The sequence below is a fragment of the Streptomyces sp. NPDC093252 genome, from assembly GCF_040683675.1.
In the GTDB taxonomy this organism is placed as follows: domain Bacteria; phylum Actinomycetota; class Actinomycetes; order Streptomycetales; family Streptomycetaceae; genus Streptomyces.
On sequence record NZ_JBFBEM010000010.1, the window covers coordinates 1 to 56,144 of the forward strand.

At 72.6% G+C, this 56,144-nt stretch carries 52 protein-coding genes (1 of these 52 running past the window's edge); 25 read left to right on the forward strand and 27 right to left on the reverse strand.

Annotated features, from left to right (window positions below; genetic code table 11):
• Positions 1-178: 178 nt before the first annotated feature.
• The 5 genes from AB0O01_RS21430 to AB0O01_RS21450 form a co-directional block, all read right to left on the reverse strand.
• Positions 179-1,951 carry a biotin carboxylase N-terminal domain-containing protein gene (locus AB0O01_RS21430; RefSeq protein WP_365315492.1) on the reverse strand — a complete coding sequence of 591 codons (1,773 nt, stop codon included), beginning with the start codon at positions 1,949-1,951 and terminating at the stop codon, positions 179-181.
• Between the two features lie 481 nt (positions 1,952-2,432).
• The gene (locus AB0O01_RS21435; RefSeq protein WP_365315494.1) at positions 2,433-3,062 is read right to left on the reverse strand and encodes a nucleoside triphosphate pyrophosphatase; all 630 of its coding nucleotides are present in this window, start codon (positions 3,060-3,062) and stop codon (positions 2,433-2,435) included.
• A gap of 102 nt (positions 3,063-3,164) precedes the next feature.
• Positions 3,165-3,293, reverse strand: coding sequence for a hypothetical protein (locus AB0O01_RS21440; RefSeq protein ID WP_365315496.1), 129 nt, complete (start codon positions 3,291-3,293; stop codon positions 3,165-3,167).
• Between the two features lie 101 nt (positions 3,294-3,394).
• On the reverse strand, positions 3,395-3,601 hold the full coding sequence (locus tag AB0O01_RS21445; RefSeq protein ID WP_365315953.1) for an acyl-CoA carboxylase subunit epsilon: 207 nt from the start codon (positions 3,599-3,601) through the stop codon (positions 3,395-3,397).
• A 21-nt stretch (positions 3,602-3,622) separates the two neighbouring features.
• On the reverse strand, positions 3,623-5,206 hold the full coding sequence (locus tag AB0O01_RS21450; RefSeq protein ID WP_365315497.1) for an acyl-CoA carboxylase subunit beta: 1,584 nt from the start codon (positions 5,204-5,206) through the stop codon (positions 3,623-3,625).
• Between the two features lie 171 nt (positions 5,207-5,377).
• Here AB0O01_RS21450 and AB0O01_RS21455 point away from each other — a divergent pair, with 171 nt between their 5' ends.
• Both AB0O01_RS21455 and AB0O01_RS21460 read left to right on the forward strand, forming a co-directional pair.
• Positions 5,378-6,250 carry a biotin--[acetyl-CoA-carboxylase] ligase gene (locus AB0O01_RS21455; protein WP_365315498.1) on the forward strand — a complete coding sequence of 291 codons (873 nt, stop codon included), beginning with the start codon at positions 5,378-5,380 and terminating at the stop codon, positions 6,248-6,250.
• Between the two features lie 363 nt (positions 6,251-6,613).
• Entirely contained in the window at positions 6,614-7,732 is a 1,119-nt protein-coding gene (locus tag AB0O01_RS21460) for an adenylate/guanylate cyclase domain-containing protein (RefSeq protein WP_365315500.1), read from the forward strand.
• Positions 7,733-7,738: 6 nt separating this feature from the next.
• On the opposite strand, the gene AB0O01_RS21465 is transcribed toward AB0O01_RS21460, so the two are convergent.
• The gene (locus AB0O01_RS21465; RefSeq protein WP_365315501.1) at positions 7,739-8,353 is read right to left on the reverse strand and encodes a hypothetical protein; all 615 of its coding nucleotides are present in this window, start codon (positions 8,351-8,353) and stop codon (positions 7,739-7,741) included.
• Positions 8,354-8,540: 187 nt separating this feature from the next.
• Here AB0O01_RS21465 and AB0O01_RS21470 point away from each other — a divergent pair, with 187 nt between their 5' ends.
• The 3 genes from AB0O01_RS21470 (at position 8,541) to hutH (ending at position 12,422) form a co-directional block, all read left to right on the forward strand.
• Positions 8,541-9,344, forward strand: a complete 804-nt coding sequence (locus AB0O01_RS21470; RefSeq protein ID WP_365315502.1) for an enoyl-CoA hydratase-related protein — start codon at positions 8,541-8,543, stop codon at positions 9,342-9,344.
• 302 nt (positions 9,345-9,646) lie between these two features.
• The gene (locus tag AB0O01_RS21475) at positions 9,647-10,819 is read left to right on the forward strand and encodes a diguanylate cyclase (protein ID WP_365315504.1); all 1,173 of its coding nucleotides are present in this window, start codon (positions 9,647-9,649) and stop codon (positions 10,817-10,819) included.
• Between the two features lie 64 nt (positions 10,820-10,883).
• The gene (gene hutH, locus AB0O01_RS21480; RefSeq protein WP_365315954.1) at positions 10,884-12,422 is read left to right on the forward strand and encodes a histidine ammonia-lyase; all 1,539 of its coding nucleotides are present in this window, start codon (positions 10,884-10,886) and stop codon (positions 12,420-12,422) included.
• Positions 12,423-12,485: 63 nt separating this feature from the next.
• Here the strand turns inward: hutH and AB0O01_RS21485 are convergent, their stop codons facing one another.
• Both AB0O01_RS21485 and AB0O01_RS21490 read right to left on the reverse strand, forming a co-directional pair.
• Entirely contained in the window at positions 12,486-13,283 is a 798-nt protein-coding gene (locus AB0O01_RS21485) for a hypothetical protein (RefSeq protein WP_365315505.1), read from the reverse strand.
• Positions 13,284-13,315: 32 nt separating this feature from the next.
• Complete coding sequence (locus AB0O01_RS21490) at positions 13,316-13,642, reverse strand: hypothetical protein (protein WP_365315506.1); 327 nt, start codon at positions 13,640-13,642, stop codon at positions 13,316-13,318.
• A gap of 109 nt (positions 13,643-13,751) precedes the next feature.
• On the opposite strand from AB0O01_RS21490, the gene AB0O01_RS21495 reads away from it, so the two are divergent.
• The 5 genes from AB0O01_RS21495 (at position 13,752) to AB0O01_RS21515 (ending at position 21,876) form a co-directional block, all read left to right on the forward strand.
• Positions 13,752-14,219: a hypothetical protein gene (locus AB0O01_RS21495; protein WP_365315508.1), complete on the forward strand. Its 468-nt coding sequence runs from the start codon at positions 13,752-13,754 to the stop codon at positions 14,217-14,219.
• A 243-nt stretch (positions 14,220-14,462) separates the two neighbouring features.
• Positions 14,463-15,737, forward strand: coding sequence for an Ig-like domain-containing protein (locus tag AB0O01_RS21500; protein ID WP_365315510.1), 1,275 nt, complete (start codon positions 14,463-14,465; stop codon positions 15,735-15,737).
• Between the two features lie 207 nt (positions 15,738-15,944).
• The gene (locus tag AB0O01_RS21505) at positions 15,945-17,399 is read left to right on the forward strand and encodes an ABC transporter permease (RefSeq protein WP_365315512.1); all 1,455 of its coding nucleotides are present in this window, start codon (positions 15,945-15,947) and stop codon (positions 17,397-17,399) included.
• 260 nt (positions 17,400-17,659) lie between these two features.
• The gene (locus tag AB0O01_RS21510; protein ID WP_365315514.1) at positions 17,660-18,343 is read left to right on the forward strand and encodes an ABC transporter ATP-binding protein; all 684 of its coding nucleotides are present in this window, start codon (positions 17,660-17,662) and stop codon (positions 18,341-18,343) included.
• Between the two features lie 218 nt (positions 18,344-18,561).
• Positions 18,562-21,876 (forward strand): S8 family serine peptidase, encoded by a 3,315-nt coding sequence (locus tag AB0O01_RS21515; RefSeq protein WP_365315515.1) that lies wholly within the window; start codon positions 18,562-18,564, stop codon positions 21,874-21,876.
• A gap of 69 nt (positions 21,877-21,945) precedes the next feature.
• On the opposite strand, the gene AB0O01_RS21520 is transcribed toward AB0O01_RS21515, so the two are convergent.
• Complete coding sequence (locus AB0O01_RS21520; protein WP_365315517.1) at positions 21,946-22,869, reverse strand: helix-turn-helix transcriptional regulator; 924 nt, start codon at positions 22,867-22,869, stop codon at positions 21,946-21,948.
• Between the two features lie 173 nt (positions 22,870-23,042).
• On the opposite strand from AB0O01_RS21520, the gene AB0O01_RS21525 reads away from it, so the two are divergent.
• Positions 23,043-24,083: an NAD(P)-dependent alcohol dehydrogenase gene (locus AB0O01_RS21525; RefSeq protein ID WP_365315519.1), complete on the forward strand. Its 1,041-nt coding sequence runs from the start codon at positions 23,043-23,045 to the stop codon at positions 24,081-24,083.
• A gap of 64 nt (positions 24,084-24,147) precedes the next feature.
• Here AB0O01_RS21525 and AB0O01_RS21530 read toward each other — a convergent pair whose 3' ends face one another.
• The 3 genes from AB0O01_RS21530 to AB0O01_RS21540 all read right to left on the reverse strand — a co-directional run bounded on the left by AB0O01_RS21530 (position 24,148) and on the right by AB0O01_RS21540 (position 27,511).
• Positions 24,148-25,227, reverse strand: a complete 1,080-nt coding sequence (locus AB0O01_RS21530) for an iron ABC transporter permease (protein WP_365315520.1) — start codon at positions 25,225-25,227, stop codon at positions 24,148-24,150.
• Between the two features lie 161 nt (positions 25,228-25,388).
• Positions 25,389-26,438 (reverse strand): iron ABC transporter permease, encoded by a 1,050-nt coding sequence (locus tag AB0O01_RS21535; protein ID WP_365315522.1) that lies wholly within the window; start codon positions 26,436-26,438, stop codon positions 25,389-25,391.
• A complete protein-coding gene (locus AB0O01_RS21540) occupies positions 26,435-27,511 on the reverse strand; it encodes an iron-siderophore ABC transporter substrate-binding protein (RefSeq protein ID WP_365315524.1) in 1,077 nt (358 codons plus the stop codon). Before AB0O01_RS21540 ends, AB0O01_RS21535 begins: the two co-directional genes overlap by 4 nt.
• 131 nt (positions 27,512-27,642) lie before the next feature.
• Between AB0O01_RS21540 and AB0O01_RS21545 the strand changes: the two genes are divergently transcribed.
• Positions 27,643-28,026, forward strand: a complete 384-nt coding sequence (locus AB0O01_RS21545; RefSeq protein WP_365315526.1) for a VOC family protein — start codon at positions 27,643-27,645, stop codon at positions 28,024-28,026.
• An 86-nt stretch (positions 28,027-28,112) separates the two neighbouring features.
• On the opposite strand, the gene AB0O01_RS21550 is transcribed toward AB0O01_RS21545, so the two are convergent.
• From AB0O01_RS21550 to msrA, 5 genes are all read right to left on the reverse strand, one after another.
• Complete coding sequence (locus AB0O01_RS21550; RefSeq protein WP_365315528.1) at positions 28,113-29,807, reverse strand: sigma-70 family RNA polymerase sigma factor; 1,695 nt, start codon at positions 29,805-29,807, stop codon at positions 28,113-28,115.
• 212 nt (positions 29,808-30,019) lie between these two features.
• Complete coding sequence (locus AB0O01_RS21555) at positions 30,020-32,170, reverse strand: restriction endonuclease (protein WP_365315530.1); 2,151 nt, start codon at positions 32,168-32,170, stop codon at positions 30,020-30,022.
• A gap of 33 nt (positions 32,171-32,203) precedes the next feature.
• On the reverse strand, positions 32,204-33,346 hold the full coding sequence (locus tag AB0O01_RS21560) for a caspase family protein (RefSeq protein WP_365315531.1): 1,143 nt from the start codon (positions 33,344-33,346) through the stop codon (positions 32,204-32,206).
• Entirely contained in the window at positions 33,333-33,743 is a 411-nt protein-coding gene (locus AB0O01_RS21565) for a hypothetical protein (RefSeq protein WP_365315533.1), read from the reverse strand. Before AB0O01_RS21565 ends, AB0O01_RS21560 begins: the two co-directional genes overlap by 14 nt.
• 239 nt (positions 33,744-33,982) lie before the next feature.
• A complete protein-coding gene (gene msrA, locus AB0O01_RS21570) occupies positions 33,983-34,651 on the reverse strand; it encodes a peptide-methionine (S)-S-oxide reductase MsrA (RefSeq protein ID WP_365315534.1) in 669 nt (222 codons plus the stop codon).
• A 224-nt stretch (positions 34,652-34,875) separates the two neighbouring features.
• On the opposite strand from msrA, the gene AB0O01_RS21575 reads away from it, so the two are divergent.
• On the forward strand, positions 34,876-35,547 hold the full coding sequence (locus AB0O01_RS21575) for a DUF998 domain-containing protein (RefSeq protein ID WP_365315535.1): 672 nt from the start codon (positions 34,876-34,878) through the stop codon (positions 35,545-35,547).
• Entirely contained in the window at positions 35,544-36,212 is a 669-nt protein-coding gene (locus AB0O01_RS21580; RefSeq protein ID WP_365315537.1) for a TetR/AcrR family transcriptional regulator, read from the forward strand. Before AB0O01_RS21575 ends, AB0O01_RS21580 begins: the two co-directional genes overlap by 4 nt.
• 509 nt (positions 36,213-36,721) lie before the next feature.
• Here AB0O01_RS21580 and AB0O01_RS21585 read toward each other — a convergent pair.
• A complete protein-coding gene (locus AB0O01_RS21585; protein WP_365315538.1) occupies positions 36,722-37,840 on the reverse strand; it encodes a hypothetical protein in 1,119 nt (372 codons plus the stop codon).
• A gap of 129 nt (positions 37,841-37,969) precedes the next feature.
• On the opposite strand from AB0O01_RS21585, the gene AB0O01_RS21590 reads away from it, so the two are divergent.
• Complete coding sequence (locus tag AB0O01_RS21590) at positions 37,970-39,124, forward strand: cystathionine gamma-synthase (protein ID WP_365315540.1); 1,155 nt, start codon at positions 37,970-37,972, stop codon at positions 39,122-39,124.
• A 13-nt stretch (positions 39,125-39,137) separates the two neighbouring features.
• On the opposite strand, the gene AB0O01_RS21595 is transcribed toward AB0O01_RS21590, so the two are convergent.
• From AB0O01_RS21595 to AB0O01_RS21605, 3 genes are all read right to left on the reverse strand, one after another.
• Entirely contained in the window at positions 39,138-39,386 is a 249-nt protein-coding gene (locus tag AB0O01_RS21595) for a hypothetical protein (RefSeq protein ID WP_365315542.1), read from the reverse strand.
• A gap of 30 nt (positions 39,387-39,416) precedes the next feature.
• Entirely contained in the window at positions 39,417-39,926 is a 510-nt protein-coding gene (locus AB0O01_RS21600; RefSeq protein ID WP_365315543.1) for a sigma factor-like helix-turn-helix DNA-binding protein, read from the reverse strand.
• A gap of 118 nt (positions 39,927-40,044) precedes the next feature.
• Complete coding sequence (locus AB0O01_RS21605) at positions 40,045-40,593, reverse strand: MarR family transcriptional regulator (protein ID WP_365315545.1); 549 nt, start codon at positions 40,591-40,593, stop codon at positions 40,045-40,047.
• 145 nt (positions 40,594-40,738) lie between these two features.
• On the opposite strand from AB0O01_RS21605, the gene ilvA reads away from it, so the two are divergent.
• From ilvA to AB0O01_RS21620, 3 genes are all read left to right on the forward strand, one after another.
• Positions 40,739-41,980, forward strand: coding sequence for a threonine ammonia-lyase (ilvA, locus tag AB0O01_RS21610; protein WP_365315547.1), 1,242 nt, complete (start codon positions 40,739-40,741; stop codon positions 41,978-41,980).
• Between the two features lie 157 nt (positions 41,981-42,137).
• Positions 42,138-43,145: an ATP-binding cassette domain-containing protein gene (locus AB0O01_RS21615; protein WP_365315549.1), complete on the forward strand. Its 1,008-nt coding sequence runs from the start codon at positions 42,138-42,140 to the stop codon at positions 43,143-43,145.
• On the forward strand, positions 43,142-43,987 hold the full coding sequence (locus tag AB0O01_RS21620) for an ABC transporter permease (protein ID WP_365315551.1): 846 nt from the start codon (positions 43,142-43,144) through the stop codon (positions 43,985-43,987). The genes AB0O01_RS21615 and AB0O01_RS21620 overlap by 4 nt, the downstream gene beginning before the upstream one ends.
• 124 nt (positions 43,988-44,111) lie before the next feature.
• Here the strand turns inward: AB0O01_RS21620 and AB0O01_RS21625 are convergent, their stop codons facing one another.
• Positions 44,112-44,486 (reverse strand): hypothetical protein, encoded by a 375-nt coding sequence (locus AB0O01_RS21625; RefSeq protein WP_365315553.1) that lies wholly within the window; start codon positions 44,484-44,486, stop codon positions 44,112-44,114.
• Positions 44,487-44,564: 78 nt separating this feature from the next.
• Between AB0O01_RS21625 and AB0O01_RS21630 the strand changes: the two genes are divergently transcribed.
• The 5 genes from AB0O01_RS21630 (at position 44,565) to AB0O01_RS21650 (ending at position 48,861) form a co-directional block, all read left to right on the forward strand.
• On the forward strand, positions 44,565-45,743 hold the full coding sequence (locus tag AB0O01_RS21630) for a helix-turn-helix transcriptional regulator (protein ID WP_365315555.1): 1,179 nt from the start codon (positions 44,565-44,567) through the stop codon (positions 45,741-45,743).
• A gap of 156 nt (positions 45,744-45,899) precedes the next feature.
• Positions 45,900-47,141 carry a helix-turn-helix domain-containing protein gene (locus AB0O01_RS21635; protein WP_365315557.1) on the forward strand — a complete coding sequence of 414 codons (1,242 nt, stop codon included), beginning with the start codon at positions 45,900-45,902 and terminating at the stop codon, positions 47,139-47,141.
• 93 nt (positions 47,142-47,234) lie between these two features.
• On the forward strand, positions 47,235-47,483 hold the full coding sequence (locus AB0O01_RS21640) for a hypothetical protein (RefSeq protein ID WP_365315559.1): 249 nt from the start codon (positions 47,235-47,237) through the stop codon (positions 47,481-47,483).
• Positions 47,484-47,750: 267 nt separating this feature from the next.
• Positions 47,751-48,401, forward strand: a complete 651-nt coding sequence (locus AB0O01_RS21645; RefSeq protein WP_365315561.1) for a dihydrofolate reductase family protein — start codon at positions 47,751-47,753, stop codon at positions 48,399-48,401.
• Between the two features lie 31 nt (positions 48,402-48,432).
• Positions 48,433-48,861: a DUF6281 family protein gene (locus AB0O01_RS21650; protein WP_365315563.1), complete on the forward strand. Its 429-nt coding sequence runs from the start codon at positions 48,433-48,435 to the stop codon at positions 48,859-48,861.
• 85 nt (positions 48,862-48,946) lie between these two features.
• Here the strand turns inward: AB0O01_RS21650 and greA are convergent, their stop codons facing one another.
• Positions 48,947-49,447, reverse strand: coding sequence for a transcription elongation factor GreA (gene greA, locus AB0O01_RS21655; RefSeq protein WP_365315565.1), 501 nt, complete (start codon positions 49,445-49,447; stop codon positions 48,947-48,949).
• A 282-nt stretch (positions 49,448-49,729) separates the two neighbouring features.
• Complete coding sequence (locus tag AB0O01_RS21660; protein ID WP_365315566.1) at positions 49,730-50,128, reverse strand: DUF4307 domain-containing protein; 399 nt, start codon at positions 50,126-50,128, stop codon at positions 49,730-49,732.
• Positions 50,129-50,353: 225 nt separating this feature from the next.
• On the opposite strand from AB0O01_RS21660, the gene mca reads away from it, so the two are divergent.
• Complete coding sequence (mca, locus tag AB0O01_RS21665) at positions 50,354-51,235, forward strand: mycothiol conjugate amidase Mca (protein ID WP_365315568.1); 882 nt, start codon at positions 50,354-50,356, stop codon at positions 51,233-51,235.
• Positions 51,228-51,548: a hypothetical protein gene (locus AB0O01_RS21670; protein ID WP_365315570.1), complete on the forward strand. Its 321-nt coding sequence runs from the start codon at positions 51,228-51,230 to the stop codon at positions 51,546-51,548. The genes mca and AB0O01_RS21670 overlap by 8 nt, the downstream gene beginning before the upstream one ends.
• Positions 51,549-51,943: 395 nt before the next feature.
• On the opposite strand, the gene AB0O01_RS21675 is transcribed toward AB0O01_RS21670, so the two are convergent.
• The 3 genes from AB0O01_RS21675 to cas5e all read right to left on the reverse strand — a co-directional run.
• Positions 51,944-55,147, reverse strand: a complete 3,204-nt coding sequence (locus tag AB0O01_RS21675) for a tetratricopeptide repeat protein (protein ID WP_365315572.1) — start codon at positions 55,145-55,147, stop codon at positions 51,944-51,946.
• A 168-nt stretch (positions 55,148-55,315) separates the two neighbouring features.
• Complete coding sequence (locus tag AB0O01_RS21680; RefSeq protein WP_365315574.1) at positions 55,316-56,068, reverse strand: type I-E CRISPR-associated protein Cas6/Cse3/CasE; 753 nt, start codon at positions 56,066-56,068, stop codon at positions 55,316-55,318.
• Positions 56,065-56,144, reverse strand: the 3' end of a protein-coding gene (gene cas5e / locus AB0O01_RS21685) for a type I-E CRISPR-associated protein Cas5/CasD (protein ID WP_365315576.1). 820 nt of this gene lie beyond the right edge of the window; 80 of the gene's 900 nt are visible here — the last part of the coding sequence; the start codon falls outside the window, past its right edge; it ends in the stop codon at positions 56,065-56,067. The genes AB0O01_RS21680 and cas5e overlap by 4 nt, the downstream gene beginning before the upstream one ends.

Sequence of the window (56,144 nt, forward strand, 5' to 3'; positions counted from 1 at the left end):
TTCAACCACCCGCCCCCCCCCCACATCAACCCCCCCCCCCACCCCCTCTTCCCCTCCCCGCCGCTCTTCCTTTCTGGCGCCCCTGGTCGCGGGGGTTTGCGGATGGGGTCGGCCATTCGGCCGACCCCTTCCGCTCGCTATCGCGTCGCTCTCGCTGGTCCCGCTGGTCCCGGGCGGATCAGTCCTTGATCTCGCAGATCGTCGCGCCCGACGTCAGCGAGTTGCCGACCTCCGCCGACAGGCCCTTGATGGTGCCCGACTTGTGGGCGTTCAGCGGCTGCTCCATCTTCATCGCCTCCAGGACGACGACCAGGTCGCCCTCCTTGACCTCCTGGCCCTCCTCGACGGCCACCTTGACGATGGTGCCCTGCATCGGGGAGGCGAGGGTGTCGCCGGAGACGGCGGGGCCGGACTTGCGCGCCGCCCGCCGCTTCGGCTTGGCGCCCGCCGCCAGCCCCGTCCGGGCCAGGGACATGCCCAGGGACGCCGGCAGGGAGACCTCCAGGCGCTTGCCGCCGACCTCGACGACCACCGTCTCGCGGCTGGTGTCCTCGTCGGTGTCGGTGTCGGCCGCGGCGGTGAAAGGCGGGATGTCGTTGACGAAACCGGTCTCGATCCAGCGGGTGTGGACCGTGAACGGCTCGGCCGAGCCGGTCAGCTCAGGCGCGAACGCCGGGTCGGTGACCACCTTGCGGTGGAACGGGATGGCCGTGGCCATGCCCTCGACCTGGAACTCGGCCAGCGCGCGGGCGGCCCGCTGGAGGGCCTGCTCCCGGGTGGCGCCGGTGACGATCAGCTTGGCCAGCAGGGAGTCCCAGGCCGGGCCGATCACCGACCCCGACTCGACGCCCGCGTCCAGGCGGACGCCGGGGCCGGTGGGCGCGTCGAACCGGGTGACCGTGCCGGGCGCGGGCAGGAAGCCCCGGCCGGGGTCCTCGCCGTTGATCCGGAACTCGAAGGAGTGGCCGCGCAGCTCCGGGTCGCCGTAGCCGAGGGCCTCGCCGTCGGCGATCCGGAACATCTCGCGCACCAGGTCGATGCCCGCGACCTCCTCGGTGACCGGGTGCTCGACCTGGAGGCGGGTGTTGACCTCCAGGAAGGAGATCGTGCCGTCGTTGCCGACCAGGAACTCCACCGTCCCGGCGCCGACGTACCCGGCCTCCTTCAGGATCGCCTTCGACGCCGCGTACAACTGCTCGACCTGGGCGTCCGACAGGAACGGGGCCGGGGCCTCCTCCACCAGCTTCTGGTGGCGCCGCTGGAGCGAGCAGTCCCGGGTGGAGACGACCACGACATTGCCGTGGGTGTCCGCCAGGCACTGGGTCTCGACATGCCGGGGCCGGTCGAGATAGCGCTCGACGAAGCACTCGCCCCGCCCGAACGCCGCGACCGCCTCGCGCACCGCCGAGTCGTACAGCTCCGGGACCTCCTCCAGCGTCCGGGCGACCTTCAGTCCGCGTCCGCCGCCGCCGAAGGCGGCCTTGATGGCGATCGGCAGCCCGTGCTCCTCGGCGAAGGCGACGACCTCGTCCGCGCCGGACACCGGGTCCGGCGTACCGGCGACCAGGGGGGCGCCGGCCCGCTGGGCGATGTGGCGGGCGGCGACCTTGTCGCCGAGGTCGCGGATCGCGTGCGGGGGCGGGCCGATCCAGGTCAGTCCGGCGTCCAGCACGGCCTGGGCGAACTCGGCGTTCTCCGAGAGGAAGCCGTAGCCCGGGTGGATGGCGTCGGCGCCGGATTCGCGGGCGGCGCCCAGCACCTTCTCGATGTCGAGATAGCTGGTGGCGGGGGTGTCACCACCCAGGGCGAATGCCTCATCGGCGGCGCGGACATGGAGCGCGTCCCGGTCCGGATCCGCGTAGACGGCCACGCTCGCGATCCCCGCGTCCCGGCAGGCTCGGGCCACACGGACAGCGATTTCGCCACGGTTGGCGATGAGCACCTTGCGCACGATTGAGGCTCCCTCCTTGAAACAAGCCGAGTTTAGGGACAGCCGACACGGCACTTCGACCCGTCCCCAATGGTGAGCTTGCCCACACGGAGCGTGATACGAGGCTCGCTCCACCCGCGAAAGCCCTTGTCGCACCGTGGTACGCAGGGACCCTCCGTAAAACCCTAGCCCTCCTCTGTGGTCAAGGTCTCTGTCATCACGTGCTGCGGGCCACTGGGTTTCTTTGTGGAGTCCCTACTAATGGCCCAATGATTCTTTGCGGTCCGCAGAACGTCCGCCGAACGCGCGCCGAACGCCCACGGCACCCTCGCCCGAGGTCTACCGGTCAGTAGCCCTGGTGCCGTCCCGTGGATGCCCGTGGATGCCCGTGGTGGCCGACCGTCAGGACCTGTCGCCGACCGGGCCGGACCCGCAGCGTAGGGCGTGGTCCTCGAAGACCGGCGGAGCCGCCTCCGGGGGCCCCGGGCGCCGCGCGGCCGGGTCAGCTCTCCGGCGGCGCCCACAACTCCGTGATCCCGACGCCCAGTTGCGCCAGCAGGCGGCGGACCAGGGGCAGGCTGAGGCCGATCACATTGCCGTGGTCGCCGTCGATGCCCTCGATGAACGGCGCCGACCGGCCGTCCAGGGTGAACGCCCCGGCCACGTGCAGCGGCTCCCCGGAGGCCACGTACGCGGCGATCTCGGCGTCCGTGGGCGCACCGAAGCGGACCACCGTGGAGGCGGTGCCGGAGGCGTGGCGGCCGGTGGCGGTGTCGTAGACGCAGTGGCCGGTCTGGAGGGTCCCGGCGCGGCCCCGCATGGCCTGCCAGCGGGCCGTGGCCTCCTCGGCGTCGGCGGGCTTGCCGAGCGCCTGCCCGTCCAGGTCGAGCACCGAGTCGCAGCCGATCACCAGCGCGTCCTTCGCCTCCGGGCGGGCGGCCACCACGGACGCCTTGGCCTCGGCGAGGGCGAGGGCCAGTTCGGCGGGGGTGGGGGCGGTGACGGCGTCCTCGTCGACCCCGCTGACGATCACCTGCGGCGCGAAGCCGGCCTGCCGGAGCAGTTGGAGCCGGGCGGGGGACTGGGAGGCGAGGATCAGCCTGCGGGGGGCGGCGGCCGTGTGATCGGTCATGCGGTCACAGTACGTGCCGGGGCGTTCCGCGCGGTCCCGGGCGGTCATGGGCGGTCCCGGGCGCCTCGGGAGGGTCCCGGGTGGTCCTGGGCGGTCCCGGCTTCAGGCGAGGCCGATCACCAGCATGGCCAGGACCATGGCCAGCGCCATGAGGACGCTGAGGCGCCGGAGCATCTCCTGGGTCTCGCGGAGCTCCTTGGGGGGTTTGTTCTCGGGGTCGGACCAGAGCATGCCACCAGCGTGGGGGTTGGGTGGGGTGGGGGGCCTGAGTACGCGTACTCAAGTTGGTGCCCCCCGTTCGCTGCGCGGGAACGCCCCTCCCGGGGTGGCAGTCAGCTCGGCCAGTAGGTGCGGGGCCATGCCGTCGGGCCGGGGTGGGGGACCCGGCCCCTGGCGATGCGGGACGGGTCGGACCAGGAGTCGCGGGGGGCCGGGGTGTCCGGGGGCGGGTCGGTGGCCGCCGCTCGGGCGCGGACCACCGCCAGGGCCGCCGCGAGTTCCTCGGGGGTCGGGTTGCCCCTTATGACCTTGATCGACATCATGCGAGGCTCCTGGGGCTCCTAGAGGGGGATGTTGCCGTGCTTCTTCGGAGGCAGGGATTCCCGTTTCGTACGGAGCTGACGCAGACCGCGCACGACATGGCCGCGGGTGTCGGACGGCATGATCACCGCGTCGATGTAACCGCGCTCGGCGGCGATGTACGGGTTGAGGAGGGTGTCCTCGTACTCCCGCATCAGCCGGGCGCGGGCCTCCTCCGGGTCCCCGGACTCGGCGATGGTGCGGCGGTGCAGGATGTTGACCGCGCCCTGGGCGCCCATCACCGCGATCTGGGCGGTGGGCCAGGCGAGGTTCAGATCGGCGCCGAGGTGCTTGGAGCCCATGACGTCGTAGGCGCCGCCGAACGCCTTGCGGGTGATGACGGTGATCAGCGGGACGGTCGCCTCGGCGTAGGCGTAGATCAGCTTGGCGCCGCGGCGGATGATGCCGTCGTGCTCCTGGTCGACGCCGGGCAGGAAGCCGGGGACGTCGACGAAGGTCAGGACGGGGACGTTGAAGGCGTCGCAGGTGCGGACGAAGCGGGCCGCCTTCTCGCTGGCCGCGATGTCCAGACAGCCCGCGAACTGCATCGGCTGGTTGGCGACGATCCCCACCGGACGCCCCTCGACCCGGCCGAAGCCGGTGAGGATGTTCGGCGCGAACAGCGACTGCGTCTCGAAGAACTCGGCGTCGTCCAGGACGTGCTCGATCACCGTGTGCATGTCGTACGGCTGATTGGCGCTGTCCGGGACGACGGTGTCCAGCTCGGCGTCCTCGTCCGTGCGGGCGAGATCCGCCTCCTCCGGGAACGCGGGCGGCTCGGAGAGGTTGTTGGACGGCAGATACGACAGCAACTGCTTGACGTACTCGATGGCGTCCTTCTCGTCGCCCGCCATGTGGTGGGCGACCCCGGAGACCGAGTTGTGGGTGCGGGCGCCGCCCAGCTCCTCGAAGCCGACGTCCTCGCCGGTCACCGTCTTGATGACGTCCGGGCCGGTGATGAACATGTGCGAGGTCTGATCGACCATCACCGTGAAGTCGGTGATCGCCGGGGAGTACACCGCGCCGCCCGCGCAGGGGCCGACGACCAGGCTGATCTGCGGGATCACCCCGGAGGCATGGGTGTTGCGGCGGAAGATCTCGCCGTACGCGCCGAGCGAGGCCACGCCCTCCTGGATACGGGCGCCCCCGGAGTCGTTGATGCCGATCACCGGGCAGCCGGTCTTCAGCGCGAAGTCCATCACCTTGACGATCTTCTGGCCGTAGACCTCGCCGAGCGCCCCGCCGAAGACCGTGAAGTCCTGGGAGAACACGGCCACCGGACGCCCGTCGACCGTGCCGTAGCCGGTCACCACACCGTCCCCGTAGGGGCGGTTGTGCTCCAGGCCGAAATTGGTCGAGCGGTGCCGGGCGAACTCGTCCAGTTCGACGAAGGACCCCTCGTCCAGCAGCAGCCCGATCCGCTCACGGGCCGTCAGTTTTCCCTTGGCGTGCTGCTTCTCGACCGCGCGTTCCGAACCGGCGTGCGTCGCCTCCTGGACGCGGCGCTGGAGATCCGCGAGCTTCCCCGTGGTGGTGTGCGTGTCGATCACTTCCGGCTCGGACATCGGGATGCGGCTCCCTGCCTGCTCAAAAGGGGGGACTGTTACTCATCCGTAGAGTAGTGCTGGCCCCTGCGTTCGGCAGTGCGGCGTTTCCCACACCCGGCGTGCCTTGCGGATCACAGCGGGTACCGGCCGCCCGCCGCTATGCGCCGCGCCCGTCCTAGGGTGGCCGGTATGACGCCGCGAGACAACGCCGGGCCGGACGGCCCCGCCGGGCGCTGGTCCGATCTGGACCGGCCGCCCCTGAACGCCACCGCCCTGCGCCGGGCCCTGCTGCGCGAGGACGGGCTCTGGCGCGCGGTGGACGTGGTGCAGCGCACCGGGTCCACCAACTCCGACCTGGTCGACCGAGCCCGGCGCGGGGAGGCCGCGGACGGCACCGTACTGATCGCCGAGGAGCAGACCGCGGCCCGCGGGCGGCTGGACCGGCGGTGGACCGCGCCGCCCCGCTCGGGCCTGTTCCTGTCGGTGCTGCTGGAGCCCGCCGGTGTCCCGGTCGCCCGCTGGGGCTGGCTGCCGCTGCTGACCGGGGTGGCCGTGGCGACCGCCCTGTCCCGCACGGCCGGCGTCGACACGGCACTCAAGTGGCCCAACGACCTCCTGGTCACCGTCGGCGGCGTGGAGCGCAAGGCGGGCGGCATCCTCCTGGAGCGCGCCGGGGACGGCGCGGTCGTCATCGGCGCCGGGATCAACGTCACCCTGCGCGAGGACGAGCTGCCGGTGCCCACCGCCGCCTCCCTGGCGCTGGCCGGAGCCGTCACCACCGACCGGGACCCGCTGGTCAGAGCGGTCCTGCGGTCGCTGGAGGACTGGTACCGGCGCTGGCTGGCGGCCGACGGCGACCCGCTGGCCAGCGGCCTCCAGGAGACCTACGCGGCCGGGTGCGCCACCCTCGGCCGGACCGTCCGCGCCGAACTCCCCGGCGACCGGTCGATCACCGGGGAGGCGGTCGCGATCGACGGCGACGGACGGCTGGTGATCGCCACCGGGGAGGGCGTGCAGGAGCCGGTGGGGGCGGGGGATGTCGTCCATCTGCGGCCCTTGTGAGATGAATGGCCTGTGAACCTGTGAACCCGGTGAACCTGTGAATCTGTGAGAGGAATGGATGGTGAGAGGCCGCCGTGGGTCGGTCGCTCCGGGTTCGCCGCAGTGGATTCGGCGCAGGCGCACTGGATTCGTCGAGTGGATGCGCCGCTGTGGATTCACTCCGGGGGCGCCGAGTGGCCGAAACATGGTGTGAACGGGCACTTTTCCGTGCCGGTCCGGACAGAAGGGGTGACACCGGTGCCCGCCGCGGCGCCGGAGGCGGCACGATGGCGTCACCTCTCCCAACGGAGTGACCTGGCCCACAGCTACCGTAAAGTTGTGGCCGGTCGATCCTGACCGCGGCAGATCGGAAGGGCAGCAGGCGTGACCGTCGACGACACGGGCTCCGGCATGGGTCGTAACCCAGCGCCCGACGGCACCGACCCCGGGGGCGATCCGCTGGCGCTCCGGCTGGAGCAGCTCATCCTGGGCGCCGAGCGGCGCTACACCCCCTTCCAGGCGGCCCGCAGCGCCGGGGTCTCCATGGAACTGGCCTCGCGCTTCTGGCGGGCCATGGGCTTCGCCGACATCGGGCAGGCCAGGGCGCTCACCGAGGCCGATGTCCTCGCCCTGCGGCGGCTCGCCGGTCTGGTGGAGGCGGGGCTGCTCAGCGAGGCGATGGCGGTGCAGGTGGCGCGCTCCACCGGCCAGACCAGCGCCCGGCTGGCCGAATGGCAGATCGATTCCTTCCTGGAGGGCCTGACCGAGCCCCCCGAGCCCGGCATGACCCGCACCGAGGTCACCTACCCCCTGATGGAACTGCTCCTGCCCGAGCTGGAGGAGTTCCTCGTCTACGTCTGGCGGCGCCAGCTCGCCGCGGCCACCGGACGGGTGGTGCAGGCCGCCGACGACCAGGAGATGGTCGACCGGCGGCTCGCGGTCGGCTTCGCCGACCTGGTCGGCTTCACCCGCCTCACCCGCCGCCTGGAGGAGGAGGAACTCGGCGAGCTGGTGGAGGCGTTCGAGACCACCGCCGCCGACCTGGTGGCCGCGCACGGCGGCCGGCTCATCAAGACCCTCGGCGACGAGGTCCTCTACGCGGCCGACGACTCCGGGGTGGCCGCCGAGATCGCCCTGCGCCTGATCGAGACCATGTCCGGCGACGAGACCATGCCGGAACTGCGCGTCGGCATCGCCTTCGGCACGGTGACCACCCGGATGGGCGATGTCTTCGGCACCACCGTCAACCTGGCCTCCCGGCTGACCTCGATAGCGCCCCGGGACGCCGTCCTGGTCGACTCCGCGTTCGCCGAGGAACTCATCCGCGCGGGCGAGGCCCCCGCCTCCGAGTCCGAGGCCGCCGAACGGGCCGCCGCCGCGGAGAAGGAGGGCGAGGAGCCGCCCTCGTACCGCTTCGCCCTCCAGCCGATGTGGCAGCGCCCGGTGCGCGGCCTCGGCGTGGTGGAACCGTGGCTGCTGACGCGCCGGGACAGCGGGGTCTAAGGGTCCTCAGCCGCCGAGCAGGCCGCCCAGGCAGAGGTTCAGCAGCGGGACGCAGAGGCCGGGGTCGGTGTTCTGGTCGTCGTCCGGTTTCTCTTCTGTCGGGGGCTGCTGCGGCGCGGGCGGGGCGCTGGTGGGGGGTGGGGCCGGACGGGACGGCTGGTGGGGGGTGGGTGGTGTGGGCGCCTCGGGTGTGGCAGGGGTGCCGGTCTTCCGGGGCGTGGCGGACGGTTCTCGCGCGGGGCCCGTGGTGACCGTGCCGGAGGTGGGCGTGGGCTGCGGGGACGGTGCCGAGGAACCGGAGACCGACGGGCCGGTACCGGCCTCCCGGGGTTCTTGCCGGGTCTCCGGGCGGGTCTCTGGCCGGGCCGCCCTCGCGCTCCCGGGCGGCCCCGCCTGAGCCACCCGCAGCCCCCCACCCCCGCTCCCGTCGTCCCCGTCCCCGGTGGGTACGAGGCTCAGCGCGCCGATCGCGAGGGCCAGCCCGGCGACGGCGACGAGGAGGCCGCGCGGGCGGGGGCGCCGGTGCCGTCCGCCCGGCGACAGGGACCGGAAGCGCGGGGCGGCGCGCGTCCCCGTGGGTGTGTCCGCCCGCTCGTCGGGCATGGCTGTCGTATCCGTCATGGGTCCCCTCCCCGGTGTGGCGGTGCGCACGCTATGGGCTCGTCCGGGTGACGGGGCGCGGGTCCGGCGGGATGTCACCCGAACGGGGTGCCGGGCGTTGCCGGGCGGGGCGGACGGGTCTTTCCCCGGCCGGGTCCGGCTGCGATGATCGGGGCGTTGGAGTTAACCGGCGTTAACGGAGGGTGTCATGGGCGGCGAGGAGCGGTTCGGGGAGTTCGTGGCGGTGCGGCGGCACGACGACGGGCATGTGGCGGAACTGGTGCTCGACCGGCCCCGGGCGATGAACGCGATGTCCCACGACCTGGCGCTGTCCCTCGCGGCGGCCTGCGCGGCGCTGGGGGCGGACCGGGACGTACGGGCGGTGGTGCTGACCTCGACGCACGAACGGGCGTTCTGCGTCGGGGCGGACCTCAAGGAGCGCAACGGGCTCAGCGACGCCGAGCTGGTGCGGCGGCGGCCGGTGTCGCGCGGGGCGTACAACGCGGTACTGGAGCTGCCGATGCCGGCGGTGGCGGCGGTGCACGGGTTCGCGCTGGGCGGCGGTTTCGAACTGGCGTTGTCCTGCGATGTGATCGTGGCCGACGGGACGGCGGTGGTGGGGCTGCCGGAGGTGTCGGTGGGGGTGATTCCGGGGGGCGGCGGTACGCAGTTGCTGCCCCGGCGGGTGGGGGCGGCGCGGGCGGCGGAGCTGATCTTCACGGCGCGGCGGGTGGAGGCGGTGGAGGCGCGGGCGCTGGGGCTGGTGGATGTGCTGGTGGAGGAGGGGCGGGACCGGGAGGAGGCGCTGGCGCTGGCGTCCCGGATCGCCGCGAACTCGCCCGTGGGGCTGCGGGCGGCGAAGCGGGCGCTGCGGGTGGGGCACGGGCTGGACCTCCGGTCCGGGCTGGAGGTGGAGGACGCGGCGTGGCACACGGTGGCGGTGTCGGGGGACCGGGCGGAGGGGGTGGCCGCGTTCGCGGAGAAACGCCGACCGGTGTGGCCGGGGGAGTAGGGGCTGCGGAGGGGGGTGTCACTCACCGCGTTGGCGGGTGCCGCCGCGCCCACCCTCCCCCACGCTCGGCTCCGCTCGCGCGGGGGACCCCCATCGCCCCAGCGGCACGACTGCCCGCGGCTGGGCGGAAAAGCAGGCGCCAGGACAGCGCCCTGCTTCTAGGGGCGCGGGGAACTGCGCGACCAGCCCCCACCCACCCGCACCCGGCGACGCACACCACTCACCCCCACTCACCCGCACCCGGCCCCGCACAGTAAGGACCCCCACCTCGCGCTCCCATAAATCATCCCTAACCTGAATAAATGGCAGAGGACATCCGGCTGGCCGGCGTCGTCGCCCTGGCGCAGGCCATGGCCGCCGCCGGCACCCCGAACGACGCGTACCGCGCCGCCGCCACCCGCGCCCGCCACACCCTGCGCGGCAGCTTCGCCGCCCTGTCCATGTGGGAGCGCGAACTCGGCCGGCTCCGTGTCCTGGTCAACGTCGGGGACGACCTCGCGCCGGACGAGGAGGAGTTCCCGGAGCACGAGGCGTACCCCGTGCACCAGTTCCCGGAGATCACCGAGTTCCTGCACGAACGCTGGGCCGGCGGAGGCGCCCCGCACGCCTGGGTGGAGACCGCCGACGGCCCCGCCACCGGCCGCCCCGGCTACCTCCACCAGCGCGTCGCCGCCCTGCGCCGCCGGGGCCGCGGCTCCTGTGTCGTGGCCCCTCTCGTCCTGCACGGCCGGGCCTGGGGCGAGCTGTATGTGGCCCGCCCGGTCGGCGCGCCGGTGTTCGACCGGGCGGACGCCGAGTTCGCCACCGTGCTCGCCTCCGTCGTGGCCGCCGGGATCGCGCAGACCGAGCGGCTGGAGGAGGCCCGCAGGCTGGCGTTCACCGACGCGCTCACCGGTCTCGCCAACCGCCGCTGTGTCGACCTGGCGCTCGACGAGGCCGTCGAGCGCCACCGCCGGGACGCCACCGTCGTCAGCCTCGTCGTCTGCGACCTCAATGGGCTCAAGCGGGTCAATGACACCCAGGGGCACGCGGTGGGCGACCGGCTGCTGGAGCGGTTCGGGTCGGTGCTGTCGCTGTGCGGCGCGATGCTCCCCGGGGCCCTCGCCGCCCGGCTCGGCGGGGACGAGTTCTGTCTGCTGGCGGTCGGCCCCCCGGCCGACGACGTGGTGGGGGTCGCGCGGGAGCTGTGCCGCCGGGCCGCCGGACTCGACCTGGGCGAGGGGGTCGCCTGCGGGGTGGCGTCGACGCAGGACGCGATCGGCCCGGTCCGCTCCGCCCGCCGGCTGTTCCGGCTCGCGGACGCCGCCCAGTACCGGGCCAAGGCGGAACGCGCCGCGCAGCCGGTCGTCGCCGGGCGCGAGGGCCCCGACGACCCCGTCGTCCGCCTCGCCGACGAGCCCGCCCCGGCCGCCCGGCCCGGCGCCGAACGCCGTCGCTTCCGGGGCCGTGAACGGGACGGCGGTGATGACCGGTAAGGGGTGAACCCGGTCCCCACTGATGACATCGCCGCATTCACTGCGTACGCTCCTGAATATGGATATGCACACTGTGGTGGTGGGGACGTCGGGTACGACCGCGTCCGACGTACTCGCCGTGGCGCGCGGCGGCGCCCGGGTGGCGCTCTCCGACGAGGCGGTCGCCGCCCTCGCCGCGGCCCGCTCCATCGTGGACGCGCTCGCCGCCAAGCCCGACCCGGTCTACGGCGTCTCCACCGGCTTCGGCGCGCTCGCCACCCGGCACATCGGCCCCGACCTGCGCGCCCGCCTCCAGCGCAACATCGTCCGCTCGCACGCCGCCGGGATGGGCCCGCGGGTGGAGCGGGAGGTCGTCCGGGCGCTGATGTTCCTGCGGCTCAAGACCGTCTGCTCGGGGCGTACCGGCGTCCGTCCCGAGGTCGCGCGGACCATGGCCGATCTCCTCAACGCCCGGATCACCCCGGTCGTCCACGAGTACGGCTCCCTCGGCTGCTCCGGCGATCTTGCCCCGCTGTCCCACTGCGCCCTGACCCTGATGGGGGAGGGCGAGGCGGAGGGACCGGACGGTGCCGTCCGCCCGGCCGCCGAGCTGCTCGCCGCGCACGGCATCGCCCCCGTCGAACTGCGCGAGAAGGAGGGCCTCGCCCTGCTCAACGGCACCGACGGCATGCTCGGCATGCTGCTGATGGCCCTCGCCGACCTCGACACCCTCTACACCTCCGCCGACATCACCGCCGCCCTCTCCCTGGAGGCGCTGCTCGGCACGGACAAGGTCCTCGCGCCCGAACTGCACACCATCCGCCCCCACCCCGGCCAGGGCGCCAGCGCCGCCAACATGCTGGCCGTCCTGAAGGGTTCGGGGCTGACGGGCCATCACCAGGAGGACGCCCCCCGGGTCCAGGACGCCTACTCGGTGCGCTGCGCCCCCCAGGTCGCCGGAGCGGGCCGCGACACCCTCGCCCACGCCCGGCTGGTCGCCGACCGCGAACTCGCCGCCGCCGTCGACAATCCGGTCGTACTCGCCGACGGGCGGGTGGAGTCCAACGGGAACTTCCACGGGGCCCCGGTCGGCTATGTCCTGGACTTCCTCGCCATCGCCGTCGCCGATCTCGCCTCCATCGCCGAGCGCCGCACCGACCGGCTGCTCGACAAGAACCGCAGCCACGGGCTGCCGCCGTTCCTCGCCGACGACCCCGGGGTGGACTCCGGGCTGATGATCGCCCAGTACACCCAGGCCGCCCTGGTCAGCGAGCTGAAGCGGCTGGCGGTGCCCGCCTCCGCCGACTCCATCCCGTCCTCCGCGATGCAGGAGGACCATGTCTCCATGGGCTGGTCGGCCGCCCGCAAACTGCGCACCGCCGTCGGCAACCTCACCCGGGTGCTCGCGGTCGAGCTGTACGCCGCCACCCGCGCCGTCGAACTGCGCACGGGCCTCACCCCGGCCCCGGCCACCCGCGCGATCATCGACGCCGTGCGCGCGGCGGGGGTCCGGGGCGCCGGTCCGGACCGCTTCCTGGCCCCCGATCTCGCCGCCGCCGACGCCTTCGTCCGGGACGGCGGCCTGGTCGCCGCGGCCCAGAAGGTCACCGGCCCGCTGCACTGACCGAACGGAAAGGGCCCTCCCGTCACAGAGGGCCCTGCGCCGCGCACGGACGGTACAGAATCGTTACTTCAGCTTGGCGAGCTGGGCCTCGGCGACCGCCGCCGGGACCTCGGTCGCGCCGCCCTGACCGCTGAGGGCCGCGATGTTCACGGTGAAGAACGTGGCGACGGTGCCGCCCTTGCGCACGACCTCCGCCTGGACCGTGACGGACTCGCCCTCCACGTCGATGTCCTCGTTGAAGACCACCGACTCGTCACCCCGGCCGGAGCCCTCGGCGGCGGTGACCTTGGTGACCTTCGTTTCCTCACCGGCGGCCGTGGTGACGAAGCCGTCCCCGCACTCCGCGACCGCGTCGGAGACGGCCTTCATGGCCTGCTCGGCGCCGTCACCGTCGTAGGACGACAGGCCCACGATGGTCATGTCGACGTCGAAGGCGGCCGTCAGCGCGTCCTCGGCCTCGCCGAGGGACTCCTCGGTCAGCTCGGTGGAGGTGGGCTCCGGCTGCTCGGCCTCCTCGATCACGACATTGGCCGCGCCCGCGTCCGTGTCGCCGGGCGGGACGGCGGAGGTGACCCACGCCAGCGGCTCGCACGCCGCCTTGTCGACCTCGACCTCCGACTTGGGGACGAGTTCGTTCTCCGCGGCGGACTCGACCGTGTGGCCCTCCAGGTCCGCCGTGGTCAGCAGCAGCTTCTCCAGCTCCGCCGTGCTCAGCGCCTTCGCCGCCGCGCCCGAGTCCTGCGACCCCTCCGCGTCCGTCGACGCGCCGTCCCCCGATTCCCCGCACCCCGTGATGAGGGCCAACGACAACGCGCTCACGGCGACCGTGGCGCTCCATCGCGCCCTCGATGATCTCTTCATGAGCGGACTATGAAGAACGGGTCAAACAATCGTCAAATCTGAGGGGAGTACAGACGATCCCGCCGTACCGAATACACCACGAACCCGGCGCCCACCGTCAGGAAGAGGGTGCCGCCGACGACATACGGGGTGCTGTCGAAACTGCCGGTACTGGCCAGTTCCGCGCCCCCGCCGAGGCCGGCGGGGTCCGCGGCGGAGGGGTCGTCGGTGGTGATCGTGGCGATCCTGGCCTGGGTGGTGGGGGTGGTCGCGGGCGCGGGGGCGTCGTCCGTCGCATTGGCGGAGGGGACGAACCACAGGGCCCCCAGCAGGGCCCCCGCGGCGGCGGCGGTCAGCAACGGACGGCGGGCGGATGACACGGAATATCGATCCCCTTGTGACGCTGGCGAATTGGCCGTGTGGGGCGATGTTAGTGAAAGGCGCGGGTCACGGGAAAGTCACGGGAGCGGCTGGCCGTACGCTCCGACCATGAGCACACCAGAGACATCACGTTTTGTACGGCTTCGGGTGGACCTCGTGCTGGAGGTCGAGGACCAGGCCGCGGTGACCGGTGCCGCCCTGGCCAGGGTCGCGGGCGACGCGGAGCTGCCGGCGGCGGAGCGGTCGCACGCCGAGGCCGCTGTGAGCGAGGACACAGCGGAGGCGCTGGCGTATCTCGTCGACCCGTTCGACCTGGTCGGCGAGGTCCCCGGGGTCGAGCTGCACCAGGCGTCCTGGAGCAGCGAGCGGATCGCCTACGACCCGGACGCCCCGGACTGGGAGGCCGAGGAGGACGCGGACGGCGACGACGGCTACGACGGCTACGACGGCGACGCGGAGTACACGGCGGACGACGAGGAATACGAGTCGTACGACGCCGACGCCGACGCCGACACCGACGGCGCGCACGGGAACGGCGGCAGCGGGGTGACCCCCCTCCGGGCGGCGACCCGCTAGGAGTGCGCCGCACCGGGGCAAAGTCCCGGTAAAACTCTGTGGGTTTCAGGGCCCCGGACGGGAACCGCCGTCCGGGGTTTTCCCGTCTCACCGGGCGCACGGACCGATGTGCGCCACCCGGTTCGCCCGGACGTGGTGCGCCCCACACAGCCCAGGCATGGGGAACGGGATGAACCGGTCGTAGCGTTGAAGGTCTGGACGGGGACTCTCGGGGTACTGCGTGGTACCGGGGAATCGGCAGTGATGGAGAAGCGTGTGATGACGAACAGCAAGCGGCGCAGGGGCCTGACGGTCGCGTCCGCTCTGCTCGGCGGTGTGCTGGTGCTCTCTGCGTGTTCCGGTGACGGGGGCGACAGCGCCTCCTCCGGTGAGGGAGGCGGCGACAGCAGCTCACAGGCCAAGGTCGACGAGGCGGCGGCGCAGAAGACCTCCGAGGCCCAGATCAAGATCACACCCGAGGACGGCTCGGCCAACGCCTCCATCAACAATTCCGCCGCGGTCACGGTCAGTAAGGGCACCCTGACCGAGGTGACCATGACGACCACCGAGGGGACGGCGGTCGCGGGCGAGATATCCGCCGACAAGAAGAGCTGGAAGCCCACCGGCCAACTGGAGCGCTCCACCTCCTACAAGGTCCAGGTCACCGCCCAGGACGGCGAGGGCCGCGCGGCCCACGAGAACGCCTCGTTCACCACGGTCTCCCCGGACAACAGCTTCATCGGCACCTTCACCCCGGAGGACGGGTCCACGGTCGGGGTGGGCATGCCGGTCTCGATCACCTTCGACAAGGCGATCACCAACAAGGCCGAGGTCCAGCAGGGGGTCACGGTCACCAGCAGCAGCGGCCAGGAGGTCGTCTGCCACTGGTTCAACGCCAACCGCATGGACTGCCGCCCCGACGACTACTGGCAGGAGGACTCCACCGTCACGCTGAAGCTGGCGCTCGACGGGGTCGAGGGTGCCGACGGGGTCTTCGGCGTCCAGCAGAAGACGGTCTCCTTCACCATCGGCCGCAACCAGGTCTCGGTCGTCGACGCCAAGACCAAGCAGATGAAGATCACGCAGGACGGCAAGACCGTCAAGACCATCCCGATCTCCGCGGGCGCCCCCGAGACCAAGACCTACGAGGGTCAGATGGTGATCTCCGAGAAGTTCAAGGAGACCCGGATGAACGGCGCGACGGTCGGCTTCACCGACGACGACGGCAAGGGCGAGTACGACATCAAGGACGTCCCGCACGCCATGCGGCTGTCGACCTCCGGCACCTTCATCCACGGCAACTACTGGGGCGCGAAGTCCATCTTCGGCAGCGTCAACACCAGTCACGGCTGTGTCGGTCTGTCGGACACCAAGGGCGCGAACGACTCCGGTACGCCCGGCGCCTGGTTCTTCGACAACTCGATCATCGGCGATGTGGTGGTCGTCCAGAACACCGGCGACAAGACCATCGCCCCGGACAACGGCCTGAACGGCTGGAACATGGACTGGACGCAGTGGAAGGCGGGATCGGCGGTCTGACGCCGCCGCCGCGTTCCGGGTCTTCCGGGTCTTCCGGTTCTTCCGCTTGCTGAGAGTGCCGCTCCCTGTGCAGGGAGCGGCACTCTGTGCGTGGGGCCTGTGCGTGGATCCCGTGGGTGGGGCCTTTGCGCGGGCTGTACGGGCTTCTCATGTTCCTCTTATCCGGGCCTTATTCCGCCATCACGGTGCCTCCCTACTTTTCGGCGCATGTTCTTCACCTATCTGAGGCGCGAGCTGCGCCGCCGCAGGAAGGCGGCCCTTGTCGTCGCCTCCGGACTGGCGCTGGGAATAGCGCTGGTCATCGTGGTCAACTCCGTGTCGTCCGGCATGGGCAAGGCCCAGGACAAGGTGCTCGAATCCCTCTACGGGCTCGGCACCGACATGACGGTCACCAAGGCCGCCGAACAGCCCACCGGCGAGGAGGGCGAACGCCCCCGCTTCCAGTTCGACGCCGGTGAGGAGGGATCCGGGGAGCAGAGCAGCGACCGGGTCCTCGTCCAGGGCTTCCAGACCCTGGCCGCCTCCACCGTCGGCGAGGTCGGCGAGCAGAACGGCGTCTCCGACGCGGTCGGCGGGCTGAGCCTCCAGGTCATGAAGGTGAACGGGGAGTTCACCCAGGGTCAGTTCCAGCCGGGCGAGGGCGGGATGCCCACCGCTCCCGGCGGGGGCGGCGGCACGGGCGGCGAGGGCCGGGTCGAGGGCGGCGGCGCCAGCTTCGACGTCAACAGCTACTCCGTCTACGGCACGGATGTCGCCCAGCAGGAGCTGGGCCCGCTGACCACCTCGAAGATCACCAGCGGCCGTACCTTCGAGTCCGGCGAGACCGACGCCAAGGTGGCCGTCGCGGACTCCGCCTACGCCCAGGAGAACGACCTCAAGGTCGGCTCGGACGTCACCATCAAGGACGTGAAGTACGAGGTCGTCGGCATCGCCACCGCCGACAGCGGCGACTCCGCCGCCGATGTCTACGTCCCGCTGAAGCAGGCGCAGACGCTCAGCGACTCCGCGGACAAGATCACCACGATCTATGTCCAGGCGAGCGACTCGCAGCAGATCGAGACCGTCAAGTCGGAGATCCAGAAGAACATCTCGGGGACGACGGTGACGACCTCCGCCGATCTCGCGGACACGGTCTCCGGGTCGCTGTCCACGGCGGCGGACCTGGCGACCAGCGTCGGCACGTGGCTGTCGGTGGCGGTGCTGCTCGCCGCGTTCCTGGTGGCCGGGCTGCTGACCTCGTCGGCGGTGTCGCGGCGGGTGCGGGAGTTCGGCACGCTGAAGGCGCTCGGCTGGAAGTCGGGGCGGGTGACCCGGCAGGTGGTCGGTGAGGCCATGGTCAACGGGCTCGTCGGCGGGGCGCTGGGGATCGCGGTCGGGCTGGCCGGGGCGTATGTGGTGACGGCGGTGTCGCCGACGCTCCAGGCGGAACTGGGCGGCGGGGAGGCCACGGGGCCGGGCGGGGGTGGCGGCCGGATGATGGCGGCGGCCGGCGGCCCGGGTGCGTCCCGCACCCTCGAAGTCGCCCTGACGGCGCCGGTGTCGGTGACGACCATCGCGCTGGCGGTGGGGCTCGCGGTGGCGGGCGGGCTGATCGCGGGCGCGTTCGGCGGCTGGCGCGCGTCCAGGCTCCGCCCGGCGGACGCGTTGCGGCGCGTGGAGTAGCGGGGCCCAGGGCGCGGCGCGCCCCGGCGCGATCCGATTGCCGCCGCGCCCACCCTCCCCCATCGCCCTGTTTTCAGGGGCGCGGGGCAACCCCCTGCTTTCAGGGGCGCGGGGAACCGCGCACGGCTGGAGCATCCGCCCCGCATTCTCACCCGGCCGCCCGGAACGCCCTGCTTCTAGGGGCGCGGGGAACTGCGCGCCAAGCCCCCACCCACCCGCACCCGGTAATAAAACCCTCACCACCCCAGGAGTCACCCACCATGTACGAACTACGCGCCGTCACCAAGACCTACAAGCGGGGCAAGCACCCCATCCACGCCCTCGCCGGTATCGACCTCACCATCGCCGACGGCGACCGCCTGGTCATCCAGGGCCCCACCGGCGGCGGCAAGTCCACCCTGCTCCAGATGCTCGGCGGCCTGGACCGCCCGTCCACGGGCGAGGTCGTCCTCGACGGCACCGACCTCGCCCGCCTCCCGGAGGCCCGCCTCACCAAGGTCCGCAGCGAGAGCATCGGGTTCGTCTTCCAGAGCTTCAACCTCATCCCCACCCTCAACGCCCAGGAGAACGTGGAGACCGCGCTCGTCCCGCTCGGCATCAAGGCCAAGGACCGCGCCGAACGCGCCGCCGAGGCACTGTCGTCGGTCGGTCTCGGTGAGCGCCTCGGGCATCTGCCCGGCGAGATGTCCGGCGGCCAGCAGCAGCGCGTCGCCATCGCCCGCGCCCTGGTCAAGCGCCCCAAGGTGCTGCTCGCCGACGAACCCACCGGCAACCTCGACGAGTCGATGCGCGACGAGATCATGGACGTACTGGAGACCATGTGGAAGGAGCACGGGCTGACCTTCATCATGGTCACCCACGACTCCGCCATCGCCCGCAAGGCCCCCCGGCTCGCCACCATCCGCAAGGGGAAGATCTCCGTCAAGGAGAACCCGAACGTCTGACCGGCGAACGAACAGTCTTCACACAGTCGCAACACGTGTGCCCCACAGGCGACTTATAGCGAAGTCGTGACAGAGACCCCTATTGAGGTGCGTGATCACCCCCCGGCATACTGCGACGTCCGGGGGGTGTACGCGCACATGTACGAGACCGCCCCCGGCCGGGTGAACACCCATGGAAGCCCGGTACCTCGTCTCCAGGGGGAGTTTTGCGCACACAAGTGAAGAGAGCGGGCGCGGCGACCGTCGCCGCCGCCGCGGCCGTGGTCCTCGCGGCGGGCCTGACCAGCCCCGCTGCCGCGAAGCCCGCAGCGGACGCGGTCGGCGCCGGCGTTCCCTCGTCCACCGGGAAACAGCGGGTCACGCTGATCACCGGCGACCGGGTGAGCCTCGATGCCAAGGGCCGGGTCGTCGGCCTGGAGCCCGCCAAGGGCCGCGAGCGCATACCCGTGCAGGTCCGCCAGGCGGACGGGCACACGCTGGTGATCCCCGCCGACGCGGCCGGACTGGTCGCCACCGGCAAGCTCGACCAGCGGCTGTTCGATGTCACCGAGCTGAACCGGGCCGCGACCCGCAAGGCCCAGAAGAACGGCCTCAAGGTCATCGTCGGCTACCGGGGCGCCGCCGCCGCGACCAAGTCGGACGTCCGCGACGCGGGCACCCTGCGGCGGAGCCTGAAGGCCCTGAACGCGGACGCCGTGCAGGCCCCGAAGGACGCCGGACCGGCCGACCTGTGGGCGGCCGTCACCAACGGCGACTCCACCGCCTCCGGTATCGCCCATGTCTGGCTCGACGGCGTCCGCGAGGTCGCCCTCGACAAGTCCGTGCCCCAGATCGGCGCCCCCAAGGCATGGGCCAAGAACTACGACGGCAAGGGCGTCAAGATCGCCGTCCTGGACACCGGCGTGGACACCCACCACGACGACCTGAAGAGCCAGGTCGTCGCGTCGAAGAACTTCACCAGCGCCGCCGACGCCGGTGACAAGTACGGCCACGGCACCCATGTCGCGTCCATCGCGGCCGGTACCGGCGCCAAGTCCGGCGGCAAGTTCAAGGGGGTCGCGCCCGGCGCGCAGATCCTCAATGGCAAGGTCCTCGACGACAACGGCTTCGGCGACGACTCCGGCATCCTCGCCGGGATGGAGTGGGCCGCCGAGCAGGGCGCCGGGGTCGTCAACCTCAGCCTCGGCGGCGGGGACACCCCCGAGATCGACCCGCTGGAGGCGGCGGTCAACAAGCTGTCCGCCGAGAAGGGCATCCTGTTCGCCATCGCGGCGGGCAACGACGGCCCGGAGAGCGTCGGTTCGCCCGGCAGCGCGGACGCCGCCCTGACCGTCGGCGCCGTCGACGACCAGGACAAGCTGGCCGGCTTCTCCTCCACCGGCCCCCGGGTCGGCGACGGAGCCATCAAGCCGGACGTCACCGCGCCCGGTGTCGCCATCACCGCCGCCGCGGCCAAGGACAGCCTGATCGCCCGCGAGGTCGGCGAGAACCCGGCCGGGTATCTGACGATCGACGGTACGTCGATGGCCACCCCGCATGTCGCCGGTGCCGCCGCGATCCTCAAGCAGCAGCACCCCGACTGGACCTCCGCCCAGCTCAAGGGCGCCCTGACCGGCTCCACGAAGGGCGGCAACTACACCGCCTTCCAGCAGGGCTCGGGCCGGATCCAGGTGGACAAGGCGATCGAGCAGACGGTGATCGCCGAACCGGTCTCGGTCAGCTTCGGCACCCAGCAGTGGCCGCACACCGACGACACCCCGGTGACCCAGCAGATCACCTACCGCAACCTGGGCACCCAGGACGTCACGCTCACCCTGAGCGCGACCGGCCTCAACCCCAAGGGCCAGGCCGCCCCCGCCGGGTTCTTCACCCTCGGCGCCACCCAGGTGACGGTCCCCAAGAACGGCGGTACCGCCTCCGTGCCGTTCACCGCCGACACCAGGCTCGGCGGCACCGTCGACGGCGCCTACTCGGCGTTCGTCACCGCCACCGGCGGCGGGCAGAGCGTACGCACCGCCGCGGCCGTGCAGCGCGAGGTGGAGTCGTACGACCTGACGGTCAAGCACCTCGACCGGTCCGGGAACGCGGCCAAGAACTACAGCACCAGCGTCGTCGGCATCAGCGGCCTCGGCACGGGCAAGTGGCTGGGCGTCTACGACGCCGACGGCACCGCCACGGTCCGGGTCCCCAAGGGCGGCTACATCCTGGACTCCGGTGTGTTCGTCGACCCCGAGGACTTCTCCAAGGGCGCCGACTGGCTGGCCCAGCCCAAGCTGACCATCAGCAAGAACACCACGGTCACCGTCGACGCCCGCAAGGCCAAGCCGGTCAGCATCAGCGTCCCGGACGCGGGCGCCACCTCGACGTTCGCCGCCCCCGGCTACAGCGTCGAGACGCCCAATGCCACCTACGGCTTCGGCTGGTGGCTCGAGTCGTACGCCGGATTCCGCAGCGCGCACCTCGGTCCGCAGGTCACCGACGGGTCGCTGACCCAGCAGTGGGACGGGCACTGGACCAAGGGCACGGACAAGCAGTGGTCCACCACCACCGGCTCCGCCGTCAAGCAGCTCTCCACCGGGTTCACCAAGCACTACAAGGCCGCCGACCTCGCCACCGTCAAGGTGAACGCGGGCGCCCCGACCTCCGGCAAGACCGGCAGCGTCTCGGCCATCGGCTGGCTGCCCGGCGTCTCCGGTGCCTCCGGGATCTTCGTCGAGCAGAAGCTGCCCGCCACCCGGACGCTGTATCTGTCCACGGTGAGCGGGGTGAAGTGGGACATCGACTTCGAGCAGCTCGGTGCCCCGGATCCGGACGGCTGGCCCACCACCGAGGCGGCCTACAGCGTCTCCTACGCGGAGACCTTCAAGGGCGGCAAGAGCTACTCCAAGACCGTGAACCGGGCCGTCTTCGGACCGACCCTGACCAAGGGCTTCGGGGTGTACCGGGAGGGCAACGAGATCACCGGGATCATCCCGCTGTTCGCCGACTCCAAGCGCAACCCCGGGTCGTCCCTGCTGACCTCGTCGGCGACGACCCTGTACCGCAACGGCACCAAGGTCCGCACCAGCACCGACCCGCTGACCGGCTCCGACCCCTTCAAGGTCCCCTCGGGTGACGCCGAGTACAAGCTGACGACCTCGGTGAAGCGGACCACCAAGGTGGCCGCCGCCTCCACCCGGATCGACGCGAGCTGGACCTTCCGCTCCAAGAAGACCTCCGGGTCGACCGCCCTGCCCGTCTCCACGGCCCGCTTCCACGCGCCGACCGGGGCGGACAGCAGGGTCACCGCGGGCGGCACGCTGTCCGTGCCGGTGGTGGTCGAGGGCGCGGCCAAGGGCAGCAACCTGAAGTCGCTGGCCGTGTACGTGTCGTACGACTACGGGCAGACGTGGAAGAAGGTCACCGTCCGGGACGGGAAGATCTCCGTCAAGAGCCCCGCCAAGGGCAAGGCGATCTCCTTCCACGCCAAGATCAGCGACAAGAAGAACAACAAGTCGACGATCTCGATCTACAACGCGTACTACGGGAAGTAGGCGGTAGACCGCCGTTCGTACGCACCCCGGCCCGCAGTCGTCTTTCCGCGACTGCGGGCCGGTCGTGTCTCAGACGGCGGTGGCCGCCCGGATGGCGTCCGTGCCCCAGCTCGCCAGCAGGCGGAGGGACTCGGCGGACGTGCTGTCCGGGGCGGCGTGATAGGTGATCAGGGCCTGTTCGGGGTCGGCGGCCGGGCGGAACGACTCGAAGTGCAGATCCAGTTGGCCCACCAGCGGATGGTGCAGATGCTTGACGCCATGGGTCTTCTCCTTGACGTCATGGGTGGCCCACAGCCGCCGGAAGCTCTCGCTCTTCACCGACAACTCGCCCACCAGCGCCGACAGCTTCTGATCGTCCGGATAGCAGCCCGCGTCCATCCGCAACTGGCAGACGATGTCGATCGCCTTCTGCTCCCAGTCGACGAAGAGGTCCTGGTAGTCCGGGCGCAGAAACACCAGCCGGGCCCAGTTGCGCTCCCGCTCCGGCAGCGCGCCCCAGTCGCCGAACACCGCCGCCGCCATCCAGTTCCACGCCAGGATGTCCGCGCGGCGGCCGATGATGTACGCGGGGACGCCGTCGAGGACGTCGAGGAGCTGCCGCAGCGCCGGGCGGACCTGCTGGGTCCCGCGCCCGGCGGGCTTCTTCTTGTGCTGCTTGGGCTTGGCCAGATGCGTCAGATGCGCGTGCTCGGCGTCGCTGAGCCGCAGCGCGCGGGCGATGGCGTCCAGCACCTCGGCCGACACATTGCGTCCGTTGCCCTGTTCCAGCCGGGTGTAGTAGGCCACCGAGACGCCCGCGAGCTGGGCCAGCTCCTCGCGCCGCAGTCCGGGCACCCGGCGGTGCCGCCCGAAGTCCGGCAGCCCCACATCACCCGGCTTCAGCCGGGCGCGCCGGGTGCGCAGAAACTCGCTCAGCTCGGCCCGGCGGTCCAGGGCCGCACCGGAGGCGGGCCGCCCGGGGACCGGTCCGGCCGCGGGGTCGATGGCATCCATGCGCCCCAGTATTCCCGGTCGTAGGCCCAGCAGCCTGTCCCCGCCGGTAGTAGGCACAGTGGACGTACGCAAAGCCGTGACCTGGGTGGATGCGGTCGGGAGGGAGACCCTGGAGAGGCGTCCGGCGCGGTCCGGCCGGATCGCACCCGTCTCTTCCGGAGGAGAACCCCGGCATGACCACCGTTGCCGCATACGCCGCCCCCGCAGCGAAGGCTCCCCTGGAGCGCACCACCATCGAGCGCCGGGCGGTCGGCGAGCACGATGTACTGATCGACATCAAGTTCGCCGGAATCTGCCACTCCGACATCCATCAGGCCCGTGAGGGCTGGGGCGAGGCCATCTTCCCGATGGTCCCCGGCCATGAGATCGCGGGCATCGTCACCGAGGTCGGCCCCGGTGTCACCCGGCACGCGGTCGGCGACCGGGTCGGCGTCGGCTGCATGGTCGACTCCTGCCGCGTCTGCGAGAACTGCCAGGCCGGGCTGGAGCAGTACTGCACCGGTGGCAATGTGTTGACCTACAACAGCGTCGGCAAGGACGGCGAGCCCACCTACGGCGGCTACGCCGAGACCATCGTCGTCGACGAGAACTACGTCCTGCGCATCCCCGAGGGCATCGGCCTGGACGAGGCCGCCCCGCTGCTCTGCGCGGGCATCACCACTTACTCCCCGCTGCGCCACTGGAACGCCGGGCCCGGCAAGAAGGTCGCGGTCGTCGGCCTGGGCGGCCTCGGCCACATGGCCGTCAAGCTCGCCCACGCGCTCGGCGCCGAGGTCACCGTCCTCTCGCAGTCCCTGCGCAAGCGCGACGACGGCCTCAAGCTGGGCGCCGACCACTACTACGCCACCAGCGACCCGACGACCTTCCGGGAACTGCGCGGCACCTTCGACCTGATCATCTCGACGGTGGCCGCGCCGCTGCCCTTCGACGCCTATCTCGCGCTGCTGCGCACCGATGGCGCCCTGGTGAACGTCGGCGCCCCCGAGGAGCCGGTCTCCCTCAACCTCTTCTCGGTGATCAACAACCGCAAGACCCTCGCCGGGTCCGGCATCGGCGGCATCCCGGAGACCCAGGAGATGCTGGACTTCTGCGCCGCCCACGGCCTGGGCGCCGAGATCGAGGTGATCCGCGCGGACCAGATCAACGAGGCGTACGAGCGGGTCCTCGCGAGCGATGTGCGCTACCGGTTCGTGATCGACACGGCGACGATCTGACCGGCCGGGGCGGGCGGACGACCCGCCGGGGCGGGCGGACGACCCGCAGGGGCGGGCCGGGGGTTCAGCTCCCCTGGGTCCCCCGGGTCCCCCGCCCGCCCCGCCGCCCCAGCAGCCACAGCAGATACGGCCCCCCGACCAGGGAGGTCAGCGCGCCGACCGGGAGCTCCAGCGGCGGGAGCAGGGTCCGCGCGGCGAGATCGGCGGCGACCAGGACCACCGCCCCCGTCAGCGCCGAGCACAGCAGCGGCAGATGGGGGGTCCGGGTCAGCCGCCGGGCGAGCTGCGGGGCGGTCAGGGCGACGAAGCCGATGGGCCCGGCGGCCCCGGTCGCCGTCGCGGCGAGGACGACACCGAGGACCGTCAGCCCGAGGCGGGCCCGGTCCACCCGGACGCCCAGCGCCCCGGCGGTCTCCGGATCCAGGCCCAGGGGCCGGACCGCCCGCCCGGCCCACAGCAGCGCGGGCACGGCGGCGGCCAGGACGAGCGCCAGGGGACCGGCCTGCTCCCAGCCCCGCCCGTTGAGACTGCCGGTGAGCCACAGCTTGAGCTGCTCGGCGGCCTCCAGCTCGCTGTCGGTGAGATAGAGCTGCACCACCGCCGACAGCGCCACCCCGATCCCCACCCCGGTCAGCACGAACCGGCTCGGCTGCATCCCGCCCCGCCAGGCGAGGACGTAGACCAGCGCGGCGGCGCCCAGTCCGCCCGCCACCGACACCACCGGCAGCGCCCCCGGCGACGCCACCAGCCCCGTCGCCAGCGCCAGCACGGTCGCGGCGGCGGCCCCGTGCCCCACGCCGATCACATCGGGGCTGGCCAGCGGATTGCGGGTGACGCTCTGGATCAGCGCCCCCGCCGCCCCCAGGGCCGCCCCCACCAGCGCCCCCAGCACGATCCGGGGCACCCGGAGCTGCCCGACGACCAGGTCGTGCCCGGTGTCGTGGCCCCGCAGGGTCGCCCACACCTCCCCGGGCGGCACGAACGTCAGCCCCAGACTCGCCGACGCCCCCATCACCAGCAGCAACAGCACACCGAGCGCCAGCGCGGTCCCCGCCGAACGCCGGTGCAGGAGGAGGGAGAGGCGGGGGCGGGAAAGGCGCAGCACCCAGTGGCCACCGGTCGGCAGCGGTTTCGCCGCGTGCATGCCGCCGGCCGTTGGGGTGTGGCGGTGCCGGTCGGCGGGTGAGGGGTCCTGTGGGTTGCGGTCGGTGGGTGCGGGGTCTCGTGGGGGGTGGCGATCGGTGGGTGCCGGGTCTCGCGCGTGCCGGTCGTCGGCCGCCGGGTCCCGTGGGCCGCGGGTGGGGGTCATGCGACGGCCCCCCGCCGCCGTACCAGCACCACCAGCACCGGTACGCCCACCAGCGCGGTCATCACGCCCGCCGGGACCTCCGCCGGGGCACGCACCACCCGGCCCGCGACATCCGCCGCGACCAGCAGACCCGCGCCGAGCAGCGCCGACAGCGGCAGGACCGCCCGGTGGCCGCCCCGGACCAGACGGCGGGCCAGATGCGGGACCGCCAGGCCGACGAAGGCGATCGGGCCCGCCGCCGCCACGGCCGCCGCCGTCAGCAGCGTCGCCCCCAGCGCCGCAGCCGCCCGCACCCGCACCACCCGGTGCCCCAGCGCCGCCGCCGTCTCGTCGCCCAGGGCCAGTGCGTCCAGCCCCCGGGCGCACCCCAGCACCAGCACCGCCCCCGCCAGCAGGAACGGCAGCATCGGCACCACCGTCCCGGCGTCCCGCCCGCTGAGCGAGCCGACCTGCCAGAACCGGAACTGGTCCAGGGTGGCCGAGCTGGAGGTGAGGACCAGGGTGGTGCCGCCCGCCGCCATCGCCGACAGCGCGGTCCCGGCCAGCGCCAGCTTCACCGGCGTCGCCCCGCCCCGGCCGCGCGCGGCGATCCCGTACACCAGCACCGCCGCCACCACCGCCCCGGCGAAGGCGTACCAGACATGACCGCCGAAGCCGCTCGCCAGGCCGAGGCCGAGGGCGAGGACGACCCCGGCCGCCGCGCCCTGGGAGAGGCCGAGGATGCCGGGGTCGGCGAGCGGGTTGCGGGTGACGGCCTGGAGCGCGGCCCCGGCCAGCCCCAGCGCGGCCCCGGCGGCGAGCCCGACCCCGGTGCGGGGCACCCGCAGCGACCGTACGACCAGCGCGTCCGGGGAGGTCCCGCCGGACAGCAGGGCGTCCAGCACCGCCCCGGGCGGGACCGGCCGGGTGCCGACGGCCAGGCTGAGCACGGCGACGGCGGCCACCGCGAGGGCGACCACCGGCCAGACCAGGTGCCGGGCGACCGGCCGGACCAGGTGCCGGGCGGCCGGCCGGACCAGGTGCCGGGCGCCCGGTCCGCCCGTCATGCCCCGAGCTGCTCGGCGAGCTGTCCGATGACCAGACGGGCGGCGGTGGGACCGGCGTTGAGGTACCAGGGGTCGTCGTCCACCTGGATCGCCCGTCCGGCCTCGACCGCGCCCATCGACCGCCACAGCGGCCCGGCCAGCACACTCGCCGCGTCCGTCGCCTCGGCGTCGCCCTGCACCGAGTAGAAGATCCAGTCCCCGTCGGCCACGTCGATGCTCTCGGCGCCGATGTCCTCCGAGATGGCGAGGAAGCGCTGGGACTCGGGCCGGGACAGGCCCATGTCGACGGCGATCGAGCCGGTGAACGAGGAGACGCCGAACATCCGGGTGCGGTCCGGGGTGAAACGGACCATGGAGACGGCCGGGTCGCCCTCGATGCCCTCGCCCTGTTCGGTCGCGTCGGCGGCGATCCCGTCCAGCAGTTCCTGCGCCGCCCGCCCCTGGCCGACGGCCTCGCCGACCAGCAGCAGATCCCGCTTCCAGTTGATGCCGTTGCCTGCGGTGACCACGGTCGGGGCGATCTGCGACAGCTCGGGGTACAGCTCGCCGAGGGAGTCGTTGGCGAGGATCAGATCGGGCTCGGCGGCGGCGAGGGCCTCCAGGTTGGGCGCGGAGCGGGTGCCCGCGTCGGTCATGCCGTCCAGTTGCTCCTTGTACTGCGGGAAGGCGTCCGCGAGATAGTCCGGGACCAGCCCGGCGTTGTCGGCGCGGGTGGTGGCGGTCGGGACCAGGCCGAGGGTGAGCAGATCGTCGAGCTGGCCGGTGGAGAGCGCGGCGATCCGGACCGGCTCCTCGGTGATCTCCGTACTGCCCTGGAAGTGCTCGACCGTGCGGGGGAACTCCCCGTCGGTGTCGGTGTCCGCGCCCATGCCGTCGGCCAGCGCGCTCGGCGCGGCGGTGGGGCCCTCGGAGGCCCCGGCGACCGGGTTGCGGGCGCTGTCCGAGCCGCCCCCGCCGCCGCTCCCGGCGTCCCCGCCGCCTCCGTCGGCGCCGGAGGAGCAGCCGGCGAGGACGGCCCCGGCGGCGAGGACGGCCATCACGGCCCGGACGGTCCTGCTTCGGAAAGTGCGCACGGGGGCTCCGGCGGAGGAGAGGGTAAGTAAGGGAAGGCTTACCTTAACTTGTCTTCCTGTGTGCCGGTCCCCGCGCCGGGGGATCCTGGTAGGAGGCTCGCGACCACCCCCCCCCACAGGAGGCCCACGGCATGACCGTCCAGCTCAACCACACGATCGTCGCCGCCCGTGACAAGCACGCCTCGGCCCGCTTCCTCGCCGATCTCCTCGGACTGCGGGTCCGCCCGGAGTACGGCCCCTTCGTGCCGGTCGAGATCCCCAACGGGGTCACCCTCGACTACATGGACACCAGCGGCCCCATCACCACCCAGCACTACGCCTTCCTGGTCTCGGAGGACGACTTCGACACCGTCTTCGACCGGATCCGGCGGGCCGGGCTCACCTACTGGGCCGACCCGTACCACCGCCGGGAGGGCGAGATCAATCACCTCGACGGCGGCCGGGGCGTCTACTTCGACGACCCGAACGGCCACAGCCTGGAACTCCTCACCCGGCCCTACGGCAGCGGCGGCTGACCTCGCGGCCCGGCCCTGCGGCAGCGGCGGCTGACCCCGCCGCCCGGCCCTGTGTCAGCGGCGGCTGCCGCCCCCCGCCGGGCCGCTCACATCCGCGTACCGAACACCTGGGTCCACCACGGGCCGCCCGACCCCTCGTGCACCCCGAGGCCCATCTCCTGCACCGAGCAGTTGAGGATGTTGGCCCGGTGGCCGGGGCTGTCCATCCAGCCCTGCATGACGTCGGCGGCGCTCTGCTGGCCCCGGGCTATGTTCTCGGCGTAGGTGCTCCAGCGGTAGCCCGCCGCGGTGATCCGGTCGCCGGGGTCCGCGCCGTCCGGGTTGGTGTGGTCGAAGAAGTCCCGCGCGGCCATGTCGGCGGAGTGCCGCTGCGCGGCGGTGTCCAGGGTGCCGTTCTGCCGGACCGCGGAGCAGCCCGCCTTGGCCCGCTCGTCGTTCACCAGCGCCAGCACCTGCCCCGCGAAGCCGCTCGGCGGGGCCTCCTCGGTGGGCTCGGGGGGCGGCGGCGCGGGCCGGGTGGTGGTCCGGCCCGGGGTCGGCTCGGGCGCCGGGGGCGTCGGACGCTTCGAACTCGCCGACGGACTCGGCTTCTTCGACGCGGACGGCGACGCGGAGGGCGAGGCCGGGTCCGAGGCCGAGGGGGACGCCGAGAGGCTCGGCGACCCGGACCGCTCCGGCGCGGCGAGCGCGGCCGTGGCGCCGGACTCCTCCCGCACGGCCTGCGACGGCCCGTCCGCCCCGTCGTCCGGGACGAGCAGCGCGACGCCCCCGCCCCCGGCCAGCAGCGCCAGACCCACGACCACGGCGGCCCGGCGCCGCCGACGGCGCCGACGGCGCAGGGCGTGCCGCTGCCCGAGCCGGCCGCCGCCGTCGCCGGGACCACCGGGCGCCCCCTCACCGGGAGACCCGGTCCCCGACGCCGACGCGACCAACGGCTCACGGCCCCCCGAGGCGGCCAGCGCGACCAGGTGCTCCGGCGCCGTCGACGCGGCGAACGCGACCCCCGGCGGCACCAGCGCCAGCCCCACCAGCAGCCCCTCGGCAGGCGCCAGCCCCTGCCCGAGCCCGCCGCACACCGTGCAGTCCCGGGTGTGCCGCACCAGCCGCTTGCGCCACAGCGGCGACGGCACCCCGTCCCAGTGCGCGACCGCGTCCGCCAGCAGCACGCACCGGGGCGCGGCGGCCAGCGCCCGCACCACCACCCGCACCGCGTCCAACTGCCCCTTCATCCGCTGCACCCGGACGGCGGTGTGCTGCGGGCTCAGCTCCAGCGCGGCGGCGACCTCGGCGCGGCTCAGCCGCCCGGCGGCCTCCAGCCACCACAGCGACAGCAGCGCCCGGTCGTCGTCGTCCAACCAGCGGCTCGCCTCCGCGACCTCCCGCCGCTGCCCCGACAGGCCCAGCTTCAGGATCGCCAGCTCCACGAAGTCCGCGCCGGGATCGGGCACCTCGTACGCCGGGCGCAGCCCGTCCCCGTGGACGGGGGCGGTGCGGTGGGCGGCGTCCTGGACGGCGTCGGCGTGGCCGCGTATTCGGTTCATGGTGATGGCCACCAGCCAGGACCGGAAGCGGTCCGGCTCGCGCAGCGAACCGAGCGAGTTCAGCGCCCGGATCATCGTCTCCTGCACCACGTCGTCCACATCGGCGTGGCCGTTCAGGGCCCGTCCGACGATGTTGTAGACGAGCGGCAGGTACCGGGCGACCAGTTCCTGCCGGGCCCGGTCGTCACCCCGCTGCGCGGCCTCGACCAGCGCCGGGTCGCCGTCCCTCTCCCTGCCCACACTCACTCCTCGGGTCGTCCCTGTGCTGCCGCTGTCCCTTCCGGCACACGGGAGACCCCGGGTGGGCGCCGGCGATAACAGAAAGGCGGCAACGGAAAGGCGGCAACAGAAACCTGAGCAAATCCGAGTACGGGAGCGTAGGGGGGTCCGGGGCGCGCGTGCGCGACTAATCGGACGTGACGCGGGCCACGCAGCGGTGTGTGCCCGGCCGGCTACTCGACCTCGATCCCGAAGTCCCCGATGAGCCGTGCCAGTCCGTCCGGGTAGCCCTTCCCGCCGAGGACGAAGTCCCAGTCGCCGCTCGCCCGCCGCCGGAACGACCCCAGCACCAGGGCGGTCTCCCCGGCCCGCCCGTCGGACACCTCCAGCTCGCCCAGCTCGGCCCCGGTGGAGTCCCGCAGCCGGATCCGGGCGTCGGTGAAACCGGCCAGATCGGCGTCCGGGTTGACCTCCGGGTCCACGGCGGCGACCAGTACCAGCCGGTCGGCCCCGGCCGGCAGCGCGTCGAAGGCGACCCGGAGCGCGGCCTTGTCCGGCGGCGCGGCCCGCACCGTCCGGACCGAACCGTCCGGGGTGGCGGGGTTGTTGAAGAAGACGAAGTGGTCGTCGCCGAGGACCCGGCCGCCCCGGCACACCAGCGCGCACACATCCAGCACGACCCGCCCGGACCAGGACATCCCGAGGATGTTGTGATCGGCGGGAGCGGGGTCGGCAGCGGGAGTGGGAGCGGATACCGGAGCGGGCGGGGCGGCGGGGGAGGGCATGACGAGGGTGGGGTCCGAGGCACCGGCGGGCGCGGGGCCCCCGGCGGGCGCGGGCCGCGCCGCGTCACCGAGGCGCCCGCGCAGCCCGTGCCGGTGCAGCAGATCCACCAGCTCCGCACCGCCGACCAGCTCCAGCGGCTTGCCGTGCGCGAAGGCGTACGAGCCGGGTCCGAAACCGGAGGTGGTGACCAGGACGCCCTTGTTGGCCCCGGCGTCCTGGACCGTGCCGTACAGATCACGGACGGCGGTGGGCGGGACGGTGGCGCGGTAGCGCTTGACCTGGACGACGATCTTCCCGCCCCGGATGGGCGCCGGGTCCACGGCGTCGATGTCCACGCCCCCGTCGCCGGAGCGCTGGGTGGTGACCGCGCGCATCCCCATCGCCCGGAACAACTCGGCGACGAGCCCTTCGAAGGCGATGGGGTCCATGGTGTGGAGGTCGGGTTCGTCGCCGAGGTCGGGGACTCCGGCGCCGAAGGTCAGTACCTGCTGACCCACGTCGTCCGGGCGCCGACCCGCCCGGACCGAGGCGAGCTGGTCCGGGCGGGAGGCGAGTTGCCCGCGCAGCGCGTCGGTGAGACAGCTCACCGGGTCGACCTGGTCCAGCCGCAGCCCGGCGAGCACGGATCGGCGGGCCACGACGCTCGTGAGAACGATCTGGGCCCGGCGCCCGGTCGCCGGGTCGTTGTCGTCCACGAAGCCGTTGAAGGCGACCGACTCCAGGACATCGTGCTCGTCGGCCAGATGGAGCTGATGCAGCACCAGCAGCGAGCACTGGGCCAGCACTTCGCGGTACAGCCCACGCCGCCGGGTCACCGGAAGCGCGATCTCCCGGTCCCGATCGTCCTGGACGACGTACTTCACCCCCTTGGCCTCGGGCACCATCCCGTACCCGGGCAGCTCCCAGTCCAGGACGAGCTGGCGGGCGTTCCGGTCGTAGGCGGCGGAGATCCGACGGGGGAAGTCGTCGGGCCAGGCGGTGGAGGCGTACAGCGCGGCCGTGAAGTACTCGACCACAGCCTCGGGTTCACCGCGCCGCATCCCCTCGGCGACCTCGCCCACCCCGTCGTTGTGCCGGCGGACCTCCCCCCGCCGGCCCTGCGCCCACTCCTCGTACTCCCGCTGCCGCGCGGCCAGATCCCGTTGCCGCTGGCCCTCGGCCGCCTGCGCGGCATGCCAGTCGTACTCGAAGCGGGCCCGCGCGTCCGCCTCCGCCTGCGCCCGGCGGCTCGCGGTCCAGCCGCCGCCCTGCGCCTGGTAGCGCGCGGGATCCGGCATCGGCACGGGCCAGGCGAGCTGCCCGGGGTCGAAGGGCGGTATGTCGACGGCCCGCAGCAGCGAGGACGCGCTGAAGCCAGGGGCCCGACAGCCGCTCACCAGTATCCGCTGCAAGGCGGCGACCTGCTCCTCCAGCTCGGAGGACCGTCGCCGCGCGTCGGCGTGCCGCATCTCCTTGTACGCCGTGGCGGCTTGGCTCCGCTGTCGTCGCGCGTGCGCGTCGGCGTCCCGCTGCCGCCGCGCCTCCGCCGCCTGGAGCCGCTGCTGCTGCCGCTGCATCTCCGCCCAGACCCCGACCAAACCGGCAGACCTACGACTCATCCGTTCCCGTCCTCCCACCCCACTGACGAACTTCTACCGTACGAGTTTCAGCACCGGAAGCCTGCCGTGATCCCCGACGTACGCGGGCGGCCCCGGCTGGTAGTGGTGATCCGGCGGTGCCCACACGTGATAGCCGCCCGGCACCCGCTGGACCTTCATCTCCACCGTGCCGCCCGGGTGTGCGTCGGCCGGGTAGTCCGGGTGCAGCCACAACCGCCGGTTCTCGTCGGCCCACATGGCCCAGGGCAGGGTGTAGGCGACGGCGCCGACCTCCATGCCGGAGAGGGTGTCCGGCTGCATGTCCTCGGGAAGGAGCGCGCTGTCGGGGACGCCGGGGACTCCGGGGACGGTGAGGTCGGGGGGTGCGGGGAGTACGGGGAGCGGCACCGCAGGGCCCTGCGCCCCCTTCCCCCGGGCGATGACGAGATCGCCGACCCCGTCGAGGATCCAGAGCTTGGGGGTCTGCCGGGTGCGCCGGGCGAGCATCTCGGCGCTCAGGTACCGGTGCAGATCGAGCGCGGAGACCAGGCCGTCGGCGTCGAGATCGGCGGCACCGGTGCGCAGTCCGTGGACGACGGCGGCGGTGAAGACGGACAGGGCGGACAGGTCGTCGTCGCTGTCCGTGCCGGGGGTGGTCTCGAAGGCGAGCTGGATCTCGTCGGTGGCGCTGATGACGACGGTGCCGCTGCCCCGGAAGGACCCGCCGACCCCGATGCCGGGCTCCTGCTGTCCCTCGGGCCGCTCGCCCTTGGCGCCGGGCCGGATCGCCCCGCTGAAGCAGCAGTCCAGCAGCAGCACCTTGCGGTCCGCCCGGCACAGATGGAGCTGCTCGCTGACGAAGGCGGCGGGCACGGCGTACGACTGGAGCAGCAGGGGTTCGCGCAGGGTGTCCGTACCGGCGAAGAAGAGCCGTTCGTCGTAGTCCTTGATGCCGTGGCAGGAGAAGTAGACGAGGAGTTCGTCGTCGCGGGCGGCCTCGGTCAGGAAGCGCTGGAGGATCCGCTGGACGGCGTAGGCGGGCTGATCGAGGACCGGGGTGACCTGATAACCGCCGACAGCGGGGTCGCCCAGCACCCGGCCCAGCTCGGCGGCGTCCCGCAGCGGGGCGCCGAGCGGGTTCCAGCGGGCGTCCTCGTAGGTGCCGGTGGCGATGAGCAGGGCCTTACGCGGCCCCATCGCCGTCGCCCCCGCCCTCGCCGTCGCTCTCGCCATTGCCGTACAGGAACCGGTCGATCAGCTCCTGCTGCTGGTGCGCGGTGAGCCCGGTCATCTCCAGACTGTCGTCGCCGAGGACGAGCTGCGCGCTGCGCCCGGCGGCCCGCTCGGACCACGCCTGGACGACCGCCACGACGGCGTTGATCAGCGGCGGCGCGAGGGTGACGACCACGGTCCCGGCGACCAGCAGCTCCCCGGCCTTGCTGCCGGGGGGCGCCGCCCCGGCGGCGAGCGGCTCGGCGCGCCCGACCTGCCGCCGCCGCAGCATCTCCCGCAACTGCCGTGCGGCGTCCGCCAGTTCCCGGGCGTCCGACCCCGCCCCGGTGTCCACGACGATCCGCGCCTGTGCGTCGCTCATGGCGAACATCCTGGCAGAAAGGGGGAGTTGAGGGACGGGAAGGGGATATGTGCGGTACGGGGGAGGGGGTGAGGGTGCGCCGGGCAGGTCTCGCGCCGCTCACCCGGTCGTACCGGGGAGCGGCGCAGGGCGACGGCGGTGCCGCCGGGGAGGCGGGGCGACGGGGAGGGGGTGGGGGCTGACGGGTCAGCCGTCGGAGAGGTGGGGAGGTGGGGAGGTAAGGAGCTGGGGCCGACGGGTCAGCCGTCGGCCTTGGCGACGCCGATCGGGCAGGACACGCCCGTCCCGCCGATGCCGCAGTAGCCCGCCGGGTTCTTGTCCAGGTACTGCTGGTGGTAGCCCTCCGCCGGATAGAAGGCGCGGCCCTCCGCCGGGAGGATCTCCGTGGTGATCTGCCCGTAGCCCGAGCCCGTGAGGACCTTCTGGTAGGCCGCGCGGGACGCCTCGGCGGCGGCTGCCTGCTCGGGGGAGTGGGTGTAGACCGCCGAGCGGTACTGCGTGCCCACGTCATTGCCCTGGCGGAAGCCCTGGGTCGGGTTGTGCGCCTCCCAGAACGTCTTCAGCAGGGACTCGTACGAGACCACCTTCGGGTCGAAGACCACGCGGACCACTTCGGTGTGACCGGTCAGGCCCGAGCAGACCTCCTCGTAGGTGGGGTTCTCGGTGGAGCCGCCCTGGTAGCCCACCAGCGTGGTGTACACCCCCGCCGGGAGCTGCCAGAACTTGCGCTCGGCGCCCCAGAAACAGCCGAGGCCGAAGTCGGCGGTCTCCAGGCCCTCGGGGTAGGGGCCGAGCAGGGGGGTGCCGAGGACCGTGTGCCGCTCGGGCACGGTGAAACCCGGCTCAGGGCGTCCCCGCAGAGCCTGCTCGGGGGACGGGAGCTGGGGCGTGCGGCTGTACAGGAACATCGCGGTCTCCAATCGGGGTCGGCTGTGTCAACGCCGGGAGCGGCCCCGGAATTCCGGGCGCGCCGGGGTCACCGGCCCTCCGTCCCCCAGCCTCGATCCCCCCGCCCTCTCGCATTAAGTGGATAGAAGTATCCAGATAGTGTTACCGTTGCTGGCACACAGCAGCAACCGGCGTCGGCCGTACCGGGCTGACGCCTGTGCGCATGAGGAGGAGAGGAGCTGTGATGTCACGCAGTGTGTGGCTTCCGCTCGGTGCGGTCGTCCTGATCGTGAACGCGGTGCAGTGGGTGGTGTCCGAGGCGGTGGCGGCGGCGGCCTGGACCGACCCGCCCTACAGCTATGCCCGGAACTACATCAGTGACCTGGGCGTGCCGGACTGCGGAGTCGTCTTCCAGGACCGCGTCATCTGCTCCCCGGAGCACACCCTGATGAACACCTCGTTCATCCTTCAGGGCATCCTCTTCGCGATCGGCGTCCTGCTGATCGCCCAGGCGGTCAGTGGCCGCAAGCGCACCATCGCCAGGTCGCTCGCCGTCGCGCACGCGGTGGGATTCGCGCTGGTCGGCGTGTTTCACGGTTCGGAGGACGGGCCCAGCTACGGTTTGGCGCTGCACATGATCGGCGCGGGCATCGCCATCGTGGGCGCGAACAGCCTGCTGATCATGGCGGGCACCCTGCGCAGCCCCCGCCCGGCGCGTCCCTACCGGATCTTCAGCATCACGGTCGGTGTGCTGGGGCTGCTCAGCCTGTGCCTCGTCGGGGTCTCGGCGGATCTGGCCGGTGTCTTCGAACGGGCCAGCGTCTACGCCTGGCTGCTCTGGAGCGTCGTCACCGGCGGTCTGCTCCTGGCCGGGCGGCTGCGCAGCCCGGTGGTCGTGGAGAATGTCACGGTGTGACCGACCAGACCAGAGCCCCCCGACCACCGCTGCGCGCCGATGCCGAACGCAACCGCCGGCTCATCATGGAGACGGCCGAGCGGCTGTTCGCACAGCGCGGGGCCGTCGTCCCCCTCAACGAGATCGCGCACGCGGCCGGGGTGGGGGTCGGCACCGTGTACCGGCGCTTCCCCGATGTGCAGTCGCTGGTGGACGCGCTGTTCACCGAGCGCTTCACCGCCTTCATGGAGATCGCGACGGCCGCCGCGAAGGAACCCGATCCGGGGCGCGCGCTCACCGGCTATCTGCTGGCGGCGGCGCGGCGCAGGGCCGATGACCGCGCCCTGGAGATCGTCCTCGACAACGCCAGTATCGAGGCGGAGCCCATCGCCCGGATGCGCGACGACTTCGGCGGACAGGTGGACGGGCTGGTCGAACGGGCGGTCGCGGCGGGCGCGGTCCGCGAGGACTTCGCCGCCGCGGATGTGTACGCCTTCCTCTACATGATCGGCGCCATCGCCGACCGCACCCAGGGGGTGGCCCCCGGCGCCTGGCACCGCTACGCCGACGCGATGCTCACCGGGTTCGGCCTCCGGCCGCAGACCCCGGAGCCGACCGCCGCGATGACCGACGACCAGGTCCGCCGGACGACATGGCCGCGACCGGGGGAGGAGGGGCGGGGGTGAGCGAGGGGGAGCCGGGATGAGCGGGGGGGGGAGCCGGGATGAGCGAGGGGGAGCCGGGATGAGCGGGGCGGCCGGAAACGGTCCGTGGAACTTGAGAGCGGTGCGCCGCGCACCACCCGCCACCGCGCCGCCCGCCATCAACCCACCGCCCGCCGCGCCCCGCCCGCCGTCGTACGGTCGCGCCCCCGCCGTCGCGCTGCCGCGCCCCACTTGCCCTCGCGTCCCCGCGTACCACCCAGCGCCGCGCCCGCCGCGCCCCGCCCGCCGTCGTACGGTCGCGCCCCCGCCGTCGCGCTGCCGCGCCCCACTCGCCCTCGCGTCCCCGCGTACCACCCAGCGCCGCGCCCTCGCGTCCCCGCACCCCCCAGCGCCACGCCCCCGCGCCCCGCCCGCCGCTGCACGTCACCCGCCATCGCGCCCCGCGCAGCGCCCCCCAGCGCCGCGCCCCCCGCGCACCCCCGTCGAACGCCCAGACCCCCCGCCCAGATCCCCGCCCCCCCGGGGACGGGTCACGCTCTCAGGCTCGCCGGGCTCCCGCCGTTCGCCTCGAAGCCCGCCACCGCCAGGGCCCGGTACACCGCGAACTCCGCCGCCGGGTCCTCGGAGAGCGTCCAGGGCAGGGCGCCCACATGCCCGTCCACATGCACGAGCTGGCTCATGGCCTCCGCCCAGCGCTCCGAGCGGACCAGGAAGAACACCAGCAGATGGCGGACGTGCGCCAGCATCGGGTCGTCCGCGCGCGCGGAGTGCACCGCGTGCAGGGCGCCGTGGATCGCCTTGGTCACGACCTCGCTCTGATAGAAACTCGCCACCAGATTGACCTCGGGCAGATGCTCGAACACCGCGAACAGCGGCATCGCCGCCAGCAGCGACCCACGGGGCGCCCGCGCCGCCGCCGCCTCCGCGAACGCGTACGCCAGCTCCCGCGAGCCGTGCCACTTCTCGCACCAGTAGTGCAGCGCCGCCAGATGCGCGCCCATGTGGTTCGGCGCCCGGTCCAGGATCTTCAGCCAGAGCTGCTCGAACTCCTCGCGCGGATAACCGAGCCCCCGCGCGACCGAGAGCTGCACGATGTACGGGACGGGGTCCCCGGGGGCGAGCAGCGCCGCATGATCGCAGGCCGTCCTGGCCTCCTCCATGATGATCCGGAACTCGTCCGTGCCCGGCGTCGCCGTCCGCCACGCCTGCTGGACCAGGAACTCGGCGTGCACCGCCGCACCGCCCGCGTCCTTGGGCTGCTCCGCGCGCCACACCCGCAGCCACTGCCCGCCCGGAGTCTCACCGACCCCGCCCGGCCGCTGCTGGAGCTCCAGCGACGCCGCGCCCGCGAACGCCTGCACCCGCTGCCAGCGCGCCTCACCGTCCGCGGGTGTGCCCGCCAGGAGCTGGGCCGCCGCCCGGTGGTCCTGCCCGCGCTGCACCACGTCCAGCACATCGAGCAGGTCCTGGTCGGGGCCGGGCATCCGGATGTCCAGCTCCTCCTGCCGGACGAATCCGTAGTTCGCGGGGTCCGCCGCGTCCGGGTGGCCGGCCGGGACCAGCCCCACGGCACGCCGCCGGCGCAGGGCGACCGGCCCCAGCACGAAGCCGAGCATGAGCAGCGCCATCAGGACCCAGAGAATCTCCATGCCTCAAGCGAACCAGACCGCGCCGACAATTGGCCAACCCGCTCTCCCGCCTGTGGAAAACCGTCGGTCACCGCCTGTGGACAACCAGGTGCCCCCGCCGTCCCGCCCGGCGGACTACGCTCGGGGCCCATGAGCGACAGGCACATCAGTCAGCACTTCGAGACGCTCGCGATCCACGCGGGCAACACCGCCGATCCCCTGACCGGGGCGGTCGTCCCGCCGATCTACCAGGTGTCCACCTACAAACAGGACGGCGTCGGCGGACTGCGCGGCGGCTACGAGTACAGCCGCAGCGCCAACCCCACCCGGACCGCCCTGGAGGAGAACCTCGCGGCGCTGGAGGGCGGCCGGCGCGGTCTCGCCTTCGCGTCCGGGCTCGCGGCCGAGGACTGCCTGCTGCGCACCCTGCTCGCCCCCGGCGACCACGTGGTGATCCCCAACGACGCCTACGGCGGCACGTTCCGGCTGTTCGCCAAGGTCGTCGCCCGCTGGGGCGTCGAGTGGTCGGTCGCCGACACCAGCGACCCCGACGCCGTACGGGCCGCGCTCACCCCGAGGACCAAGGCGGTCTGGGTGGAGACCCCGTCCAACCCGCTGCTCGGCATCACCGACATCGCCGCCGTCGCCCAGATCGCCCGGGACGCGGGCGCCCGCCTGGTCGTCGACAACACCTTCGCCACCCCCTATCTCCAGCAGCCCCTGGCGCTCGGCGCCGATGTCGTCGTGCACTCCCTGACCAAGTACATGGGCGGGCACTCCGATGTCGTCGGCGGTGCGCTGGTCGTCGCCGACGAGGCGCTCGGCGAGGAGCTGGCGTACCACCAGAACGCGATGGGCGCGGTCGCCGGGCCGTTCGACTCCTGGCTGGTGCTGCGCGGCGCGAAGACCCTGTCGGTGCGGATGGACCGGCACGGCGAGAACGCCACGAAGATCGCCGACATGCTCACCCGGCACGCGCGCGTGACCCGCGTCCTGTACCCGGGCCTGCCCGACCACCCCGGTCACGAGATCGCCGCCAAGCAGATGCGGTCCTTCGGCGGCATGGTCTCCTTCCAGGTCGCGGGCGGCGAGGAGGCGGCCGTCGAGGTCTGCAACCGGGCCCGGATCTTCACGCTCGGCGAGTCCCTCGGCGGGGTCGAGTCCCTGATCGAGCACCCGGGCCGGATGACCCACGCCTCGGCCGCCGGTTCGGCCCTGGAGGTCCCGGCCGACCTGGTCCGGCTGTCGGTCGGCATCGAGAACGTCGACGATCTGCTCGAAGACCTCCAGCAGGCGCTGGGCTGACCGTCGGCAGGGGTCACCAGCCGGTCAGCGGCGGGGTCGTCTCCGACGGCGGCGCCACCCAGGGCCGTACGGTCAGCGCCCACACCGTGAACGCCACGCACGCGGCCAGCGTCAGCAGCCACAGCAGCCGCAGCGCGGCCCGGCGGCGGCGCAGGGCCCGGCGGCCCCGGCGGACCGCGTCCCGGTGCAGCTCGGGCGGGACCGGCGGGGGCCGCCGCTCCAGGATCCGCCGGGCGGCGGCCTCACGGTCGGCGCGGCTCATGACTCCCCACTCCCTCCGCCCCGGCCCCGTTCACGGGGTCGCAGTCTTCGGGGCCCGTACCGGGGGCGCGGCCCGGCGCGGGGGATGCAGCAGGGTCGCGGTGGCCCGGTCGCACAGGGCGCGGACGCGTTCCACGGGGAGCCCGAGCAGTGCGGCGGTCTGCTGCTCGGCGACGCCCTCGAACAGCCGCAGCACCAGCACCAGCCGCTCCCGGGGGCCCAGCACGGCCAGGGTGCTGCCGGGATGGGGGCGGGCCCGGCCCAGTGCCCCGTACTGGTGCCAGGCGGAGCGGGCGAAGCGCCCGGCGAGATACTGCCGGGTCCGGTCGTACGGGTCCTCCCCGTGGAGCCGGTCCCAGGCGGCGTAGGTGTGGGCGAGGGCCAGGGTGAGCAGGCGCCGGGCGCGGGGGTTGGCGTCCGGTGTCTCGGCGGTGAGCAGGGTGGCGGTGTGCAGCAGCCGTCCCGAGGCGCCCGCGGCGAACGCCTCGAACTCCTGGTCCCGGCGCGCGTCCCGCGCCGTCCGTCGTGCCGATGCCCGCACCGCGCCTCCCCCTGAGGCCGTCCCGCGGGGCGGGGATGCGACCGCCCTCGCCTCATGGGAGACCGGCCGCACCCCGCGGGTCAAGCACCGTGCACGGCCCAAGACGCCTCGCCGGCGGTCAGGACACGCCCGGGGCGTCCGCGCCGGGCGTGTCCTGGACGGACATCCGGGACGACAGCGCCCGGTTGAAACGGGTGAGGAGGGTGCAGAAGACCTCGCGCTCCTCCGGCGCCCACTCCTCGGTCAGCTCGGCCATCAACTGGCGGCGCGAGGAGCGCACCTCGTCCAGCCGGGAGTGCCCGCGCGGGGAGAGCTGGAGGACGACCGCGCGGCCGTCCTCGGGGTGGGAGGTCCGCTTGACCAGCCCGGTGTCCACCAGGGGAGCGACCTGCCGGGTCACCGTGGAGGAGTCGATGCCCATGCTGGAGGCGAGGGCCTTGACCCCCATGGGGCCCTCTTTGTCGAGCCGGTTGAGCAGCAGGTACGCGGCCCGGTCCATGGAGTTGCGGACCTGCCCGACGCCACCGAGCCGGGTCTGTTCGGCCCGGCGGGCGAACACCGCGACCTCGTGCTGCATCGCGTCGAGAAGACCGGGGTCACCGACGGTCGTCACGTCCTTCGTCACGTCCGTCGTCATGTCCATCGACATGTCAGGCGTTGTGGGCATGGCCAGGGGGCTCACTTCATGCTGGGTGCCAAGGTTGGGGGACAGGGTACGCGGATGGAAGGCGGGCCGTACCGGCGCTGAGGAAACCGGTCTCGGTGCTTGGTCACACCCGCGCGTGCCGCCTGTGAACTGCGAGACTTGAGTCATGAACCACCGCAGGACCGCCCGCCCCACCACCCCTTTGGCACCGGTCACGCTGGACGATGTACGGGGCGCCCGGAAGATGCTCGCGGGCGTGGCGCGGGTGACCGCCATGGAGGGCAGCCGCTATCTGACGCAGCTCGTCGGGTCGCCGGTGCACCTCAAGTGCGAGAACCTCCAGCGGACGGGTTCGTTCAAGCTGCGCGGCGCCTATGTGCGGATCGCCGGGCTGCTGCCGGAGGAGCGGGCGGCCGGGGTGGTCGCGGCGAGCGCGGGCAATCACGCGCAGGGGGTGGCGCTGGCGTCGGCGCTGCTGGGGGTGCGGGCGACGGTGTTCATGCCGAAGGGCGCCCCGCTGCCGAAGATCAGCGCGACCCGGGAGTACGGCGCGGAGGTGCGGCTGCACGGTCAGGTCGTCGACGAGACGCTGGCCGCCGCGCAGGAGTACGCCCGGACGACGGGCGCGGTCTTCATCCACCCCTTCGACCACCCGGACATCATCGCCGGGCAGGGCACGGTGGGGCTGGAGATCCTGGAGCAGTGCCCCGAGGTGCGCACGATCGTCGTGGGGATGGGCGGCGGCGGGCTGGCGGCCGGGATCGCGGTCGCGGTGAAGGCGCTGCGCCCGGACGTACGGATCATCGGGGTGCAGGCGGCGGGGGCGGCGGCGTATCCGCCGTCGCTGGCGGCGGGGCGTCCGGTGGCGGTGGAGCTGCCGACGACGATGGCCGACGGCATCCGGGTCGGGCGGCCCGGGGATGTCCCGTTCGCGATCTGCGCGGAGCTGGTGGACGAGGTCCGTACGGTCTCCGAGGACGCCCTCTCCGCCGCGCTGCTGCTCTGTCTGGAGCGGGCGAAGCTGGTGGTGGAACCGGCCGGGGCGAGCCCGGTCGCGGCGCTGCTGAGCGACACGGAGGGGCTGGAGGGCCCGGTGGTCGCCGTACTGTCCGGGGGGAACGTGGATCCGGTGCTGATGGAGCGGGTGCTGCGGCACGGGATGGCCGCGCAGGGCCGCTACCTGGCGGTTCGCCTCCGTCTGACCGACCGTCCCGGGGCCCTGGCCTCGCTCCTGGGGGCGTTGTCAGTGGTGGACGCTAACGTCCTCGATGTGAGTCACGTACGGACCGATCCCCGGCTCGGGCTCACGGAGGCGGAGGTCGAACTGCACCTGGAGACCAAGGGCCCGGCCCACTGCGCCGAGGTCGGCCAGGCCCTGCGGGACGCGGGGTACACGGTCATCGGCTGAGCCGGCGGGGTGAGCGGACCCGCCGTTCGACCGGCTGACAGGGCCCGCACATAATTACATTGTGAGACGCGATACATCGCGTTATGGTGAGCGCCGTGCGCCACGACGCACCACCCTCCATCCCTCTCGAACTCAACCTGACCATGTGGAGACTCATATGCCGGGCGCCATCTACGCCGAGGGTCTGGTCAAGACCTTCGGTGAGGTAAAGGCACTGGACGGCGTCGATCTCGATGTCCCGGAAGGCACCGTGCTGGGTCTGCTCGGGCCGAACGGCGCGGGAAAGACCACCACCGTCCGCTGTCTGACCACCCTGCTCCGCCCCGACCGCGGCCGTGCCGTCGTCGCCGGGATCGATGTCCTGAAGAACCCGAACGACGTCCGCCGCTCCATCGGCCTGTCCGGCCAGTTCGCCGCGGTGGACGAGTATCTGACCGGCCGGGAGAACCTCCAGATGGTCGGCCAGCTCTACCAGATGCGGTCCAAGGCGGCCAGGATCCGCGCCGCCGAGCTGCTCGACCAGTTCAACCTGGCGGACGCGGCCGACCGCCCCGCGAAGACCTACTCCGGCGGGATGCGCCGCAGGCTCGACCTGGCGGCGGCCCTCGTGGTCCGCCCGCCGGTGATGTTCATGGACGAGCCCACCACCGGCCTCGACCCGCGCAACCGCCAGCAGCTCTGGGAGGTCATCAAGCAGCTCGTCTCCGGCGGTACGACGCTCCTGCTCACCACCCAGTATCTGGAGGAGGCCGACCATCTCGCGCACGACATCGCGGTGGTCGACCACGGCAAGGTGATCGCCCGCGGCACCTCCGACCAGCTCAAGGCCCGCACGGGCGGCGAGCGCGTCGAGGTCGTCGTCCATGAGCGCGAGGACATCGCCACGGCGTCGGAGATCCTGCGCGGCCTCGGCAAGGGCGACACGACCGTCGACGACCACCAGCGCAAGCTGACCGTCCCGGTCACCGGCGGCGCGAAGCTCCTCGCGGAGATCATCCGCGAACTCGACACCCGCGGCATCGAGATCGACGACATCGGGCTGCGCCGCCCCACCCTGGACGATGTCTTCCTCTCCCTCACCGGCCATGCCGCCGAGGAGGAGTCGGCCGACGAGGGCGCGGCGCCCGGCAAGTCCCCGAAGCAGAAGAAGGAGACCGCGCAGTGAGTGCCGTCACCGACGCGGTGCCGATCGCACCGCCCGCCAACCCGGTGGTCCAGTCCGTACGGGACTCCCTGGTGGTGGCCCGGCGGAATCTGATCCGGATGTCCCGCATCCCCGAGATGATCATCTTCGGCCTCTTCCAGCCGATCATGTTCGTGGTGCTGTTCAGCTATGTCTTCGGCGGCTCCATGGACATCGGGGGGAGCACGGACCCCGCCGTCTACCGCGAGTTCCTGATGGCCGGCATCTTCGCCCAGACCGTCACCTTCGCGACGGCGGGCGCGGGCGCCGGAATCGCCGACGACATGCACAAGGGCCTGATCGACCGCTTCCGTTCGCTGCCGATGGCGCGGGGCGCGGTGCTCACCGGGCGCACCCTGGCCGACCTGGTCCAGACCGCGCTGACGCTCTTCGTCCTCGCGATAGTCGCCCTGCTCGTCGGCTGGCGCACCCACACCAACTTCGGTGAGGTGCTGGGCGCGTTCGGCCTGCTGCTCCTGCTCGGGTACGCGTTCACCTGGGTCGGCGCGCTGATCGGCCTGTCCGTGCGGACGCCGGAGGCGGCGACCTCCGGCGGCCTGGTCTGGCTGTTCCCGGTCACCTTCGTGTCCAACGCGTTCGTGGACAGCAGCCGGATGACGCCGTGGCTCCAGCATGTGGCGGACTGGAACCCGTTCAGCGCGACGGTCCAGGCGTGCCGGGTGCTGTTCGGGAACCCCGGGGTGTCCCCGTCGGACGCGTGGCCGATGCAGCATCCGGTGTGGGCGTCGCTGATCTGGTCGGTGCTGATCATCGTGGTGTTCCGGACACTGGCGGTCCGCAAGTACCGCAGCGCGGCAAGCTGACGGCTCCGCCGGGCGGGGCGAGGCAAGCCGGCGGCCTCGCCGGGCCGGGTGCGGCACGGAAGGGCCGGGGACGCGACCGTCCCTGGCCCTTCGCCACCCCCCTCCGCGCCGCCGCCGCCGCCGTTCAGGGCGTCATCGTCGCGGCCTCGACCACCTCGAAGATGTCGGAGTTGGTCTCGCGCTGCCAGGCGGGCTGCTCCGGCCAGTCGGCGATGTACGACGGCTTCGGGTCGGGGAAGTGGGCGTAGATCTGGGCGATCCAGCAGAGCGAGACGAAGCGCCCCTTCTGCTCCCGCGTGAGCCGCGCCGCGCTCCGCCCGCTGACCCGCAGAAACTCCCGCACCTGACCGCAGACGACGGCCGCGGACTCCCGCTCCCAGTCCGGGGTCTCCTCCCAGGCCGCGATGTAGCCGGGCTTGGGCTCACCGGGGAAGTGGGCCTTCACACCGGCGATCCAGGCTGCACGGAACAGCCGTCCGTCTTCTTCGGGTTGTGCCACGCCAGTCCCTTTCGTTGCGTCGATCGGCCGAACTCACCACGTCTGACCGCCTGCTGCCGGAAGCCGTACCCTCGGACCATGAGTGCCAACATCGGGGCACGGCTCCGGGATGTGCGCAAGCGCCGGGGCATGAGCCAGCGGGAACTCGCCGACACGTCGGGCATCTCCCTCTCCCTGATCCGGAAGCTGGAGCAGGGCGACCGAGAAGATACCCGGCTGGAAACCGCGCGAGCCCTCGCTGCCGCCCTGCGCGTCCCCACCACCCGCCTGATGGCGGACGCCCGGGAGGACGGCGCGGGACAGGCGACCCGCGACCAGTGGGAGCCCGTGCGCCGGGCGCTCGTGATCCCTCCGGCGGGTGACGACGGCCTTGAGGAACCCACCCTCGAAGGGGTGCGCAGCGCACTGCGGCACGCGATGCCCCTCTTCTCCGGGGACCGCTTCGCCGAACTCGGCGCGATCCTCCCGCCCCTGCTCCGGGACACCGACCTGCTCGCCCGCCACGACCCGGACGGCCGGGCGGTCCGCACCGAGCTGATGCAGCTCACCGGGTGGCTCCTGACCCAGACCCGGCAGTTCGACATCGCCGAGATGGCCCTCGAACGCGCCCTCGACGAGTCCGCCGACCGCCTCCAGGCAGCCTCGACGGTCAGCACCCAGTGCTGGCTCCTGCTGCGCCGGGGACGTATCGCGCAGGCCCGCGAACTGGCCACGCAGTGGGCCGACGCCACCGAACCGCGCATGTCCAGGGCCACCCCGTCCGAACTGAGCGCCTGGGGCTGGCTCCTGCTCCGCGCCTCGGCCGCCGGTATCCGGGACAACCGGCCCGGCGAGGCGGAGCACGCGTTGCGTCTCGCGCAATCGGCAGCGGTGGCCATGGGACGCGAGTTCGCGCCCGCGGAGGATTTCCTGCGCACCTTCGGCCCCGTCACCGTCGCCCTGAAGCGCACCGAGAACGCGATGATCTCCGGCCGGCCGGACCAAGTGCTCCACCTGGCGACCCGGATCCCCGCCGACCGGCTGAAACCCACATCGAACAACCGCAACCGCCACCTGCTCGACGTCGCGGACGCCTACACCCGCACCCGACGGTACGGGGAGGCAGTCGAGGTGCTGCAACAGATCAACGCAACCTCACCGCAGTGGCTGCCGAACCAGCGCTATGCCCGAGACATCATGGGGCGCGTCATGGGCAGACGCCGCACCCTCACCCCGGAGATGCGGACACTCGCGGACGCGGTGGGCCTGCCGGTGTGACACGGAGTCACCTGCGACCTCTCGGGTGAGGTGTGCGGAAGGGCCGGGAACGGAGTGGGTTGCGCTTCCCGGCCCTTCGCCGCCCCCCGACGGCCGGGCGCACGACATCGCGGCGCCCCCCTGCCGCCGTACGCTGGCCGGAGAAGGTGGTGACGCATGTCGGAAGAACTCGCACGCAACGTACGACGCTACCGGCGCGCAAGGGGGTACAGCCAAGAGGAACTGGCCCACCGATCAGGTCTGTCCGTCGGCCCGGTGCGGCGCATAGAGCAGGGGCAGGACGGGTTCCGCATGGAGACCCTGCACTCGATCGCCCGCGCCCTGGGCGTGAAGACATCTGACCTGATGGCACCAGGGCCACCCGAGCCGGTGAAACTCGACGACCCGAACAGCCAGAACCTGCGTGAGCTGCGGATCGCGCTGACGCCCGCGATCGGCCTGGCCCCCGCCGGCAGCCCGGTGGGCGACGAACCCGATCTTCACCGTCTGCGCAGAATGACGCACGACAACTCGGTGCTGTACTTCGGCGACACCTACACCAGCATCGCCGCGGAACTGCCCGGTCTCATCAAGGCGGCGAATGACGCCGTGACCTACTACGACTCCGGGGAGCAGCGGACGGAAGCCCTCGTCCTCCGCTCGCAGGCACTCAACGTGGTGGGCCGGTACCTGACCCAGATCAGGCAGTTCGACCTGGCCCATGTGGCGGCGAGAAGTGCGATCGAGGACGCCAGAGGCGCGGGGGACGACCTGGTCGCCGCCTCCGGTGTGGGCGGGATGTGCTGGCTTCTCATCAGGACCCAGCGGTTCGACGAGGCCGAGGACATCGCCGTCACGACGATGGATGTGGTGGAACCCAAGATCATGGGCGCTACGCCGGACCAGTACGCCACCTGGGGCGGCCTGGCGATGGAGGCAGCGGCTGCCGCCATGCGCAACAACCGTCCCGAGGAGGCCGTGGCGCTGCGCCGGGCGGCCGGTACCGCGGCCAGAGCGGTCGGCAAGGGGCACAGGAACTACTTGCGGCACTGGTCGCGGTTCGGCCCCGTCACCGCGGCCATGAAGGAACTCGAAGACCACATGATCGTGGGCGACGCCCGCTCCGTGATCCGGAAGTCCAGGGACGAGGAAGCCCTCCAGGAGAAGCACTGGAAGAGGCTCGGCGGGCCCAGCACCAACGACGGCCACCGCTACCGGCTCGACCTCGCCCGCGCTCTTGTCCGTACGGGAGACCCCACGGCGGCCATGGAGGAGCTGACGCACCTGGACGAGGCCGCGCCCGAGTGGTTCTGCCACCAGGCGTCGGCGGCGATCACCTTCGAGGAGATCGCGAAGAAGCGCCGGACCCTGACGGCCGACATGCGCAGGGTGGGCACCCGCCTGGGCGTTTTCGCCTGACTGCACTGCCGCGATGCACTTCTGACGGTACGTCGGCGGAAGTGCATCGCTGCCTGTCTGGTTGCCGGACGTGACCGCCCGTAGCGTCGACGCATGGCCACGAAGGACAGCGACCAGACGGCCGTACCGCCCCAGGACTGCGATCTCGGCGCCCTCGTCGAGGACATCGACCGGGACACGGTCGGTGTGGTGATGGGGCATTACGGCAGCGACCGCGTACAGCTCCGTCCGATCAACGGCGGCACGGAGTGGGACGCCTTCACCGTCAGACCCCTCACCGCCCGCGAAGAGCTGAGGATCCGCAACGCGGCACGCAACGCCGCCTCCCGGCAGGGTCTCTGAAACACACCGGCCACGACCACCCCGAAGCGCGCGCCGACCGCCCGTCCGACGCCCCGGAGACCCGATGCCCACCCCCACCCGGAGGCACCCGCCCTCGGTGACCGGGACACCCTCGCCCCCGGCCACAGCGTGACTCCGGCCACCCAGTGAAGAAGAAAACCCCCGCACTGTCGATCCCCCCACCCCCCGATCGACATGAAGATGTGGAGCCCCTGCTCCACGATGGGCGGGACACCGCCCGACCCACGAGGAGAGGCACGGCACCCCATGGATCAGCTACTGCGCGTCATGAACTTCAACGTCTCCAGCGACGGAGTCGCCGCAGGTGAGGCCGGGAACCAGACCCTCGACCAGCCCTTCGGCTTCGAGCACCCCGAGCGGCTGTTCTCCTGGGCCGGGGCCACCGCGAGCTGGCCCATGCGGACGCATCCCGGCGGCACCCGGGGCCTGGACGACTACTTCACCCGCGACTTCGCCCGCAACATCGGCGCCGAGATCATGGGCCGCAACAAATTCGGCCCCCAGCGCGGCCCCTGGCAGGACCACTCCTGGCAGGGCTGGTGGGGCGACGAGCCCCCCTTCCACACCCCGGTCTTCGTCATGACCCACCACCCGCGCCCGTCGTTCACGCTCGGCGACACCACGTTCCACTTCCTGAACGACGACCCGGGCACCGTCCTCGACCGGGCCAAGGAGGCCGCGAACGGCCGGGACGTCCGGCTCGGCGGCGGAGTCTCCACCATCCGCCAGTTCCTCGACGCCGGCCTCGTCGATACCCTGCATGTGGCGGTCTCGGCCCTGGAACTCGGCTCCGGGAGGCGCCTGTGGGAGTCCCCGGAGGACCTCCTCGACCGCTTCCACCTGGAGATCGTCCCCAGCCCCAGCGGCGTCCGCCACCATCTCTTCTGGCGGAAGTGAGAAGGCGAAGCCGCTCAGAAGGAGGCAACCGGTGAAACCCCTGGTCATGGCGGGTGGACGGCGGCGGCGCATCCCCCTGGCGGCACTCGCTGCCGCTGCCGCTGCGGCGGCCACCGCCTCCTGCGCCTCGCCGAGCGGTGGCGAGACCGAGCCCGGGTCCGCGTCCGCCTGCGAGTACCGGGTCGAGTACGGCACCCGTACCTACACCGACCTCGCCCACGCCGACTTCACCATCGGTGAGGCACTGGGCTCCGCGACCGTCCCCCCATGTGACGACTCCCCCGGCGACGGAGACGGCCCCCCGGGGCCGCCGGAGTCGACGACCGCCTACGCGGTCGAGGGCCTGGACCCCGCCATCGCCATCGCCTTGTCCGACGCACCCGACGGCGTCCTGTTCGTCGTCAGGACGCCGGACGGTGACCTCCCGCCGGACGTCGAACGGCTGATCGCCGACTCCTGACATCGGCGCGGACAACGAGGCCCCCGGCATCCTCAGGACACCGGGGGCCTCGGCCGTCGAACCGAACCGAAACGAGACGGGGACGTCAGCCGCTGTACGGCTCCGCCTTCAGAATGCGTACCGACGCCTTCCGGCCGTTGGGCAGCTCGTACTCCACGTCCTCGCCGACCTTGTGGCCCAGCACGCCCCCGCCCAGCGGCGACTGCGGCGAGTAGGTCTCGATCTCCGAGCTGGCGTACTCGCGGGACGCCAGCAGAAAGGCCAGGGTGTCGTCCTCGTCGCCGTCGAAGGCGATGGTGACGACCATCCCGGGGGCCACGGTGCCGTCCGTGGTGGCCGGGGCCTCGCCGACCTGGGCGTTCTCCAGGAGCTGGGTGAGCTGGCGGACCCGCAGCTCCTGCTTGCCCTGCTCCTCCTTGGCCGCGTGGTACCCGCCGTTCTCCCGCAGGTCCCCCTCCTCACGCGCGGCTGCGATCTTGGCGGCGATCTCCGTGCGCGCACGACCAGTAAGGTAGTCAAGCTCTTCCCTGAGCTTGTTGTACGCCTCCTGGGTCAGCCAGGTGACGTTCTCGCTGGTCTGGGTCACAGGGTGCTCCTCGTCGGTACTGGGAATACAAAGCATCGCCCTACTCAGAAGGATGTTCCTTCATGAGTGGGCGAAACCACGAGCCTAACAATTCAATGGCGATACGGGGAGGACATAAGTCACCAATATCCCGTCAACGCAGGTCAGCGCTGAGGGATTGGTCGGTGATCGATCCGTGGTCGGCCGGTCACCAGGCAGTGGCCCGGCGGTCACCAGGCAGTGGCCCGTCGGTCACCAGTCAGTGGCCTGTCGGTCACTGGTCAGTGGCCGGTCGGTGAGTGGTCAGTCGGCGTGACAGCCGAGCAGCTCCGCCGAGGTGCCCGCGGACGTCGTACGCAGAGTGACGACCTCGGTGCCGCCGGAGGACTCCCCGTCGAAGCGGAAGTCGGCGCGCCCCACCTCGGCCCCGTTCGCCGCCTGGGAGCGGACCGTGCAGTAGCCGGAGGCCCCCGCGTCCTTCTCCACCTTCAGCGTGACCTGCACCGCGTCCTCGCCCAGCTCGAAGCTGATCAGCTCGGCGCTGATCTTGTTCTGGCCGACGTAGTAGTAGGCGAAGTAGCCGAGCAGCAGGAGCAGGGCCGCGCCCAGTGCCGTCCCGACGATCCTCAGGGTGCGGTCGGCCCGCTCGTCCGAGGCACGGCCATAGCGGCCGTCCGGCCGTGGCGTGGTCACCGTGCTCATGATCGTCCTCTCGGCCGCGGGCGGAACACATCCGAAGAAGCTGTCCCAAAAGGGGCCCCGAAGCCGGACTCCGGAATTATTGGCCCTCCGATTCGGTCACTATAGAAGCCGCCCGTCCGCCGCGGACCCCCGCCCCTCGCCCCTTCGGGCCCACCAGGCGGGCCGGGCAGGCACCGACCGCCGTGCCCGGCCGACCCCGGGCGCCTATTCACCGAGGATTGAGTCTTGACTGACCAGCTACGACTGATGGCCGTGCACGCGCACCCCGACGACGAGTCGAGCAAGGGCGCGGCGACCATGGCGAAGTATGTGTCGGAGGGGGTGGACGTGCTGGTCGTGACCTGCACGGGCGGCGAGCGCGGCTCCGTCCTCAACCCCAAGCTCCAGGGCGACACCTACATCGAGGAGCACATCCACGAGGTGCGCAAGAAGGAGATGGACGAGGCCCGGGAGATCCTCGGGGTGAAACAGGAGTGGCTGGGGTTCGTGGACTCCGGGCTGCCCGAGGGCGACCCGCTGCCCCCGCTCCCGGAGGGCTGCTTCGCCCTGGAGGACGTCGAGCACGCGGCCGGCGAGCTGGTCCGCAGCATCCGCTCCTTCCGGCCGCAGGTGATCACCACGTACGACGAGAACGGCGGCTATCCGCACCCCGACCACATCATGACCCACAAGATCTCCATGGTGGCCTTCGAGGGCGCGGCGGACACCGAGCGCTTCCCGGAGGCCGAGTACGGGCCCGCCCACCGGCCGCTGAAGCTCTACTACAACCAGGGCTTCAACCGCCCCCGCACCGAGGCCCTGCACCAGGCGCTGCTGGACCGCGGCATGGAGTCCCCCTACGGGGACTGGCTCAAGCGGTGGGAGGAGTTCGGGCAGAAGGAGCGCACGCTCACCACGCATGTGCCGTGCGCGGACTTCTACGAGATCCGGGACAAGGCGCTGATCGCGCACGCCACGCAGATCGACCCCGACGGGGGCTGGTTCCGGGTGCCGCTGGAGCTCCAGAAGGAGGTCTGGCCGACGGAGGAGTACGAGCTGGCGAAGTCTCTGGTCGATACCTCCCTCCCCGAGGACGACCTCTTCGCGGGCGTCCGGGACAATGCCTGACATGAGCGCAAGCGCAAGCCTGGCAATGACGGACCTCGTCACCTTCGCCGCGAAGGAGCTGGACGAGGACAAGGTGACCCCCGGCGTCCTCGGCTTCATCGTGTTCGCGGTGATGGCCCTGGCCGTGTGGGCCCTGATGAAGTCGATGAGCCGCCATATGGGCAAGGTCGACTTCCAGGAGTCCCCGGAGGATCCGGCGGCGGAGGGCGGCATCGGCAAGAGCAGGGCGGCGGCGTCCAGCTCCGCCGGGGCCGCGGCGTCCAGCTCCGCAGGGGCCGGGGCACCGTCGGCGGGCGGCGACACCCGCCCGTAGTCGGTCCCGGTCCCGGAGCCGGTCCCGTAGCCGGTTCCAGGGGCAAGGGAGTCGTTGCCGGGCTTCCTCCGGGGCTGCTGCTCGTCGCCGGGCGCCAGGCTGCCGCTCCCGGCGGTCGCCCTCCCGGCCGTCGGCATCCCCCGGCCCTCGGCATCCCCGGCCCTCGGCATCCCCGGACCGAGGGCCGTACGGCCCCACCGCGGCACCCGGCCGTACGTCCACCGGGGCGGGACCGTCCCCACCAAGGGCCCCGCCCGCAGCCCCGCACTGCCCTGTCCGAGCCGACCGTCACCCACCGTCACCGTCACCCACCGCACCGGGTCCGGCACCCACGGCCAGGGCGGCAGCCGCTCTCCCAGCCCCCCTCCACTCCCCCCCACTGCCCTCCGTCCCCCTCAGCCCCCCACCCCCACCACCCCCACCCCCATGACCTCCCGCGCATGCCTGCTCGGGACCATCCCGAGGCGCCACGCCTGCCAGCCCGCCTCCAGGCTGATCCCGCGCTCCAGGAAGAGCTGGTACGTCTCCGCGTACTCCGTCAGCTTGGGGTCACGGGTGGCGTGGGAGGTGCGGGCGAGCTGGGCCAGCTCCTCCTGGGCGACCGCCGTGCCGACCTCGACGCCGCCCGGCGCCGCGTAGGGCAGGAGCGTGCAGCGCAGGAAGCGGGCCCAGTCCTCGCCGCGCCGGTCGCCGTACGAGGCGAACAGCGCCGCCGCCTCCTCGCACAGGTCGAGCGCCTGGGGCGTCTTCGTGTTCCCGGCGTCCACCACCGCCAGCTCCAGACAGGTCCACGCCTCGCCGTGCGCGACGCCGATGCGCTGGAAGTCGGCGCGGGCGTCGACCAGGAGCTGACGGGCGAAGCCGGAGTTGCGCAGGGAACCGGTCTGCGCGGCGCGCTGGTCGCGGGTGACGCGGGCCGAGTGGTGCCGGGCGCAGGCCAGCCCGTACACGTCCCGCATCCGGGAGAACATCGTGCGGGCGCGTTCCAGATCGCGGACCGCCTGCTCGCGGTCGCCGGTCTCCTCCAGGGCCTGGCCGAGGTAGTACAGGGTCCACGCCTCGCCGCGGGCGTCCTCGTTCTCGCGGTGCCGGGCGGCTGCCGCGCGTAGTTCGTCCACCGCCGGGGAGGCGTCACCGGCGACCAGGTGGGCGCGGGCCAACTGGGTCAGCGCCCAGGCGGTGCCGCGCGCGTCGCGGGTGCGGTCGTACAGCTCCAGGGCGGAGTGCAGGGCGGCCTCGGCGCTGTCCGTGTCGCCCAGGCGGACATGGAGCTGGCCGAGCTGGAAGTGCGCCCACGCCTCGCCGTGCACGGACTCGCCGGCGCGGTGCAGGGCGAGGGAGCCTGTGAGCAGGTCCAGGGCCTCGGCGAGATGGGCGCGGTCGCGTTCGACGGCGGCCAGAGCGTGCATCGTCCAGGCCCGGTCGGTGTCCAGTTCCGGGGCCGCCTGGAGGTCGAGGGCCTCGCGGAGCTTGGCCGCCGCCTCCACCAGATTGCCCTGGTGGTGCAGGGTGATGCCGAGCGAGCACAGGGCACGGGCCGCGCCCGCGTCGTGATGGGCCTCCATATAGAGGTCGACGACCGAGGTGAGGGTGGTGCGGGCCTTGTCGAGTTCGCCGAGCTGGCGGGCCGCGATACCGGTGCGCCACTGCACCGAGCGGATCAGCAGCCCCTGGTCCACGGCCTGCGCCAGCTCGCTGATCTCCCCGAGCCGATAGAGGTCGCCGCGCAGCAGGCAGTAGTCGCAGAGCGCGCCCAGCAGATTGAGCACCGCGCCCTGGTCGACGCCTTCGGCGTGCCGCAGGGCGGCGGTGATGAAGCTGGACTCGTCGTCCAGCCAGCGCAGCGCCTCGTCCAGGGAGGTGAAGCCGTGCGGGCCGAACCGGTCCGAGCGGGTGGACATATTGCCGTCGACCAGGCGCAGTACGGAGTCGGCCAGCTCGGCGTAGTTGACGATCAGCCGCTCCTGCGCGGCGGTGCGCTCGGCGGCCTCCTCCTCGTCCAGGAGCCGGGCGTGGGCGAAGGCGCGGACCAGGTCGTGCAGCCGGAAGCGGTCGCCGCGCACCTGGTCGATCAGCCCGGCGCGGGCCAGCGCGGTGAGCTGGCGGGTCGCCTCGGCCTGGTCGGTGGCGAGCAGCGAGGCCGCGGCGGCGGCGCCCAGCGAGGCCCGTCCGGCGAGCGCGAGCCGCCGCAGCAGCCGCCGGGCCGGGTCGGACTGGTCGGTGTAGCGCAGCCACAGCGCCCGCTCCACCGGGTCGACGGGCCCGTACGCGCCCAGGTCGGCAGCGAGTTGGCGGGGTGAGCGCGGGCCGAGCGAGGAACCGGCGATGCGCAGCGCGAGCGGCAGCCCTCCGCACAGCGCGGTGATCCGGTCGCCGGACTCGGCGTCGTAGGGCCCCGACCGGTCCTGCGCCACCGCCCCGAGCAGTTCCTCCGCACCGGCCGCCTCCAGCGCCGGGACCGGCAACTGGTGCACCGACGCCTGGAGATCGGGCGGCAGGGCGAGGGGTTCCCGGGCGGTGACGAGGACCAGGCTGTCGGAGCGCTCGGGGACCAGGGTGCGGATCTGGCCGAGATCGGAGGCGTCGTCCAGGACGATCGTGACCGGGACGCCGGTCAGGTGCTGGTGGTACAGCTCGCTGAGGCGCTTGACCTGCTGGTCGGCCGACGACCGCTCACGGAAGAGGAGTTGCTCGCGCGGGGCGCCCAGCCGGTTCAGCAGATGCAGCAGCGCGTCCCGGGTGGACAGCGGGGGCTCACCGGCGGTGTCGCCGCGCAGATCGACCACACAGGCGCCCCGGAACTGGTCCCTGAGGTCCAGCGCGGCCCGCACCGCGAGGGTCGTACGGCCGCTGCCCGGCGGGCCGTGCAGCACGACCACCGTCGGCCGGGTCCGCGTGCTGGCGCGGCCCGCCTGCACCCACTGCCGGATCCGGGCCATCTCCGGCCGCCGCCCGGCGAACGGGCCCGACGGGTCCGGAAGCTGACCGAACGACTGCTCCAGCACGCTCCGCCCGCGCGCCGCGCCGCTCTTGTCCGCGCCGAACAGCCGGGGCCCCGGCTTCTTGGGCCCGGTGGACGCGGCCAGCACCCGCTGCTGGTCCAGGAACGGCCGGATGCCGCGCACCTCCAGCGCGGTCAGCCACTGCAACCGCAACTGCTCGGGCCCGCCCGGCTGCCCGGCCGCCCCGGCCCGGTGGTGCGCGGCCGGCAGATGGGAACCGGCCACCTTGACCACCGTCGCCGCGGCGCCCACCACCCCGACGGCCACTCCCGCCCCGACCGCGGTCGTGGTGCCGGTGCCCAGCGCCAGATCGGCGATCACCGCGGCGACCGCGCCCACCCCCGCCACCAGCAGCGGCGTCCCGCCGCCCTCCCGCGCGTACCGCTGCCCGAACGTCAGCCGCCCGGCCTCCGACTCGTCCAGCGCCCGGGTGTACGCCGTGTACTCCTCGGCGGCGGCCCGCCCCATCGCGTCCAGCGCGCCCCGCGCCCTGGACATCAGCACCTTCGCGTCCGTACGGCCCCCGGAGCGCCGCACCTCCTCCTCCACAGCCCGCGCCAACAGCCTCTCGGCATCGACCCGATGACTGTCCCGCATGTCCCGTCCCCCTCCGCCAGCGACTGCTTGTCGCTCAAGTGTGCTGCGGATGGGGTACGGGGGCGAGGGGGCGGGTGGGTTGGGGGCGGGTGGGGAGGGTGGGTGAATCGGCTCCGGCGGCGCCGGCCCGCCTGCCTGCCGGTCCGCTCCCGCCTGCCGTCGAGCGGCTCAGCGGACGAGGATCAGTCCGCAACTGTAGGCCCGTGCGTGGCCGATCCCCTGGGTGAGGGCCGCGACGAACGCCCTGGGGTCGGTGACCGTGAGGGTGCCCTTGATCTCCGCGCGGGCGATGCGCAGCCCCTTGTGCGGTGCCGGGCTGGAGACGCGCGGGAGGATGCGCACGGAGATGCGGTCGGTGTCGGCGTCCGCCCCGATGCGTACGACACCGTCCGGCGCGGCCGGCGGTTCACCGGGCGGCTGGAGGCGGCGCGCGAACCATCCCTTCACATGCTCGGGGCGAGTGTGCGGGACGCGGGTGCCTCGGGTCTTGGGCGCGGAGCCCGGCGGGGGCGGGACGCTGCGGACCGGATTGACGACCGTGCGGAACGCGACCCGGTCCCCGGAGCGGAAGGTGCGGTCGATGGTGAGGGGTTCCGGCTGCTCGGCCAGGGCCGCGCGTGGGATGCCGCTCCAGTCGGCGGGGAGCGAGGACTGGACCACCAGGTTGAGGCGTGCCCGGTGGAGGTCCACGGTCCAGGTCGACAGGATGCCCATCCGGGCGCGCGGGTCCGGGCTGCCGTCGTCCAGCCAGCCGGGGAAGCCGCTCATGACGGTCCGGTGCATGTCCTGTGCGTCGATGAGCGACTTACCGGCGAAGGGATGCCGGGCGTCCAGGGTCAGCAGGGTCTGCGCGGCGACGAACCTGGCGGGGCCGCTCGCGCCTGACAGCGCGTTCGACGCGGCGGCGGTCGGGTCGTTCACAGGATGATGTCCCATCCACGGGCGTGTGCGGCGACGGTGATGCGATGCCGGGTCTCCCACCGGGGGCCGTGGGCAG

Bases quoted from the DNA above. Each gene is read 5' to 3' on its own strand.
- AB0O01_RS21500 (WP_365315510.1), top strand. From the start codon at position 14,463: ATGGAGAAGCGTGTGATGACGAACAGCAAGCGGCGCAGGGGCCTGACG.
- AB0O01_RS21440 (WP_365315496.1), bottom strand. From the start codon at position 3,293: ATGCTCTGGTCCGACCCCGAGAACAAACCCCCCAAGGAGCTCCGCGAG.
- AB0O01_RS21475 (WP_365315504.1), top strand. From the start codon at position 9,647: ATGGCAGAGGACATCCGGCTGGCCGGCGTCGTCGCCCTGGCGCAGGCC.
- AB0O01_RS21595 (WP_365315542.1), bottom strand. From the start codon at position 39,386: ATGAGCCGCGCCGACCGTGAGGCCGCCGCCCGGCGGATCCTGGAGCGG.
- AB0O01_RS21450 (WP_365315497.1), bottom strand. From the start codon at position 5,206: ATGTCCGAGCCGGAAGTGATCGACACGCACACCACCACGGGGAAGCTC.
- AB0O01_RS21590 (WP_365315540.1), top strand. From the start codon at position 37,970: ATGAGCGACAGGCACATCAGTCAGCACTTCGAGACGCTCGCGATCCAC.
- AB0O01_RS21465 (WP_365315501.1), bottom strand. From the start codon at position 8,353: ATGACGGATACGACAGCCATGCCCGACGAGCGGGCGGACACACCCACG.
- AB0O01_RS21505 (WP_365315512.1), top strand. From the start codon at position 15,945: ATGTTCTTCACCTATCTGAGGCGCGAGCTGCGCCGCCGCAGGAAGGCG.
- AB0O01_RS21560 (WP_365315531.1), bottom strand. From the start codon at position 33,346: ATGGGGCCGCGTAAGGCCCTGCTCATCGCCACCGGCACCTACGAGGAC.
- AB0O01_RS21470 (WP_365315502.1), top strand. From the start codon at position 8,541: ATGGGCGGCGAGGAGCGGTTCGGGGAGTTCGTGGCGGTGCGGCGGCAC.
- AB0O01_RS21645 (WP_365315561.1), top strand. From the start codon at position 47,751: ATGGATCAGCTACTGCGCGTCATGAACTTCAACGTCTCCAGCGACGGA.
- AB0O01_RS21545 (WP_365315526.1), top strand. From the start codon at position 27,643: ATGACCGTCCAGCTCAACCACACGATCGTCGCCGCCCGTGACAAGCAC.
- AB0O01_RS21555 (WP_365315530.1), bottom strand. From the start codon at position 32,170: ATGAGTCGTAGGTCTGCCGGTTTGGTCGGGGTCTGGGCGGAGATGCAG.
- AB0O01_RS21675 (WP_365315572.1), bottom strand. From the start codon at position 55,147: ATGCGGGACAGTCATCGGGTCGATGCCGAGAGGCTGTTGGCGCGGGCT.
- ilvA (WP_365315547.1), top strand. From the start codon at position 40,739: ATGAACCACCGCAGGACCGCCCGCCCCACCACCCCTTTGGCACCGGTC.
- AB0O01_RS21575 (WP_365315535.1), top strand. From the start codon at position 34,876: ATGTCACGCAGTGTGTGGCTTCCGCTCGGTGCGGTCGTCCTGATCGTG.
- AB0O01_RS21495 (WP_365315508.1), top strand. From the start codon at position 13,752: ATGAGCACACCAGAGACATCACGTTTTGTACGGCTTCGGGTGGACCTC.
- AB0O01_RS21485 (WP_365315505.1), bottom strand. From the start codon at position 13,283: ATGAAGAGATCATCGAGGGCGCGATGGAGCGCCACGGTCGCCGTGAGC.
- AB0O01_RS21445 (WP_365315953.1), bottom strand. From the start codon at position 3,601: ATGTCGATCAAGGTCATAAGGGGCAACCCGACCCCCGAGGAACTCGCG.
- AB0O01_RS21615 (WP_365315549.1), top strand. From the start codon at position 42,138: ATGCCGGGCGCCATCTACGCCGAGGGTCTGGTCAAGACCTTCGGTGAG.
- AB0O01_RS21520 (WP_365315517.1), bottom strand. From the start codon at position 22,869: ATGGATGCCATCGACCCCGCGGCCGGACCGGTCCCCGGGCGGCCCGCC.
- AB0O01_RS21525 (WP_365315519.1), top strand. From the start codon at position 23,043: ATGACCACCGTTGCCGCATACGCCGCCCCCGCAGCGAAGGCTCCCCTG.
- AB0O01_RS21535 (WP_365315522.1), bottom strand. From the start codon at position 26,438: ATGACGGGCGGACCGGGCGCCCGGCACCTGGTCCGGCCGGCCGCCCGG.
- AB0O01_RS21605 (WP_365315545.1), bottom strand. From the start codon at position 40,593: ATGCCCACAACGCCTGACATGTCGATGGACATGACGACGGACGTGACG.
- msrA (WP_365315534.1), bottom strand. From the start codon at position 34,651: ATGTTCCTGTACAGCCGCACGCCCCAGCTCCCGTCCCCCGAGCAGGCT.
- AB0O01_RS21530 (WP_365315520.1), bottom strand. From the start codon at position 25,227: ATGCACGCGGCGAAACCGCTGCCGACCGGTGGCCACTGGGTGCTGCGC.
- AB0O01_RS21660 (WP_365315566.1), bottom strand. From the start codon at position 50,128: ATGAGCACGGTGACCACGCCACGGCCGGACGGCCGCTATGGCCGTGCC.
- AB0O01_RS21635 (WP_365315557.1), top strand. From the start codon at position 45,900: ATGTCGGAAGAACTCGCACGCAACGTACGACGCTACCGGCGCGCAAGG.
- AB0O01_RS21510 (WP_365315514.1), top strand. From the start codon at position 17,660: ATGTACGAACTACGCGCCGTCACCAAGACCTACAAGCGGGGCAAGCAC.
- AB0O01_RS21585 (WP_365315538.1), bottom strand. From the start codon at position 37,840: ATGGAGATTCTCTGGGTCCTGATGGCGCTGCTCATGCTCGGCTTCGTG.
- AB0O01_RS21565 (WP_365315533.1), bottom strand. From the start codon at position 33,743: ATGAGCGACGCACAGGCGCGGATCGTCGTGGACACCGGGGCGGGGTCG.
- AB0O01_RS21455 (WP_365315498.1), top strand. From the start codon at position 5,378: ATGACGCCGCGAGACAACGCCGGGCCGGACGGCCCCGCCGGGCGCTGG.
- AB0O01_RS21630 (WP_365315555.1), top strand. From the start codon at position 44,565: ATGAGTGCCAACATCGGGGCACGGCTCCGGGATGTGCGCAAGCGCCGG.
- AB0O01_RS21640 (WP_365315559.1), top strand. From the start codon at position 47,235: ATGGCCACGAAGGACAGCGACCAGACGGCCGTACCGCCCCAGGACTGC.
- hutH (WP_365315954.1), top strand. From the start codon at position 10,884: ATGCACACTGTGGTGGTGGGGACGTCGGGTACGACCGCGTCCGACGTA.
- AB0O01_RS21435 (WP_365315494.1), bottom strand. From the start codon at position 3,062: ATGACCGATCACACGGCCGCCGCCCCCCGCAGGCTGATCCTCGCCTCC.
- AB0O01_RS21670 (WP_365315570.1), top strand. From the start codon at position 51,228: ATGCCTGACATGAGCGCAAGCGCAAGCCTGGCAATGACGGACCTCGTC.